Annotated in this window: 53 protein-coding genes and 1 pseudogene (2 of these 54 only partly in view); 25 read left to right on the top strand and 29 right to left on the bottom strand. The window is 63.1% G+C overall.

What is annotated here, in order from left to right:
- Together ilvD and ACF8Q6_RS03450 are read right to left on the bottom strand one after the other, a co-directional pair.
- On the bottom strand, positions 1-1,165 hold the 5' portion of the coding sequence (gene ilvD / locus ACF8Q6_RS03455) for a dihydroxy-acid dehydratase (protein WP_003249056.1). The gene continues 677 nt to the left of window position 1, outside the view; 1,165 of the gene's 1,842 nt are visible here — the first part of the coding sequence; it begins with the start codon at positions 1,163-1,165; the stop codon falls past the left edge of the window.
- 270 nt (positions 1,166-1,435) lie between these two features.
- Positions 1,436-2,632, bottom strand: a complete 1,197-nt coding sequence (locus tag ACF8Q6_RS03450; RefSeq protein WP_004575470.1) for a class I SAM-dependent rRNA methyltransferase — start codon at positions 2,630-2,632, stop codon at positions 1,436-1,438.
- Positions 2,633-2,807: 175 nt separating this feature from the next.
- Here ACF8Q6_RS03450 and ACF8Q6_RS03445 point away from each other — a divergent pair, with 175 nt between their 5' ends.
- Together ACF8Q6_RS03445 and mutM are read left to right on the top strand one after the other, a co-directional pair.
- The gene (locus ACF8Q6_RS03445) at positions 2,808-3,626 is read left to right on the top strand and encodes an HDOD domain-containing protein (RefSeq protein ID WP_172835041.1); all 819 of its coding nucleotides are present in this window, start codon (positions 2,808-2,810) and stop codon (positions 3,624-3,626) included.
- 3 nt (positions 3,627-3,629) lie between these two features.
- Entirely contained in the window at positions 3,630-4,442 is an 813-nt protein-coding gene (gene mutM, locus ACF8Q6_RS03440; protein WP_010955661.1) for a bifunctional DNA-formamidopyrimidine glycosylase/DNA-(apurinic or apyrimidinic site) lyase, read from the top strand.
- A gap of 161 nt (positions 4,443-4,603) precedes the next feature.
- Here mutM and ACF8Q6_RS03435 read toward each other — a convergent pair whose 3' ends face one another.
- From ACF8Q6_RS03435 to ACF8Q6_RS03415, 5 genes are all read right to left on the bottom strand, one after another.
- Positions 4,604-4,855, bottom strand: a complete 252-nt coding sequence (locus ACF8Q6_RS03435) for a YfhL family 4Fe-4S dicluster ferredoxin (RefSeq protein ID WP_003249063.1) — start codon at positions 4,853-4,855, stop codon at positions 4,604-4,606.
- Positions 4,856-4,956: 101 nt separating this feature from the next.
- Complete coding sequence (gene coaD / locus ACF8Q6_RS03430; RefSeq protein ID WP_010955660.1) at positions 4,957-5,442, bottom strand: pantetheine-phosphate adenylyltransferase; 486 nt, start codon at positions 5,440-5,442, stop codon at positions 4,957-4,959.
- A 112-nt stretch (positions 5,443-5,554) separates the two neighbouring features.
- Positions 5,555-7,153 (bottom strand): GMC family oxidoreductase N-terminal domain-containing protein, encoded by a 1,599-nt coding sequence (locus ACF8Q6_RS03425; RefSeq protein ID WP_392490157.1) that lies wholly within the window; start codon positions 7,151-7,153, stop codon positions 5,555-5,557.
- Positions 7,154-7,173: 20 nt separating this feature from the next.
- Entirely contained in the window at positions 7,174-7,659 is a 486-nt protein-coding gene (locus ACF8Q6_RS03420) for a hypothetical protein (RefSeq protein ID WP_003249068.1), read from the bottom strand.
- Positions 7,660-7,669: 10 nt separating this feature from the next.
- Positions 7,670-9,100, bottom strand: coding sequence for a coniferyl aldehyde dehydrogenase (locus ACF8Q6_RS03415; protein ID WP_392490158.1), 1,431 nt, complete (start codon positions 9,098-9,100; stop codon positions 7,670-7,672).
- Between the two features lie 151 nt (positions 9,101-9,251).
- Here ACF8Q6_RS03415 and ACF8Q6_RS03410 point away from each other — a divergent pair, with 151 nt between their 5' ends.
- Positions 9,252-9,917 carry a TetR/AcrR family transcriptional regulator gene (locus ACF8Q6_RS03410; RefSeq protein WP_003249070.1) on the top strand — a complete coding sequence of 222 codons (666 nt, stop codon included), beginning with the start codon at positions 9,252-9,254 and terminating at the stop codon, positions 9,915-9,917.
- A 35-nt stretch (positions 9,918-9,952) separates the two neighbouring features.
- Positions 9,953-10,807, top strand: a complete 855-nt coding sequence (locus ACF8Q6_RS03405; RefSeq protein ID WP_392490159.1) for a sulfurtransferase — start codon at positions 9,953-9,955, stop codon at positions 10,805-10,807.
- 117 nt (positions 10,808-10,924) lie between these two features.
- Here the strand turns inward: ACF8Q6_RS03405 and ACF8Q6_RS03400 are convergent, their stop codons facing one another.
- The 6 genes from ACF8Q6_RS03400 to ACF8Q6_RS03375 all read right to left on the bottom strand — a co-directional run bounded on the left by ACF8Q6_RS03400 (position 10,925) and on the right by ACF8Q6_RS03375 (position 18,173).
- Positions 10,925-11,917, bottom strand: coding sequence for a hydrolase (locus ACF8Q6_RS03400; RefSeq protein ID WP_392490160.1), 993 nt, complete (start codon positions 11,915-11,917; stop codon positions 10,925-10,927).
- A gap of 60 nt (positions 11,918-11,977) precedes the next feature.
- Positions 11,978-13,348, bottom strand: coding sequence for a M16 family metallopeptidase (locus ACF8Q6_RS03395; protein WP_392490161.1), 1,371 nt, complete (start codon positions 13,346-13,348; stop codon positions 11,978-11,980).
- Complete coding sequence (locus ACF8Q6_RS03390; protein ID WP_392490162.1) at positions 13,341-14,642, bottom strand: M16 family metallopeptidase; 1,302 nt, start codon at positions 14,640-14,642, stop codon at positions 13,341-13,343. Before ACF8Q6_RS03390 ends, ACF8Q6_RS03395 begins: the two co-directional genes overlap by 8 nt.
- Before the next feature lie 90 nt (positions 14,643-14,732).
- A complete protein-coding gene (rsmD, locus tag ACF8Q6_RS03385; protein ID WP_392490163.1) occupies positions 14,733-15,335 on the bottom strand; it encodes a 16S rRNA (guanine(966)-N(2))-methyltransferase RsmD in 603 nt (200 codons plus the stop codon).
- Entirely contained in the window at positions 15,335-16,825 is a 1,491-nt protein-coding gene (locus ACF8Q6_RS03380; RefSeq protein ID WP_392490164.1) for a M16 family metallopeptidase, read from the bottom strand. Before ACF8Q6_RS03380 ends, rsmD begins: the two co-directional genes overlap by 1 nt.
- The gene (locus ACF8Q6_RS03375; protein ID WP_392490165.1) at positions 16,818-18,173 is read right to left on the bottom strand and encodes a M16 family metallopeptidase; all 1,356 of its coding nucleotides are present in this window, start codon (positions 18,171-18,173) and stop codon (positions 16,818-16,820) included. The genes ACF8Q6_RS03380 and ACF8Q6_RS03375 overlap by 8 nt, the downstream gene beginning before the upstream one ends.
- A gap of 231 nt (positions 18,174-18,404) precedes the next feature.
- Between ACF8Q6_RS03375 and ftsY the strand changes: the two genes are divergently transcribed.
- The 4 genes from ftsY (at position 18,405) to rpoH (ending at position 22,560) form a co-directional block, all read left to right on the top strand.
- Positions 18,405-19,898, top strand: coding sequence for a signal recognition particle-docking protein FtsY (gene ftsY / locus ACF8Q6_RS03370; protein ID WP_392490166.1), 1,494 nt, complete (start codon positions 18,405-18,407; stop codon positions 19,896-19,898).
- Between the two features lie 2 nt (positions 19,899-19,900).
- Entirely contained in the window at positions 19,901-20,572 is a 672-nt protein-coding gene (gene ftsE / locus ACF8Q6_RS03365) for a cell division ATP-binding protein FtsE (RefSeq protein ID WP_003249079.1), read from the top strand.
- A complete protein-coding gene (gene ftsX, locus ACF8Q6_RS03360) occupies positions 20,569-21,594 on the top strand; it encodes a permease-like cell division protein FtsX (RefSeq protein ID WP_010955647.1) in 1,026 nt (341 codons plus the stop codon). Before ftsE ends, ftsX begins: the two co-directional genes overlap by 4 nt.
- A 111-nt stretch (positions 21,595-21,705) precedes the next feature.
- A complete protein-coding gene (gene rpoH, locus ACF8Q6_RS03355; RefSeq protein ID WP_003249083.1) occupies positions 21,706-22,560 on the top strand; it encodes an RNA polymerase sigma factor RpoH in 855 nt (284 codons plus the stop codon).
- 249 nt (positions 22,561-22,809) lie between these two features.
- On the opposite strand, the pseudogene mtgA reads toward rpoH, so the two are convergent.
- Positions 22,810-23,555: pseudogene (gene mtgA / locus ACF8Q6_RS03350) on the bottom strand (monofunctional biosynthetic peptidoglycan transglycosylase).
- Positions 23,556-23,584: 29 nt separating this feature from the next.
- Here mtgA and ACF8Q6_RS03345 point away from each other — a divergent pair.
- The 4 genes from ACF8Q6_RS03345 to trmB all read left to right on the top strand — a co-directional run bounded on the left by ACF8Q6_RS03345 (position 23,585) and on the right by trmB (position 25,858).
- The gene (locus ACF8Q6_RS03345; RefSeq protein WP_010955645.1) at positions 23,585-23,956 is read left to right on the top strand and encodes a DUF423 domain-containing protein; all 372 of its coding nucleotides are present in this window, start codon (positions 23,585-23,587) and stop codon (positions 23,954-23,956) included.
- 102 nt (positions 23,957-24,058) lie between these two features.
- Positions 24,059-24,259 carry a sulfur carrier protein ThiS gene (thiS, locus tag ACF8Q6_RS03340; protein WP_003249090.1) on the top strand — a complete coding sequence of 67 codons (201 nt, stop codon included), beginning with the start codon at positions 24,059-24,061 and terminating at the stop codon, positions 24,257-24,259.
- A 54-nt stretch (positions 24,260-24,313) separates the two neighbouring features.
- On the top strand, positions 24,314-25,126 hold the full coding sequence (locus ACF8Q6_RS03335; protein WP_003249091.1) for a thiazole synthase: 813 nt from the start codon (positions 24,314-24,316) through the stop codon (positions 25,124-25,126).
- 9 nt (positions 25,127-25,135) lie between these two features.
- Complete coding sequence (gene trmB, locus ACF8Q6_RS03330; RefSeq protein WP_012053963.1) at positions 25,136-25,858, top strand: tRNA (guanosine(46)-N7)-methyltransferase TrmB; 723 nt, start codon at positions 25,136-25,138, stop codon at positions 25,856-25,858.
- 209 nt (positions 25,859-26,067) lie between these two features.
- Here trmB and ACF8Q6_RS03325 read toward each other — a convergent pair whose 3' ends face one another.
- From ACF8Q6_RS03325 to ACF8Q6_RS03285, 9 genes are all read right to left on the bottom strand, one after another.
- Complete coding sequence (locus ACF8Q6_RS03325; RefSeq protein ID WP_003249095.1) at positions 26,068-26,394, bottom strand: DUF3392 domain-containing protein; 327 nt, start codon at positions 26,392-26,394, stop codon at positions 26,068-26,070.
- Between the two features lie 9 nt (positions 26,395-26,403).
- Positions 26,404-27,579 (bottom strand): radical SAM family heme chaperone HemW, encoded by a 1,176-nt coding sequence (gene hemW, locus ACF8Q6_RS03320; protein ID WP_003249098.1) that lies wholly within the window; start codon positions 27,577-27,579, stop codon positions 26,404-26,406.
- A complete protein-coding gene (gene rdgB, locus ACF8Q6_RS03315) occupies positions 27,576-28,172 on the bottom strand; it encodes an RdgB/HAM1 family non-canonical purine NTP pyrophosphatase (RefSeq protein WP_003249101.1) in 597 nt (198 codons plus the stop codon). Before rdgB ends, hemW begins: the two co-directional genes overlap by 4 nt.
- Positions 28,169-28,603: a DUF4426 domain-containing protein gene (locus ACF8Q6_RS03310; RefSeq protein ID WP_392489700.1), complete on the bottom strand. Its 435-nt coding sequence runs from the start codon at positions 28,601-28,603 to the stop codon at positions 28,169-28,171. Before ACF8Q6_RS03310 ends, rdgB begins: the two co-directional genes overlap by 4 nt.
- 22 nt (positions 28,604-28,625) lie before the next feature.
- Entirely contained in the window at positions 28,626-29,246 is a 621-nt protein-coding gene (gene metW / locus ACF8Q6_RS03305; protein WP_003249106.1) for a methionine biosynthesis protein MetW, read from the bottom strand.
- A gap of 7 nt (positions 29,247-29,253) precedes the next feature.
- The gene (locus ACF8Q6_RS03300) at positions 29,254-30,393 is read right to left on the bottom strand and encodes a homoserine O-acetyltransferase (protein ID WP_192907629.1); all 1,140 of its coding nucleotides are present in this window, start codon (positions 30,391-30,393) and stop codon (positions 29,254-29,256) included.
- A 99-nt stretch (positions 30,394-30,492) separates the two neighbouring features.
- Positions 30,493-31,083 (bottom strand): YggT family protein, encoded by a 591-nt coding sequence (locus ACF8Q6_RS03295; RefSeq protein WP_003249110.1) that lies wholly within the window; start codon positions 31,081-31,083, stop codon positions 30,493-30,495.
- 10 nt (positions 31,084-31,093) lie between these two features.
- Complete coding sequence (proC, locus tag ACF8Q6_RS03290) at positions 31,094-31,912, bottom strand: pyrroline-5-carboxylate reductase (RefSeq protein WP_004575483.1); 819 nt, start codon at positions 31,910-31,912, stop codon at positions 31,094-31,096.
- 38 nt (positions 31,913-31,950) lie between these two features.
- On the bottom strand, positions 31,951-32,637 hold the full coding sequence (locus tag ACF8Q6_RS03285; protein ID WP_392489699.1) for a YggS family pyridoxal phosphate-dependent enzyme: 687 nt from the start codon (positions 32,635-32,637) through the stop codon (positions 31,951-31,953).
- 65 nt (positions 32,638-32,702) lie between these two features.
- Between ACF8Q6_RS03285 and ACF8Q6_RS03280 the strand changes: the two genes are divergently transcribed.
- On the top strand, positions 32,703-33,701 hold the full coding sequence (locus ACF8Q6_RS03280) for a type IV pilus twitching motility protein PilT (protein WP_392489698.1): 999 nt from the start codon (positions 32,703-32,705) through the stop codon (positions 33,699-33,701).
- Positions 33,702-33,828: 127 nt separating this feature from the next.
- Here ACF8Q6_RS03280 and ACF8Q6_RS03275 read toward each other — a convergent pair whose 3' ends face one another.
- Positions 33,829-34,455 (bottom strand): C40 family peptidase, encoded by a 627-nt coding sequence (locus tag ACF8Q6_RS03275; protein ID WP_392489697.1) that lies wholly within the window; start codon positions 34,453-34,455, stop codon positions 33,829-33,831.
- A 164-nt stretch (positions 34,456-34,619) separates the two neighbouring features.
- Between ACF8Q6_RS03275 and ACF8Q6_RS03270 the strand changes: the two genes are divergently transcribed.
- Entirely contained in the window at positions 34,620-35,039 is a 420-nt protein-coding gene (locus tag ACF8Q6_RS03270; protein WP_010955634.1) for a TM2 domain-containing protein, read from the top strand.
- A gap of 90 nt (positions 35,040-35,129) precedes the next feature.
- Here ACF8Q6_RS03270 and ACF8Q6_RS03265 read toward each other — a convergent pair whose 3' ends face one another.
- The 3 genes from ACF8Q6_RS03265 to ACF8Q6_RS03255 all read right to left on the bottom strand — a co-directional run bounded on the left by ACF8Q6_RS03265 (position 35,130) and on the right by ACF8Q6_RS03255 (position 39,973).
- Positions 35,130-35,828 carry an SPOR domain-containing protein gene (locus ACF8Q6_RS03265; protein ID WP_003249122.1) on the bottom strand — a complete coding sequence of 233 codons (699 nt, stop codon included), beginning with the start codon at positions 35,826-35,828 and terminating at the stop codon, positions 35,130-35,132.
- Position 35,829: 1 nt separating this feature from the next.
- Entirely contained in the window at positions 35,830-37,566 is a 1,737-nt protein-coding gene (gene argS, locus ACF8Q6_RS03260; protein WP_392489696.1) for an arginine--tRNA ligase, read from the bottom strand.
- Between the two features lie 187 nt (positions 37,567-37,753).
- Positions 37,754-39,973 (bottom strand): primosomal protein N', encoded by a 2,220-nt coding sequence (locus tag ACF8Q6_RS03255; protein WP_004575486.1) that lies wholly within the window; start codon positions 39,971-39,973, stop codon positions 37,754-37,756.
- A gap of 167 nt (positions 39,974-40,140) precedes the next feature.
- On the opposite strand from ACF8Q6_RS03255, the gene rpmE reads away from it, so the two are divergent.
- The 3 genes from rpmE (at position 40,141) to ACF8Q6_RS03240 (ending at position 42,627) form a co-directional block, all read left to right on the top strand.
- A complete protein-coding gene (gene rpmE / locus ACF8Q6_RS03250) occupies positions 40,141-40,356 on the top strand; it encodes a 50S ribosomal protein L31 (RefSeq protein WP_003249127.1) in 216 nt (71 codons plus the stop codon).
- Between the two features lie 2 nt (positions 40,357-40,358).
- Positions 40,359-41,180, top strand: coding sequence for a thermonuclease family protein (locus tag ACF8Q6_RS03245; protein ID WP_392489830.1), 822 nt, complete (start codon positions 40,359-40,361; stop codon positions 41,178-41,180).
- Between the two features lie 178 nt (positions 41,181-41,358).
- A complete protein-coding gene (locus tag ACF8Q6_RS03240; protein WP_004575488.1) occupies positions 41,359-42,627 on the top strand; it encodes a malic enzyme-like NAD(P)-binding protein in 1,269 nt (422 codons plus the stop codon).
- A 111-nt stretch (positions 42,628-42,738) separates the two neighbouring features.
- Here the strand turns inward: ACF8Q6_RS03240 and ACF8Q6_RS03235 are convergent, their stop codons facing one another.
- Entirely contained in the window at positions 42,739-42,861 is a 123-nt protein-coding gene (locus ACF8Q6_RS03235) for a hypothetical protein (RefSeq protein ID WP_256819696.1), read from the bottom strand.
- Positions 42,862-43,025: 164 nt separating this feature from the next.
- The gene (locus tag ACF8Q6_RS03230) at positions 43,026-45,476 is read right to left on the bottom strand and encodes a penicillin-binding protein 1A (RefSeq protein WP_392489715.1); all 2,451 of its coding nucleotides are present in this window, start codon (positions 45,474-45,476) and stop codon (positions 43,026-43,028) included.
- Between the two features lie 206 nt (positions 45,477-45,682).
- Between ACF8Q6_RS03230 and pilM the strand changes: the two genes are divergently transcribed.
- The 8 genes from pilM to gltB form a co-directional block, all read left to right on the top strand.
- Positions 45,683-46,564 (top strand): type IV pilus biogenesis protein PilM, encoded by an 882-nt coding sequence (gene pilM, locus ACF8Q6_RS03225; protein WP_392489716.1) that lies wholly within the window; start codon positions 45,683-45,685, stop codon positions 46,562-46,564.
- The gene (locus ACF8Q6_RS03220; RefSeq protein ID WP_392489714.1) at positions 46,561-47,097 is read left to right on the top strand and encodes a PilN domain-containing protein; all 537 of its coding nucleotides are present in this window, start codon (positions 46,561-46,563) and stop codon (positions 47,095-47,097) included. The genes pilM and ACF8Q6_RS03220 overlap by 4 nt, the downstream gene beginning before the upstream one ends.
- An 11-nt stretch (positions 47,098-47,108) precedes the next feature.
- Positions 47,109-48,110 (top strand): pilus assembly protein PilP, encoded by a 1,002-nt coding sequence (locus tag ACF8Q6_RS03215; protein WP_392489717.1) that lies wholly within the window; start codon positions 47,109-47,111, stop codon positions 48,108-48,110.
- The gene (locus ACF8Q6_RS03210; RefSeq protein WP_019752678.1) at positions 48,034-49,296 is read left to right on the top strand and encodes a type IV pilus secretin PilQ; all 1,263 of its coding nucleotides are present in this window, start codon (positions 48,034-48,036) and stop codon (positions 49,294-49,296) included. The genes ACF8Q6_RS03215 and ACF8Q6_RS03210 overlap by 77 nt, the downstream gene beginning before the upstream one ends.
- A 4-nt stretch (positions 49,297-49,300) precedes the next feature.
- Positions 49,301-49,819 (top strand): shikimate kinase AroK, encoded by a 519-nt coding sequence (gene aroK / locus ACF8Q6_RS03205; protein ID WP_010955625.1) that lies wholly within the window; start codon positions 49,301-49,303, stop codon positions 49,817-49,819.
- Between the two features lie 96 nt (positions 49,820-49,915).
- Positions 49,916-51,013, top strand: coding sequence for a 3-dehydroquinate synthase (gene aroB, locus ACF8Q6_RS03200; RefSeq protein WP_003249149.1), 1,098 nt, complete (start codon positions 49,916-49,918; stop codon positions 51,011-51,013).
- Positions 51,014-51,028: 15 nt separating this feature from the next.
- Positions 51,029-52,618: an SPOR domain-containing protein gene (locus ACF8Q6_RS03195; protein ID WP_019439128.1), complete on the top strand. Its 1,590-nt coding sequence runs from the start codon at positions 51,029-51,031 to the stop codon at positions 52,616-52,618.
- Between the two features lie 373 nt (positions 52,619-52,991).
- A protein-coding gene (gene gltB / locus ACF8Q6_RS03190; protein WP_004575494.1) for a glutamate synthase large subunit crosses the window boundary here: on the top strand, positions 52,992-55,024 show its start. 2,413 nt of this gene lie beyond the right edge of the window; 2,033 of the gene's 4,446 nt are visible here — the first part of the coding sequence; the start codon lies at positions 52,992-52,994; its stop codon lies beyond the right edge, outside the window.

The following is a 55,024-nucleotide window of genomic DNA, read 5'->3' as shown; positions in this document are numbered from 1 at the left end:
ATGCGGTCTGGGTCGGGATACCTGCCGGGCCGGCCTTGAAGAAGGTGTGCACCGCTTCGTCATCGGTCTGGGTGATGTCCCATTTGGCGATGGCTTCTTCCATGCTGCGGCTGTGCACGGTCGGCAGGTCGGTGTGCAGCAGGCCGCCACGGGCCAGCGAACCGAGGATGCTGAAGATGCCGCCGGCGCGGTGGACGTCTTCCATGTGGTACTTCTGGATGTTTGGCGCCACTTTGCACAGCTGCGGCACTTTGCGTGACAGGCGGTCGATGTCGCGCAGGTCGAACGCCACTTCACCTTCTTGTGCTGCGGCCAGCAGGTGCAGGATGGTGTTGGTCGAGCCGCCCATGGCGATGTCCAGCATCATGGCGTTTTCGAACGCTTTGAAGTTGGCGATGCTGCGTGGCAGGACCGACTCGTCATTCTCGCCGTAGTAGCGCTTGCACAGCTCGACGATGGTGCGGCCGGCCGTGAGGAACAGCTGCTCGCGGTCGGAGTGGGTGGCCAGGGTCGAACCGTTGCCCGGCAGGGCCAGGCCCAGGGCCTCGGTCAGGCAGTTCATCGAGTTGGCGGTGAACATGCCGGAGCACGAACCGCAGGTCGGGCAGGCGCTGCGCTCGTATTCGGCGACTTTTTCGTCGGAGGCCGTGGAGTCGGCCGCGATGACCATGGCATCGACCAGGTCCAGGCCGTGGCTGGCCAGCTTGGTCTTGCCGGCTTCCATCGGGCCGCCGGAAACGAAGATCACCGGGATGTTCAGGCGCAGGGCGGCCATCAGCATGCCGGGGGTGATCTTGTCGCAGTTGGAGATGCAGACGATGGCGTCAGCGCAGTGCGCATTGACCATGTACTCCACCGCGTCGGCAATGATTTCGCGGCTTGGCAGCGAGTACAGCATGCCGTCGTGGCCCATGGCGATGCCGTCATCGACCGCGATGGTGTTGAATTCCTTGGCCACGCCACCGGCGCGTTCGATTTCGCGGGCCACCAGCTGGCCCAGGTCCTTCAGGTGCACATGGCCCGGGACGAACTGGGTGAACGAGTTGGCGATGGCGATGATCGGTTTCTTGAAGTCTTCGTCCTTCATCCCGGTGGCGCGCCACAGGGCACGGGCGCCGGCCATGTTGCGGCCTTGGGTGGAAGTCTTGGAACGATAATCAGGCATGAAACACTCCTGGCGGCTTAATCAGGTCACAAATAGGGGAGTGAGCTTCTCTTGTCCTTTGCGCCGCAGGCCGGTTGCCACTGGCACGGATGGGGCCAAGACCGCGCGGGATCGCCGCGTGCTTGACCAGAGCTCATAAACCCGCCGGGGATGACTGGCGATGAATAGGCCGATTCTACACCGCTGGCGCGGTGAGGGAATGCAGATGTGGATGGTTGGCGGGGGGATTGCGGCAGGAAAGGGCCGCTGGACGGCCCTTTTTGGCAGATATCAGCTGTTTGGCAGTAACCGGCAGGTGATGCTTTTGATGTAGCGGGTTTCGGCGATGGCCGGGTGTACCGGGTGATCCGGGCCCTGACCGCCTCGCTCGAGCAGCTGCATGTTGCGGTCAAGGTGGCGGGCACTGGTCAGCAGGATGTTGTTCAGGTCGTCCTCGGGCAGGTGCATCGAGCACGAGGCGCTGACGAGGATGCCGTCTTTGTTCAACATGCGCATGGCCTGTTCGTTCAGGCGGCGGTAGGCCGCTTCGCCGTTTTTCAGGTCTTTCTTGCGCTTGATGAAGGCAGGTGGGTCGGCAATGATCACGTCGAAGCGTTCTTCGGCCGCCTTGAGTTCGCGCAGGGCTTCGAACACGTCGCCTTCGATGCAGGTCAGCTTCTCGCTGATGCCGTTCAGTGCAGCGTTACGCTCTACGCCGTCCAGGGCAAAGCCCGAGGCATCGACACAGAACACTTCGCTGGCGCCGAAGGCACCGGCCTGTACGCCCCAGCCACCGATATAGCTGAACAGGTCGAGTACACGCTTGCCCTTCACGTAGGGTGCCAGGCGGGCGCGGTTCATGCGGTGGTCGTAGAACCAGCCCGTCTTCTGGCCTTCGCGCACCGGGGCTTCGAACTTGACGCCGTTCTCTTCCAGCGGCACCCAGTCCGGCACTTCACCGTAGACGGTCTCGACATAGCGCTGCAGGCCTTCGGCGTCGCGCGCGGCCGAATCGTTCTTGAACAGGATGCCGCTGGGCTTGAGCACCTGCACCAGTGCGGCGATCACGTCATCCTTGTGCGCTTCCATGGTGGCCGAGGCCAACTGCACCACGAGGATATCGAAGAAACGGTCGACCACCAGGCCTGGGAGCAGGTCGGAGTCACCGTAGACCAGGCGGTAGCACGGCTGGTCGAACAGGCGCTCGCGCAGCGACAGGGCGACATTCAGGCGGTGTACCAGCAGCGACTTGTCCAGCGGCAGCTTGATGTCGCGTGACAGCAGGCGGGCGCAGATCAGGTTGTTCGGGCTCAGTGCGACGATGCCCAGCGGCTTGCCGTTGGCTGCCTCGAGAATGGCCTGCTGACCCGCCTGGAAGCCTTGCAAAGGGGTCGCGCTGACATCGACTTCGTTGCTGTAGACCCACAGGTGGCCGGCGCGCAGGCGGCGGTCGGCATTGGCTTTGAGGCGAAGGCTGGGCAGGGACATGACGTCGCTCCGGGAAAAAGAGCGGGATTATAGCGTGTCTGCAGTGCTTTAGCTTTTACAGGTGTGGTGCCCGGGGGCGCTTAGAGGGTTAAAATCCCCCGTCCTAAACGAGTGTGTACGTATGTCCCAAGAACTCAGCGCCGAACAGATCCAGCAAGCCTTGCAAGGCATCACCATCCCGCCTCAACCGCAGATCATGGTCGATCTGCAGTTCGAGCAGTACATGCCTGACCCAGACCTGGAAACCATCGCCAAGCTGATTTCCCAGGACCCGGGCCTCTCTGGCGCCTTGCTCAAGCTGGTCAACTCTCCGCACTTCGGGTTGTCCAACAAGATCGGTTCGATCCAGCGTGCGGTAAACCTGCTGGGGAGCCGGTCGATCATCAACCTGATCAACGCCCAGTCGATCAAGGGCGAGATGAGTGACGAGACCATCGTTACCCTCAACCGCTTCTGGGATACCGCCCAGGACGTCGCGATGACCTGCCTGACGCTGGCCAAGCGTACCGGCATACAGGCGGCGGACGAAGCCTATACCCTTGGCCTCTTCCATGACTGTGGCGTGCCGTTGATGCTCAAGCGCTTCCCCGATTACATGGACGTGCTGGAAGAGGCATACGCCAAGGCCGACGAAGAAACACGCGTGGTCGATACCGAAAACCGCACGTTCAACACCAACCATTCAGTGGTTGGCTATTTCACAGCCAAATCCTGGCGCTTGCCCGAGCACCTCAGTGCGGCCATCGCCAACCACCACAATGCCTTGGCCGTGTTCCGCGACGATACCTCGCGCAATACCCAGAGCCAGCTGAAAAACCTGTTGGCGGTGCTGAAGATGGCCGAGCATATCTGCGCGTCCTACCGTGTGCTGGGCAACCAGGCGGTGGACCACGAATGGAATGTGGTCGGCCCGTTGGTGCTCGATTACATTGGTTTGTCGGAATACGATTTCGAAAACCTCAAGCAGAACATTCGCGAGTTGGGCGGACACTGACACATGCCGGAATTGCCAGAAGTAGAAACCACCCGGCGCGGTATTGCGCCACACCTGGAAGGCCAGCGCGTCAGCCGTGTGGTGGTACGCGACCGCCGTCTGCGCTGGCCGATTCCGGAAGACCTCGATGTGCGCCTGTCAGGGCAGCGCATCGTCAGCGTCGAGCGACGTGCCAAGTACCTGTTGATCAATGCCGAAGTGGGTACGCTGATCAGCCACTTGGGCATGTCGGGCAACCTGCGGCTGGTCGAGCTGGGCTTGCCGGCGGCCAAGCATGAGCATGTCGACATCGAGCTGGAGTCCGGGCTGATGCTGCGCTACACCGACCCACGCCGCTTTGGTGCCATGCTGTGGAGCCTGGACCCTCTGAACCATGAGCTACTGCTGCGCCTGGGGCCTGAGCCGCTGACCGACCTGTTCGATGGTGAACGGCTGTTCCAGCTGTCCCGCGGGCGGTCGATGGCGGTCAAGCCGTTCATCATGGACAACGCGGTGGTGGTAGGGGTGGGCAACATCTACGCCACCGAGGCGCTGTTTGCCGCCGGTATCGACCCACGCCGGGAGGCGGGCGGGATTTCCCGGGCGCGCTACCTGAAACTGGCGATCGAGATCAAACGGGTGCTGGCGGCGGCCATCGAGCAGGGCGGTACCACCCTGCGCGACTTTATCGGTGGCGACGGGCAGCCGGGGTACTTCCAGCAGGAACTGTTTGTGTACGGGCGTGGCGGGCAGCCGTGCAAGGTATGCGGCACTGAGTTGCGCGAAGTGAAGCTGGGGCAGAGGGCGAGCGTGTACTGCCCGCGCTGCCAACGATGAAACGTTCGCTGCAAACCTGTTGAAGCAAAACCTGAACGTTGGCGCGGTAACTGTGGGAGCGGGCAAGCCCGCGAAGCAGGCGACGCGATGAATGGCACCAGCTGCGCCGGTGTTCGCGGGCATGCCCGCTCCCACAGGGAGCGTGCAGCGAAGGGCAGTGATCAGCCCTTGCCAGTGATCCGGCGATACTTGGCCATCAGCTGTTCTTCGGTTTCCGGGTGCGCTTCATCCAGCGGGATGCAGTCGACCGGGCAGACCTGCTGGCACTGCGGCTCGTCGTAATGGCCTACGCACTGAGTGCACAGGTTAGGGTCGATCACGTAGATCTCTTCGCCTTGGGAGATAGCCTCGTTCGGGCACTCGGGTTCGCAGACGTCGCAATTGATGCAATCGTCGGTGATGATCAGGGACATGGGGACTCCGGCCGGGGCTCACAGCCCGGGCATGTTCAACGCAATGGGCACAATTGTGCCGCATTCGCGCCCGCAGTGCACGCGGGCGCGACAATCAGGCGTCAGGCTTGCTTCTTGAAGCGTTCAGTCAGTGCGTCGGCCACCACCGGGTGGACGAACTTGCTGATATCACCGCCCAGCGCAGCAATCTCCCGGACCAGGGTCGAGGAAATGAACGAATAGCGCTCCGACGGCGTCAGGAACAGGCTCTCGACATCGGGGGCCAGTTGCCGGTTCATGTTCGCCAGCTGGAACTCGTACTCGAAGTCGGACACCGCACGCAGGCCACGCAGGAAGACGTTGGCGCCCTGTTCCTTGGCGAAATGCGCCAACAGGGAAGAGAAGCCGATGACTTCGACATTGGGCAGGTGCTTGGTGACCTCACGGGCGAGCTCAACCCGTTGTTCCAGAGGGAACAAGGGGTTTTTCTTGGGGCTGGCCGCCACCGCGATGATCACGTGGTCGAATAGCCGCGAAGCGCGCTCGACCAGATCGCCATGGCCTTTGGTAATGGGGTCGAAAGTACCCGGGTACAACACTCGGTTCATCGCGTCATCCTGGCTGGAGTGCGTTGGGGAGTCGGATGGTAGCGCAGCGACGGCGCCCCGGCCAAGTCATGCGGCCGACTGATGGCACTATAGACAGGGGCCATGTTCGTTGTCATGCGCTGTGTGCCAGGCGGCTGACCAGTGCTTCGCTGAGCCTGGCGCTGATGGCATACACCGACAATTGCGGGTTGGCGCCGATGCTGGTGGGGAACAGCGAGCCGTCGTGAATCGACAGGTTTTCCAGCTGGTGATGGCGCCCCAGGCTGTCGCACACCGCCTGACGCGGATCTTCGCCGAGGGCGCAGCCGCCCATTACATGGGCACTGCCCAAGCGCGTGCGGAAGGGCTCCAGGCGCAGTTTGTCGATCATGGTCAGGGCCTGTTCCAGGCTAGAGGCGGCGCTGGCGTCGCTGTGCACCGGGGTTACCTGGGTGGCGCCAGCGGCGAACTGTATTTGCGCCATGCTGCGGTAGGCGCGCCGCAGGCCATCCCGCAGGTAGTCGGTGACCGGGTAATCGAGCACGGGTGAACCATCGCCGCGCAGTTCCACGGCCCCGCCCTGGCTTTCGGGGTGAAAACCATCGCGTAGCAGCGCCAGCATCACATGGGTATGGGGCAGCTCGGCCATGCGCTGGGCACTCTCGTGGCCGTGCCCGCCCAGCAGGGTGCTGGCCAGGGCCGGATGCAGCGGCGGTACTTCCAGCTTGTAGCCAGCCGGGCCGTCTACGCCGGCTTGCCACTGAAAGTGATCGCTGTAGATCGATTGCGGGGCGCCATGGTAGGGGTCGATACGCTCGCTGAAGCGTGCCGCACTGAAGTTGACCAGGTGCAGGAAGGTTCGCCTGCCCAGGCGACCATGCGGGTCGGGCGCGGCAGAGCGCAGCAGCAGGGCCGGGCTGTTGATACCGCCACCGGCCAGGAGGTAATGACGTGCCCGCACGCCGACCTGCCGGCCAGTAGGGTGTATGCCCTGGGCGTCCAGGGCCTGGCATGTCAGGCTCTGAATGCGTTCGCCGTTGTGGGTGAAGCGCTCGGCCCGCGCCAGGTACAGCAGTTCGCCGCCTTGCTCGAGGGTGGCAGGTATACGGGTCACCAGCATCGATTGTTTGGCATTCACCGGGCAGCCCATGCCGCAGTAGCCCAGGTTCCAGCAGCCGCGCACATTGCGCGGGATCACCGCCCAGCGGTAGCCCAGCTGTTCGCAGCCCCGGCGCAGCACCTCGTTGTTGGCATTCGGCGGCAAGGCCCAAGGGCTGATGCCCAGTTCCTGCTCCATGCGCTCGAACCAGGGGCGCAGTTCATCCTCGCCCAAACCGTTCACGCCATGGACCGAGGCCCAGTGCGCCAGGGTTTGTGGCGGGGTACGAAAGCTCGAGGTCCAGTTCACCAGCGTGGTGCCACCCACGGCGCGGCCCTGCAGGATGGTAATGGCGCCATCCTTGCTCATGCGTCCCAGGCCTTCCTGGTACAGGCTTGCGTAGGCTTCACTCTCCAGCAGGTGGAAATCGCTACTGGTTTTCAGGGGGCCTTCTTCGATCAGCAGTACCTTGAAACCGGCAGCGCTGAGCATCTGCGCGCTGGTGGCGCCGCCGGCACCACTGCCGATCACGGCAATGTCGGCCTCCAGAAACAGGTCGTGCTCCAGGCGCGAGGCGTCGTGGGTGATCCAGCCGCGTTCGAGGCCTTGGCGAAACGGGTCGGGGACAGGCATTGGCGATGCTCTTGTTGTTTTCAGATTTTCGGTGGGCCCGGGTAACCGCAGTCTGCCCAGGATTCAGGGCGTTCGTACCAGGCCATTTGCAGCAGTTGCAGCAACGAGGCGTGCCCCATGCGTAGCAGGTTCAGCGAGCTGTCCTGCCAACGCTGCAGGAACGCCGTGACCTGCGTGGCGCCAGCTTGGCCCCAACTGCCCCAGACGCCGGTCAGCGGGCCGCGAGTCAGCGGCAGGCTGAGCACGTCGAACAATTGCCGGGTGAGCTTGAGCATTTCCGGCGACAACGCCGCCAGCTTGTTGTCGAGGCTGCGCAACACCGGCGCCTCGGTGGCCTGTGTACCGGCCAGGACCACCGGGATCAGCGCTCGCAGCAGTGGCAGGTCGTCGTCACGGAGTACCTGATAGCCGGTCGCGGCGGTTTGCACGCTGCACCCCACCAGGCTGGCACCCGCCAGAAAAGCACTGGCGCCGAGGCTGAAACGCAGCAGGTCGCGGCGGTGCATGGTGCGATCCTCAGCGGATGAACAGTTTGTAGACCAGGCGCTGCAAGGCTTTGCCATAAGGTGGGTAAATCAGCCGTGCGGCGTTGAAGCGTTGCTTGGCAAGTACCGCCTTGGCCTTGCTGAAGGTGAGGAAGCCGTCATGACCATGGTAGTGGCCCATGCCTGAAGGGCCGATGCCGCCGAAGGGCAGATCGTCCTGGGCAACATGCAGCAAGGTGTCGTTCAGGCACACACCGCCGGAGTGGGTGTGACGCAGCACATGTTCCTGGGTGCGGCGGTCATAGCCAAAGAAGTACAGCGCCAGTGGGCGTGGGCGCTGGTTGATGTAGGCCAAGGCCTGGTCGAGGCCGTCATAAGGCACTAACGGCAATAGCGGGCCGAAGATTTCGTCCTGCATCACCTGCATGCTGTCGTTCACGTCCAGCAGCAAGTGTGGTGGCAGGCGCCGGCCCTGAGGGGCTTCGCCTGGGTACAAGTCGAGTACTTGCGCGCCTTTGGCGCGGGCATCGTCCAGCAGGTGCTGCAAGCGCTGCAACTGGCGCGGGTTGATGATGGCGGTGTAGTCGGGGTTGTCGGCAATACGCGGGTACAGTCGGTGCACGGCGCGCTGGTAGGCGTCGCTGAAGGCGGGCAGCCGTTCGCGTGGCACCAGTACGTAGTCGGGGGCGACGCAGGTCTGGCCGGCGTTGAGGGTCTTGCCGAAGGCGATGCGCTCGGCGGCGCTGTCCAGCGGCACATCGTCAGAAACAATAGCGGGGGATTTGCCACCCAGCTCCAGGGTGACCGGGGTCAGGTTGTGTGCGGCAGCCTGCATCACCTGGCGGCCTACGCTGGTGGCACCGGTGAACAGCAGGTGATCGAACGGCAGGCGGGCGAAGGCCTGGCCCACCTCGACCTCACCGAGCACAACGCTGACCAGGTCTGTGGGGAACACACGCTCGAGCAGTTGCTGTACGGCCAGGCCAGTCGCGGGCGTGGCCTCGCTAAGCTTGAGCATGACCCGGTTGCCGGCGGCCAGGGCGCAGGTCAACGGGCCGATGGCGAGGAACAGCGGGTAGTTCCACGGCACGATGATGCCGACCACGCCCAAGGGTTGATAGCGCACCTGTGCGCTGGCCGGCTGGAACGCCAGGCCGACGCGGCGTCGGCGGGTGCGCATCCAGCTTTGCAAGTGCTTTTCGGCGTGACGCAGGCCCTGTACCGACGGTAGCAGTTCGGCCAGCAAGGTCTCATCGGCGCTGCGCCCGGCAAAATCCTGGCTGATGGCTTCGATCAGTTCTGCCTGGCTGCTCAGCAAGGCTTCACGCAGGCTTTTCAGCCACTGGCGCCGCTGCGCCGCTGGTGGCAGCGGGTTACCGGCAAAGGCCTGGCGCTGGGCCGCGAACGTCGTTGCGAGGTCGAGGTCGAATTGCAGAGGGGGCAAGGCACTGGGCGAGTTCATGGTGGTGTCGAGTCCGGGCCGGGGTTGCCTAGAGCCTATACTCTAATTTGTACCATGGTGCGAATTTTTCCATGCCGCTCAACGGTGCATTCCTTCTGTAATACGCCGTAAGATAAACCTTTGATGAAAGCCCGCAGACTGGGAGCTGAGCATGGCCCCGCGCATGAAGACCCGAGAGCGCATCGTGCAGAACAGCCTGGAGCTGTTCAACCAGCAGGGCGAACGCAGCGTCAGTACCAACCACATTGCCGCGCACATGGAAATCTCGCCCGGCAACCTGTATTACCACTTCCCCAACAAGCAGGCGATCATTGCCCTGTTGTTCAGCCAGTACGAAGCGCTGGTGGACAGCTTTCTGCGCCCGCCGCAGGGCCGCGCGGCAACCGTGGAAGACAAGCGCTTCTACCTCAAGGCCTTGCTGGCGGCGATGTGGAACTACCGCTTCCTGCACCGTGACCTGGAACATCTGCTGGACAGCGATGCCGAACTGGCCGCCCGTTACCGGCGTTTTTCCGAACGCTGCCTGCGCCAGGGCCAGGCGATCTACCGCGGCTTCGTCGAGGCAGGGATCCTGGCCATGGTGCCGGCGCAGATCGAATCGCTGACCATCAATGCCTGGATCGTGCTGACATCATGGGTACGTTTTCTCAGCACCACACGTGAACATTCCGCGCACTTGGGTGAAGAAGCCTTCAAGCGCGGCGTCTATCAGGTGTTGGTGCTGGAGCTCGGTTTCGTCACCGACAATGCCCGTCCTGCCGTGGACGCGCTGTGTCAGGAATTCCATGTACCGTTCAACCAGGCCCTGGAGCACTAGCCCAGGGCTCTTGTGCCATCGATCAGGAGATTGTCATGCCCCTTGCGCAATTGATCACCCCGCAGCAGTTGGCCGAGCGTCTGGGCTCGCCCAAGTTGGTGATCCTCGACTGCCGCTTTGCCCTCGAGGATGTGGACTATGGCCAGCGCAGCTATGCCCAGGGGCATATTGAGGGGGCGCATTTTGCCGACCTGGACCGGGATCTCAGCGGGCCGGTGAGCAAGGGGCGCACCGGGCGCCACCCGCTGCCCGATGCCCAGCGGCTGGTCGAGCGCCTGCGAGAGTGGGGCCTGGACAATGACAGCGAGGTGGTGCTGTATGACGACGGCCCCGGCGCCTTTGCCGCCCGCGCCTGGTGGCTACTGGTCTGGCTGGGCAAACGCAGCGGTGTGGCGATTCTCGACGGTGGCCTGAAGGCCTGGCACGCGGCGCACCTGCCGTTGAGCCTGGACCCGCCGCCCAAACGTGAGGGCACTTTCAGTGGTGAACCTGACGCGAAGCTGCTGATCGATGCCGACCATCTGGGCAAGCGCCTTGGTACTGCAGACCTGACCTTGATCGATGCGCGTGCCTTGCCGCGTTTTCTCGGTGAAGTGGAGCCGATTGACCCGGTGGCAGGGCATATTCCCGGGGCCCAGTGCGCGGCGTTTACCGACAACCTGGGGGCTGACGGGCGTTTTTTGCCGGCGGATCAGCTAAAGCAGCGTTTTGCCGAAAAGCTGGGTGGACGGGCGCCGGAGCAGTTGGTGTCTTATTGCGGGTCTGGGGTAACCGCTTGTCATAACCTGTTCGCAATGGCGCTGGCGGGGTACCCGCTGGGCAAGCTGTATGCGGGGTCGTGGAGCGAGTGGATCAACAACCCGCAGCATGCTGTGGCCACCGGCGAGTAAGCAGATTGGGTTGAGCCCCTGTAGGAGCGGGCCCCGCGGTGGTTGGCACCGGCAATGCCGGTGTACGCGGGCATGCCCGCTCCCACAGGGGACGCGCAGCCTTTACGCATTCGAGCGCTAGCTACCGTCCACCAGCCACTGCGGAATCCGTCGTTCCAGGTAGTACCCCGGATTTCGCAGGCTGCCATCGACAAAGCCCACATGCCCACCGCGGTCATGCAGTTCGAAGCGGGTTTGTGGTGACAGTTCACGGGCCGTCGGCAGGCTGTGGTTGGACACGAAGGGGTCATCGCTGGAATGGATGATCAGCGTTGGCGTGCGGTTCTGGCCGAGGAAGAAGTGGCTGGATGAGCGACGATAGTAGTCGTGCGCATCGCGAAAGCCATTGAGCGGTGCAGTGACTTTACCGTCGAAGTCCCAGAATGTGCGCAAGTTGGTGAGTTGGCCCAGGCGCTCCAGTGTCGCCAGCTGTTCATGCTGGCCCTGGTCGTGGAAGTGCCGCTGCTTGAGCCGAACATACGCCAGCATCTCGCGCATGAAATGCGCCTGATACACCTTGGAGAACCCTTGGCCGATACGGTCGGCGCAGTGGTCCAGGCGAAACGGCACCGAAACTGCAGCCGCTGCCTCCAGTTGGCTGGCGACGCCGCTCTCACCCAAGTATTTCAACAATACATTGCCACCCAGCGAATAACCCACTGCATACAGCGGCGCCAGCGGGCGCTGGGCGCGAAGATGGCTGACAATTTCCGCCAGGTCTTCGCTGGCGCCGGAATGGTAGCTGCGCGGCAACAGGTTGGGCTCGCCTGAACAACCTCGCCAGTTCACTGCCACACTGGCCCAGCCGCGACCTTGCAGCGCTTGCTGCAAGCCTTTCACGTAAGGCGAGTGAGACGAGCCGGTCAGCCCATGCAGCACCAGTACCAGTGGCGCATGGGGTTGGTGCGGGCCATGCCAGTCCAGATCGATGAAGTCGCCGTCGGCCAGCCACAGTCGCTCGCGTTCACGCTGCAGCTCAGGCAGCTTGCGCCAGAGTGGCCCCCACAGGGTCTGCAGGTGGGGATTGGACAGGCCGATGGCCGGACGGAATGTGGCGTTGTGGCTGGGCATGCTGGGTGGCTCATGATGTGCCTTGCTAGCTTGCCACGAAACAGCGCCACAGTACCTGCGCTATTGGTCGGGGGCTGGCAGCGGCTGTTGCTGAACGCCTGGTCCGACACTGACAAGTACCTTGCGGCTCAGGGCCAGCCGGCGCTGCATGACGGCTCGGACATCTGCCGGGGTAAGCTCGGCAATACGGGCGCTGTACGTGTCGAGATGATCGGCAGGTTGCCGCTGATGGGTTACTTCCGTCAGCAGTGTTGCCAGTTGCCTGTTCTGTGCGATCCCTCGCAGCAACTGCCCTTCCAGCTGTTTGCGTGCCAGTTGCAGCTCCAGCTGGGTGGGCCCTTGGTCGATGAACGCCTGCAGCAGGGTTTCTACCAGTGCCTGCGTGCCCTGCACATGCTGGGGCGCAACCTCCCATTCCACGGTGAACAGGCCGCCTGCACTCAATGGCAATACATGCGTGTGCACGCCGTAGGTCAGGCCGCGTCGTTGGCGCAACTCCACCATCAAGCGCGACTCGAGGCCCTCTCCCAGAACAGCACTTGCCAAGGTCAGGGCCAGAAACTCCGGATCGTTGGCGGGTACGTTCATGGGCAGTGCCAGCAGGACCGCACTGCTGGCACCGGCCTGTTCGACGGCTATCGTCGCGCTGGGGGCCGATGGGGCTGCCGGCAGTTCGGTGGCCGACCAGCCTTGCGGCAGGGCCTGGCTGATCTGCTGTGAGATGGCTTGGGCTTGTGCAAGGGAAAGGTCGCCTACCACGACCATCTCAAGGTTGCTGGCGCAGTAGGCGCGTTGGTGGAATGACCGCAAGCCCTCAGGGGTAATGGCCTCGATACCTTGAGCGGTGCTGCCCAGAGGGTTGCCGTAAGGATGCCCGTTGAACAGGTGGCGGAAGACTTCGCTACGTGCTCTGAAAATGGGTAGCCGCTCGCGCGATGCATGGTTTTGCAGCAACTGGCGCTTGATCTTGGTCAGGGCCATTGGGTGGAAGACAGGGTGGGCAACGAGGTCGGTAAGCAGCGCCAAGGCTGGGTCGAGCAAAGAAGGAGGGCTAAGGCTGCGCAGGCGCAGCGTCGCATGTTCCAGACGTACTTGTTTTTCCATGACCGCGCCCAGGCGCTCCAGGTGCTCAGCCTGCTGGGCAGCCGTGTAGGCCTGGCTACCCTCATCGAGCATGGAGAGCGTCAAGGCTGCCAGGCCAGGGTACAGAGTGTCCTGCGTAGTGCCGGCCTTGAACCGTAGTATCACGTCAACGATTGGCAGTTCCCGTGCTTCAACGAATTTGACGTCCGTGCCCGCAGTCGTCTTCCACGCTTGAACCGGTGTATGGATGGTTTCGAACTGGTCCAGGTCAAGCCCCTGGGCAGAGAGCAGCCCGCCGTAAAGGTTGTTGGCTCCGGCAGGCTGTTGCGGGGTCGTTGAGTCAGTCATGAGCGCTTTCCTTGTGGTGCGTGAACGTGAAGGCTGCACGGGAATCGGTGAGGAATTCATAGGCAGCCAGGCCTACCTGCTCGGCTGTCACGGTCTCGATGGCCTGTTGTTCTTCCTCGAGCGAAATGACCGGCAAGCCACAGGCGGCCTGTTTACCCATGGTTTGGGCCTGTTCGGCAATGTCGTCCCGTTCGAAAATCAGCCTGGCCAGCAGACGAGCCTTGGCACGTTGCAGGTGTTCCTTGGCTGGCGCTGACTGGCGAAACGCTTCGATCTCCTGCATCAGCCGCTCGGCCGCGGTCTCAGGGGTTACGTGTGGGCTGCAGAACGCGTAAAGGGTCAGCAGGCTGTCACCGCGCTGCCAGGGTTCATAGGTCGCTTTCATGTATTGCAGGATGGGTTCGTCCAGCAGCAGCCTGCGCTGGAGGATGCTGCTGTAGCCGTTGGCAAGCAGATCGGGAAGTAGACGCAGTGCGTAGGCCTGCCTGGCAGACTGCGCGGTACGCTGGCTGGGTAGTTTGAAGCTTATGATCGCGCCGTTGTGCAAGCCTGGCAGGCGCAGCGTCTGAAAACGCCGGCCCTGGGAGGAGGGCCCCGTGGGTAAGGGCTGTATCGGCAAGCGATGGGCGGGGATTGCCGCAAAGTGGCGCGTCACCAAGGTTTGCAGTTGTAGCAGGCTGATGTCGCCGGCCACGGCGAGGGTGGCATTGTTGGGGTGATACCAGGTCTGGTACCAGGTACGCGCTGCGGCTGGCGTGAGGCTCTCCAGATCTGACAGGTGGCCAATGACAGGCGTGCCATGGCCACTATTGCCGTAAGCCAGCAAGTCGTGATGCTCCAGTGCCAATGCCCAAGGATTGTTGTCCACTGCCTCGCGCCGCTCAGCCATGACCACTGCCAGTTCCCGAGCAAAGGGCGTATCGCCGAGGGTGGCACTGGCCATGACATCAGCCATGGCCTCCAGGGCAATTTCCAGGTGGCGGGTTGGCAAGGTGAGCGGAAATACCGTGGCATCCGCATAGGTGAATGCATTCGGGTCGCCGCCCAAGCGGGTCATGAGGGTTGAGTACTGGCCAGGCGCCAGCTTGCTGCTGCCCTCGAACAGTAGATGCTCCAAGGCATGGGACAGGCCGGTGTGGCCTTCAGGTTCGTAGCTGGAGCCTACGTGGTACCACAGCTGCACGCTGACCAGTGGCGCACGGTGGTCTTCACGCAGGCAGACGTGCAGGCCGTTGGCGAGGGTAAAAGAACCTTTCGAGCCTGCCATTAGCGGCGGGGAGGGGTGTTCGGCCATGGTTGAACTGCTCCTTCAGGAAATGAAGGAGCAGCTTCAACCATGGCGCAGATGGGGTGCGGTAACTAAGTACACGCAACCCGCGGGTAATCAGCCCCGCTGCCAGAGTGCGTAGTGCACCTGGCCGGTCTTCTTCTCGCGGTGCAGGCGCCAGTTGCCTGGCAGCTGCAAGGTCGAGGGTGCCGCTTCGCTTTCTGTGTAGACCCATGCCTGCTCGCTCAACCACTGATGCTGCTCCAGCATGTTGCAGGTGTTGGCCAGCAGGTCCTGGTGGAACGGCGGGTCGAGGAACACGACATCGAACTGCTGCTTGGCCGGGCCTTGCAGATAGCGCAGGGCGTCGGTTTGCAGAATTTGCCCGCGGGGACAGCGCAGGACTTCGAGGTTGTTCTTCAGGTTGGCGATGGCCGCAGGGTTGCTGTCCAGCGCCACGGCATCCTCGGCCCCACGGGACAGGGCTTCGAGCACCAAGGCACCGCTGCCGGTGAAGGCGTCCAGCACGCGGGCGCCCTCGATGTAGGGTGCCAGCCAGTTGAATACGGTTTCCCGTACGCGGTCAGGCGTTGGCCGCAGGCCTTCGCCTTCCGGCACCGCCAGGCGGCGGCTGCGCCACTCGCCGGCGATGATGCGCAGGTGGCCCTGGCCCTTGCTTTGGCCCGCTTGCGGGCGGGCGGGAGGGGTGGATCTTGGCATTAGTGCTCCGGTACCCCGAGCGGTTGCTCGGAGGGCTTGTCAGTGGGTGCTGGCAGCGGTTTTTGTGGCACTTTCGGGCCAACGGTGACGATCACCAGTTTATCGGCTGACAGGTGTTTGTTCATGGCTGCCTTGACCTGTTCGACGGTAAGGGCCTGGGACTGTTGCATGAAGTCCTCTAGCCAGGTCAGCGGCAAGTTGTAGAAGCCGATCGCGCCCAGTTGGCCGACGATGCTGGCATTACTGGCGTTGGACAGCGGGAAGCTGCCGGCCAGCTCGCGCTTGGCATCGTCCAGTTCCTGTTGGGTAGGGCCCGTCTTCAGGTAGTCGGCGAGAATGCCTTGCACCAGCTTGAGCGTACCTTCGCTGAGCTCGGCACGGGTTTGCAGGTTGATCATGAACGGGCCGCGTACCTGCATCGGGCTGAATACCGAGTAAACGCCGTAGGTCAGGCCGCGCTTCTCTCGCACCTCGCTCATCAGCCGGGTACCGAAGGCGCCACCGCCAAGGATCTGGTTGCCCAGCGACAGGGCTGGCCAATCCGGGTCCTGGCGGTCGATCCCCAGTTCGGCCAGCATCAGGTGGGTCTGCTTGGACGGGAAGTCGATGTGGGTCAGGCCGGCCTTGGCGTCTGTGGGTTGGGCCGGTGCGGCCAGCGCAGGGCCCTTGGGCAGGCCGGCAGACACCTGTGCGGCGATGGCTTCGGCCTCTGCACGGCTGAGGTCGCCGACCAGGGCGATTACCGCATTGCCGCCGGTATAGGCCTTGGCGTGGAACGCGCGCAGCTGGGCAAGGCTTATGCCCGTGATGCTCTCTGCGGTGCCGTCGCTTGGGTGGGCGTAGGGGTGGTCGCCATAGAGCTTGCCGAAAAGGGCCTTGCCGGCGATCTTGCCGGGGTTTTGTTTCTCATATTCGAAGCCAGCCAGCATCTGGTTCTTGATGCGCTTGAGGGCATCCTCGGGGAATGTTGGCTTGCCCGCCACCTCTGTAAACAGTTTGAGGGCCGGTTCGCGCTTGTCCTTGGCACTGAGACTGCGCAGCGATGCGACGGCCATGTCGCGGTAGGAACCGTTGCCAAAGTCTGCGCCCAGGCCTTCGAAGCCCTCGGCGATGGCGGTGACGTCCTTGCCGGCCACGCCCTCGTTGAGCATGGCGTTGGTCAGAGCGGCCAGGCCTGGCGTGCCGCCGTCCTGGCTGCTGCCGGCAGCGAAGGTGACGCGCAGGTCGAACATGGGCAGTTCGCGGGCCTCGACGAACAGCACCCGGGCACCTTCGGCGGTGTTCCAGTGCTGGATGTTCAGCTGACGCCGGCTGGGTGCCTTGCCATTCAGTTCGGCCAGCGACTGCAAGGTGTTGGCCGGGCGGGCTGCGCTGCTGTCGGCCTTGGCAGCGTTATCGGCCATGGCCGGAGCGGCCAGCACTGCCGCCAGCGCCAGGGCGCGAATGCCCGTGGCCAGCAGGGTTGGGCGTGGTGCGCGGCGATCACTCATGGGCGGACTCCTCGGGCAGTACATGGGCAACGCTCAGGCGTTCGCGGGTGAAGTAGGTGCGCGCGGCGTTCTGGATGTCCTGCGGGGTGACGCGCTTGAGCTCGTCCAGTTCGCTGTCGATCAGCTTCCAGGACAGACCGACGGTTTCCAGCTGGCCGATGGTGGTGGCCTGGCTGCTGATGGAGTCGCGGTCGTAGACCAGGCCGGCGATGACCTGGGCGCGTACGCGTTCCAGCTCTTCGGCGCTGGGCGGCGTGCTCTTGAGTTCTTCAAGCAGCTGCCAGATGCCTTTCTCGACGTCGGCGAGGGTTTTCTGCTTCTGCACATTCGGCGTCGCCGAGATCAGGAACAGGCTGTCGCCGCGGGTGAAGGCGTTGTAGCTGGACGACGCACCGGCCACCAGTTCCTGGCCACGCTCCAGGCGGGCTGGCATGCGGGCGCTGTAGCCGCCGTCGAGCAGTGCCGAGATCAGGCGCAGGGCGTGCACCGTCCGAGGGTCCTTGGCGGTGGGCAGGCCGGGCACGTTGAAGCCGTAGATCAGGCTTGGCAGCTGGGTTCGTACGTGCAGGGTCAACTGGCGCCAACCAGGTTCGGCCAGCTCCAGAGGCAGCTTGGCTGGCGGTACGGCGCGCTTGGGAATATTGCCGAAATACTTCTGCGCCAGGCCCTTGACCTCGTCGGCGGTGACATCACCGACCACCACCAGGGTGGCGTTGTTGGGGGCGTACCAGGACTCGTACCAGTGGCGCAGTTCCTCGACCTTCATGCGCTCCAGGTCGGCCATCCAGCCAATGGTCGGCGTGTGGTAGCCGCTGGCCGGGTAGGCCATGGCGCGGAACAGCTCGAATGCCTTGGCATTGGGCTGGTCGTCGGTGCGCAGGCGGCGTTCTTCCTTGATGACCTCGATTTCGCGGCTGAACTCGTCGGCAGGCAGGCGCAGGCTGGCCAGGCGGTCCGCCTCCAGTTCCAGGGCTACCGGCAGGCGGTCGCGGGCCAGCACTTGGTAATAGGCGGTGTAGTCGTCGCTGGTGAAGGCGTTTTCATCGGCGCCGAGGTCACGCAGAATGCGCGAGGCCTCGCCGGGGCCGACCTTGGCGCTGCCCTTGAACATCATGTGTTCCAACGCATGGGACAAGCCGGTCTGGCCCGGGGTCTCGTAGCTGGAGCCGACCTTGTACCAGATCTGCGAGACCACCACCGGGGCGCGATGGTCTTCGCGGACCACGACCTTCAGGCCATTGTCGAGGATGAATTCGTGGGTGGGTTGCACATCGGCGGCCAAGGCCGCGAGCGGCAGGCACAGCGTGCCGAGCAACAGGCCAGCGGCGCGGCGGGCTAGAGCGTTCATACGGTGTTTAACCTGTTCGGCGGCCCGCTGGGTTTAGCGTCGGCGGGCCAGGAGGTGCTAGGATACTGATCCGGTTGCCTGGCGACCATGCCTGTCGCCGTTCTGGCCCACAGGACACTAAGTCAAAACGTTGCGCATGAACCAGCCGGCTTCAAGATAGTCTGTTCTGCGTAGAGAGAATTCCCGATTGGCCATAGCTGGCCTATCGCTACCCTGAGATAGCCGTCTTCCATGTTTGGTTCCAACGACGACAAAAAAGCGCCGGCCGAGGCTGGTGAGAAGAAAGGCCTGTTCAGCTGGTTTCGCAAGAAGCCGCAGCCACCTGCGGGAGCGGGCGTGCCCGCGCATGAACCCCCCGCTGTCGAGCAGTCTGCAGCCGCTCCGGTCGAGGGATCTGCCGCCGAAGCGCCACAGGCCCCCGAACCCGTTCAGGCCCCTGCTGCCCCACAGCTGGCTGAGCCGCAGCCGGTCGCCGCACCGGCCCGGCCCCCGGTAGTCGAGGCCCCCGTCCCTGAACCGGTGGCGTCGCAGCCGTTGCAGGCGCCTGAGCCAGAGCCGGTCGCATCCCAGCCGCTTGTGGCGCCTGCACCGCAGCCGGTTGCGTCCATGCCCTTGCAGGCGGCCCCTGTCGAGTCTGCCCCTGTCGAGGCCGCAGCGCCGGTCAGCAACCTGGTGCTGCCGGTTGCCGAAGAGCCCGTGGCCCTGGTGCCGGACCTGGAGCCGAAGGCACCGCCCGCAATCCCGGAACGCGCGGTACCCGCCCCGGCGGCGCCTGTTGCTGCACCCGTCGAACAGGCCAAGCCCGGCTTCTTCGCGCGCCTCAAGCAAGGCCTGTCCAAGACCAGTGCCAGCATCGGCGAGGGCATGGCCAGCCTGTTCCTCGGCAAGAAGGTCATCGACGACGACCTGCTCGACGAAATCGAGACGCGCCTGCTGACTGCCGACGTGGGTGTGGAGGCTACCTCGGCCATTGTCCAGAACCTGACCCAGAAGGTCGCGCGCAAGCAGTTGGCCGATGCCGATGCCCTGTACAAATCGTTGCAGGAAGAACTGGCAGCGCTGCTGCGCCCGGTCGAGCAGCCGCTGAACGTACAGGCCCAGAACAAACCCTATGTGATCCTTGTGGTTGGCGTGAACGGCGCCGGCAAGACCACCACCATTGGCAAGCTGGCGAAAAAGCTGCAACTGGAAGGCAAGAAGGTCATGCTGGCTGCCGGTGATACCTTCCGCGCCGCCGCGGTCGAGCAGTTGCAGGTGTGGGGCGAGCGTAACCAGATTCCGGTGATCGCCCAGCACACGGGTGCCGACTCTGCTTCGGTCATCTTCGATGCCGTGCAGGCCGCCAAGGCCCGTGGCGTCGACGTGCTGATCGCCGACACTGCCGGCCGCCTGCACACCAAAGACAACCTGATGGAAGAGCTGAAGAAGGTCCGCCGTGTCATCGGCAAGCTCGACGTTGAGGCGCCGCACGAGGTGCTGCTGGTGCTTGACGCCGGCACCGGCCAGAACGCCATCAGTCAGGCCAAGTACTTCAACCAGAGCGTCGAGCTGACCGGCCTGGCCCTGACCAAGCTGGACGGCACTGCCAAGGGCGGGGTGATCTTCGCCCTGGCCAAGCAGTTCAACATCCCGATCCGTTTCATCGGCGTCGGTGAAGGCATCGACGACCTGCGTACCTTCGAAGCCGAGCCGTTCGTCAAGGCTCTGTTCGCCGAGCGAGATTGACCATGATCCGATTCGAGCAGGTTGCCAAGCGCTATCCCAACGGTCATGTGGGGTTGCATGAGCTGAGTTTCCGGGCGCGCCGGGGCGAATTCCTGTTCGTCACCGGCCACTCGGGCGCAGGCAAGAGCACCCTGCTGCGCCTGTTGCTGGCCATGGAGCGCCCGACCAGCGGCAAGCTGATGCTGGCAGGGCAGGACCTGGGCCAGATCAGCAATGCGCAAATCCCGTTCCTGCGCCGGCAAATCGGCGTGGTGTTCCAGAACCACCAGTTGTTGTTCGACCGCACCGTGTTCAACAACATTGCCTTGCCGCTGCAGATTCTCGGCCTGTCCAAGGTCGAGATCGCCAAGCGCGTGGACTCGGCCCTGGAGCGTGTATCGCTGTCCGACAAGGGCGAGCTGTTCCCGGCCGACCTGTCCACCGGGCAGCAGCAACGGGTGGGTATCGCCCGCGCCATCGTTCACCAGCCGGCTCTGCTGCTGGCCGACGAACCCACCGGTAACCTCGACCCGCGCCTGGCTGCAGAGATCATGGGCGTGTTCGAGGACATCAACCGCCTGGGCACGACGGTATTGATCGCCAGCCACGACCTGGCACTGATCGCGCGCATGCGCCACCGCATGCTGACCTTGCAACGCGGCCGCTTGATCGGCGATGGGGAGGCCGGGCAATGAACACTACACGCACGCCGAAGGTTTCCGAGCGGGTCGCACCGAAACCGGCCGATCCGCAACCTGCGAAGAAAAAGCGCGGTGAAGACGATGATGGCCCGGACTTCCGCACCCTGCTGCATGCCTGGCTGGAAAGCCACCGTGCCAGCTTGGCCGACAGCCTGCGCCGCCTGGGCAAGCAGCCGATCGGCAGCTTCTTCACTTGCCTGGTCATGGCCGTGGCGCTGAGCATGCCGATGGGCCTGTCCTTGTTGCTGAAGAACGTCGAACAGCTTGGCGGTTCGTGGCAGCGCGCTGCGCAGATTTCGCTGTACCTCAAGCTTGATGCCGGCAGCCGCGATGGCGAAGCGCTGCGCGACGAGATCAAGGGCATGCCTGGCGTGGCGGACGCTCAGTATGTCAGCCGCGAGCAGGCCCTGGAGGAGTTCCAGCAGCAATCCGGCCTGGGCGAGGCCTTGCGCGAACTGCCAGACAACCCACTGCCGGGTGTGGTGGTGGTAACCCCGACCGAGGTCGACAAGCCGGCCCTGGACGCCTTGCGTCAGCGCCTGTCGGAGCTGCCGCGGGTGGACGTGGCGCAACTGGACCTGGTCTGGGTCGAGCGCCTGGCAGCTATCCTCAAGCTGGGTGACCGCTTCGTCTTCGGCCTGGCCGTGATGCTGATTTCTGCCCTGCTGTTAGTAATCGGTAACACAATTCGTCTACACATTGAAAACCGTCGTATCGAGATCGAAGTGATCAAGCTGGTCGGCGGCACCGACGCCTACGTGCGCCGGCCGTTCCTGTACATGGGCGCCCTGTATGGCCTGGGCGCAGGCCTGCTGGCGTGGGGCATCCTGGCGTTTGGCCTGAACTGGCTGAACGAGGCGGTGGTAGGGCTTTCCGGGCTGTATGGCAGTGACTTCGCCCTGGGCGGCGTTCCGGCTTCCGATGGTCTGTCGCTCTTGATCGGAGCAGTGTTGTTGGGGTATATCGGTGCATGGATTGCAGTCGCCCGCCACTTGAACGAGCTGGCGCCGCGATAGTTTTTACGTGCCAGCATTGACATTTTCTTCACTGCGGAACTTGTACCGTCGTTCCAGGTCAATGTTGGCAGCGCCCACAAGGTGCGAGTTTTGTAAGTCGGAGGTTCTTGAATGACCACATCGTTGCAACCTGCCTATGCCCTGGTACCCGGTGCAAACCTGGAAGCCTATGTGCACACGGTCAACAGCATCCCGCTGCTGACGGTCGAGCAGGAGCGTGATCTGGGCGAGCGTCTCTATTATGAGCAGGATGTCGAGGCCGCTCGTCAGATGGTGATGGCCCACCTGCGTTTCGTCGTACATATCGCCCGTAGTTACGCCGGCTACGGGTTGGCCCAGGCTGACCTGATCCAGGAAGGCAATGTCGGCCTGATGAAAGCCGTCAAGCGCTTCAACCCTGAAATGGGTGTGCGCCTGGTGTCGTTCGCTGTGCACTGGATCAAGGCAGAGATCCACGAGTTCATTCTGCGCAACTGGCGCATCGTCAAAGTGGCTACCACCAAGGCTCAGCGCAAGCTGTTCTTCAACCTGCGTAGCCAGAAGAAGCGCCTGGCGTGGCTGAACAACGACGAAGTGCATCGCGTGGCGGAAAGCCTTGGCGTCGAGCCGCGCGAAGTGCGCGAGATGGAAAGCCGCCTTAGCGGCCAGGACATGGCCTTCGATCCGGCAGCGGAAGCTGACGACGACAGCGCCTTCCAGTCGCCTGCGCATTACCTGGAAGACCACCGTTACGATCCAGCGGTGCAGTTGGAGGATGCCGACTGGAGTGACAACTCCACCAGCAACCTGCACGAAGCGCTGCAAGGTCTGGACGAGCGTAGCCGCGACATTCTCTATCAGCGTTGGCTGGCGGAAGAGAAGGCCACGCTGCATGAACTGGCAGACAAGTACAGCGTATCGGCTGAGCGTATTCGCCAGCTGGAAAAGAATGCGATGAACAAGGTCAAGGCACTGATCGCTGCCTGATCGAGTCTGGGTTGTAAAGAAAAGCCGCTGGCCCTATGGGGTGAGCGGCTTTTTTGTTTGTGCTGGCTTTGCCGGCCTCTTCGCGGGTAAACCCGCTCCTACAGGGGATGCGGTTGCCTGTAGGCGCGGGTTTGCCCGCGAGGAGGCTGGGGGATGCGGTTGCCCGTAGGCGCGGGTTTGCCCGCGAGGAGGCCGGGCACGCGGTTGCCCGTAGGAGCGGGTTTACCCGCGAAAGGGCCGGGCCTGCATTCAAAGCTTTCTGGAGGAGTCCAGCTGCATCAGGTAGCTGGGCCCACCCAACTGGCTCATCTGCCGGCGAATCCAGCCGGCCCGGCTGGCCACGTAGGCACTCGGCCGGCTGGCACTCCATTTGATTGGGCTAGGCAGCACCGCAGCCAGCTGCGCCGCCTGCTGGCGGCTGAGCCGGCTGGCGTCGACACCAAAGTGATAACGCGCCGCCGCCTGGGCACCAAACACGCCCTTGCCCCACTCGGCGCTGTTCAAATAGACCTCGAGAATCCGCTCCTTCGACCAGAACAGCTCAATCAGTGCGGTGAACCAGGCCTCCAGCCCCTTGCGAAACCAGCTGCGGCCTGACCACAGAAACAGGTTCTTGGCCACTTGTTGGGTCAGGGTGCTGGCGCCGCGAATGTTGCCACCGCGCTCGTTGTGGGCCAGCGCCGCCTGAATGGCCGGGAGGTCGAAGCCCCAGTGGTTGGCGAACTTCTGGTCCTCGCCAGCAATGACTGCAACCTTGAGCTCATCAGAGATGTTCTCCCAAGGCTCCCAGTCGCGCTGCAGGTCGATCGGTTCACCATTCACCCAAGACTGTACCTTGCGCTCGACCATCAGCGCCGTGCCGGGCGGTGGTACCCAGCGGAACACCAGCACCAGCACGATGCTGCCGGCAACGAACCAGAGCAGGGCGCGGGAGAGGCGACGGATAAGCGTTGACAGCATGTCGATGGCTTGGCCCTAAGGGTGGAAGGGGCCATTATACAGACCCGATACAAGGAGTCGTCCCATGCTTCGCAGCTTCCTGATGCTTGCCGCCTTTTTTGGCTTTACCGGTGTCGCCCTGGGCGCCTTCGCCGCTCATGGCCTGAAAAACCGGCTGACGGCTGACTACCTGGCAATCTTCCATACCGGCGTGACTTACCAACTGGTCCATGCCTTGGCGATCTTCGGCGTTGCGGTGCTCTCGGCGCACCTACCCGGGCGCCTGGTCGGGTGGGCTGGCGGCCTGTTTGCGTTGGGCATCGTGCTGTTCTCTGGCAGCCTGTACCTGCTGACCCTCAGTGGCCTTGGCAAGCTTGGCATCATCACCCCGATTGGTGGCTTGTGCTTCCTTGTCGGCTGGCTGTGCCTGGGCCTGGCAGCCTGGCGGCTGGGCTGACCGAGTGGTCCACAATCACGACTAATGGCGCGCACCGCCCTTGGGTTGCAGGGCGGTTCGGCGCTAGAATGCTGGCCCCAAAGAACAATGGTGGCCGTGCGCATGCGCATTAAATTGAACGGTGAACCTTACGAACTGCCTGCCGGCGAAAGCGTTGCAGCCCTGCTGGCGCGCCTGGAACTGACCGGGCGCCGTGTTGCAGTGGAACTGAACCTGGATATCGTGCCGCGTAGCCAGCACGACAGCACGCTGCTGAATGACGGCGACCAGGTCGAAGTGGTCCACGCCATCGGTGGCGGCTGACAGCAGCCCGGCGGTTCACAAGCAAGCCCTGCAACCTTTTCCCGAGGAACAACGATGAGCAACGTTCGTAGCGACAAGCCCTTCACCCTGGCCGGGCGTACTTTCCAGTCGCGCCTGCTGGTCGGTACCGGCAAGTACCGTGACATGGAAGAAACCCGCCTGGCCACCGAGGCCTCGGGTGCCGAAATCGTCACCGTCGCTGTGCGCCGCACCAACCTTGGCCAGAACGCGGGCGAGCCGAACCTGCTCGATGTACTGTCGCCCGACAAGTACACCATCCTGCCGAACACTGCAGGCTGCTTTGACGCGGTGGAAGCGGTACGCACTTGCCGTCTGGCCCGCGAACTGCTCGATGGGCGCAAATCGCACGAGTCCCGGACGTTGGTGAAGCTGGAAGTGCTGGCCGACCAGAAAACCCTGTTCCCCAACGTGATCGAAACCCTCAAGGCCGCCGAAGTGCTGGTCAAGGAAGGTTTCGACGTCATGGTCTACACCAGCGACGACCCGATCATCGCCCGTCAGCTGGCCGAAGTCGGCTGCATCGCGGTCATGCCGTTGGCTGGCCTGATTGGCACCGGCCTGGGTATCTGCAACCCCTACAACCTGCAGATCATCCTGGAAGAATCCAAGGTGCCGGTGCTGGTCGATGCTGGTGTGGGTACCGCATCCGACGCCACCATCGCCATGGAAATGGGCTGTGAGGCAGTGCTGATGAACTCGGCCATCGCCCACGCCCAGCAGCCGGTGCTGATGGCTGAGGCCATGAAACACGCCATTGTCGCGGGTCGCATGGCCTACCTGGCCGGCCGCATGCCGAAGAAACTCTATGCCAGCGCCTCTTCGCCGCTGGATGGTCTGATCAAGTAAGAGCAACTGATGACTGAATCGCACGATACGCCGATCACCTCCGACGGCGAAGCCCGCCCACACCGCCGCATCAAGAGCTTCGTGATGCGTGCCGGGCGCATGACCGAAGGCCAGCAACGCGGCCTGGACCAAGGCGGCCCGCTGTACATCCTGCCACTGGCTGACAGCCCGGTGGACTACGACCAGGTGTTCGGCCGTTCGGCCCCGCGCACCTTGGAGATCGGCTTCGGTATGGGCCATTCCCTGCTGGAAATGGCCGCTGCCGCACCTGAGCAGGACTTCATCGGTGTGGAAGTGCACCGCCCGGGTGTTGGCGCGCTGCTCAATGGCGTGCTGACCCAGGGGCTGAAAAACCTGCGGGTGTATGACTGCGATGCTATCGAAGTGCTGAACCGCTGCGTGGCGGATAACAGCCTTGATCGGCTGATGCTGTTCTTCCCAGACCCATGGCACAAGGCGCGTCACCACAAGCGCCGCATCGTCCAGCTGGAGTTCGCCGAGCTGGTACGTCGCAAGCTCAAGCCTGGTGGTGTGTTCCACATGGCCACCGATTGGGAGCCGTATGCCGAGTACATGCTGGAGGTGATGAGCGCAGCTCCTGGCTATCGCAACCGTGCGGCAGACGGCACCTATGTGCCGCGCCCCGAAGAGCGCCCGATCACCAAGTTCGAACGCCGCGGTGAGCGGCTGGGGCACGGGGTGTGGGACTTGAAGTTCGAGAAGGTCGATTGAGCGGCTGATACGGCTTCTCGATGTGCCGATGCTTGCAGGAATGCAGGCGAAAAAAAACCGCCTTGAGAAGGGCGGTTTTTTCTTTGTAGGAGCGGGTTCACCCGCGAATACGGTAGTGGCGGCAACGGTGAACGGCGGGTGGAGATTGGCCAGCACGGCCGGCCCTTTCGCGGGTGAACCCGCTCCTACAAGGGCCCGGGGCCATTGGCTCAGCCTCGGCGATCCGCCACCACGCCAATCAATACCAGCACCACCAGCAACACAGGCGCCAACGCATAGTTGTTGAACTGGCTGAGCCCCTTCACCACCCACGGTGTGGCATAGATCAGCGCAGCACCGCTACCGATCATGACCATCAGCGCCATGAACGGCACGCGCAGGGCGCCCGCGAGGCCGCCCAGGCGCTGCTCGGCCCAGGCTTTGACATCGGTGCCGAACAGCACCAGCAGGCAGCCTACCAAGGCCAGTGAAATCTCCGACAGGTTGCTGCGGCTCCAGCGGGAAACCGTCGCGAGCAGATCAAGTACCAGATCCATGGGTCATCCTTAGGTCAAGAAATACTGCAGCAGGTCATTGAGGAACAACTGGCCCCTCGGCGTGGCTACCAGTCGATCCGGTTCGACCTGCAAAAGGCCCTTTTGTTCGGCGGCACGGCGTGCTTCCTGCAGCTGTGACAGTGGCAAGCCGGTGCGTTGGGTGAACAGTTCGGCTTCCACGCCATCGGTCAGGCGCAGGGCGTTCATCAGGAACTCGAACGGCAGTTCATCGACTGGCAGCAGCTTCTCGCCGGCCTTGAACGGCTTGGCCAGGTTCAGGTAATCCTTGGGCAGGCGGGTCTTCCAGGTACGCAGGATGCGCCCGTCGGCAAAGGTGAGCTTGCCGTGAGCGCCAGCGCCAATGCCGATGAAGTCACCGAAGCGCCAGTAGTTGAGGTTGTGCCGGGCGGCGCGGCCTGCCTGGGCGTAGGCCGATACCTCGTACTGGCGGTAGCCGTGCTCGGCCATCAGCGCTTGGCCGGCTTCCTGAATATCCCAGAGGATGTCGTCTTCGGGCAGCTCTGGCGGCTGGTTCCAGAACACCGTGTTCGGCTCCACGGTCAGCTGATACCACGACAGGTGGGTCGGCCCCAGATCGATGGCCTGGCGCAGGTCACCCAGCGCATCGTCCAGCGACTGGTCGGGCAGGCCGTGCATCAGGTCCATGTTGAAATTGTCGAAACCGGCCGCGCGCGCCATGTCGGCGGCCCGAACCGCTTCGTCGCCATTGTGGATGCGCCCCAGTGCCTCCAGCTTGGCAGGCTGGAAGCTCTGCACACCGATCGAAAGACGGTTGATGCCGGTCTGCCGGTAGGCCTTGAACTTGTCCTGCTCGAAGGTGCCCGGGTTGGCTTCGAGGGTGATCTCGATGTCTGGCGCGAACGGAATACGTTGCTCTATGCCACGCAGTAGCCGGCCAAGGGCGTTGGCACTGAACAGGCTTGGCGTACCGCCACCGAAGAAGATCGAGCTGATCGGGCGACCTTGTACGGCAGCCAGTTCCTGGTCGAGGTCGTCGAGCAGGGCTGTGACGTAGGCATCTTCCGGTAGTTCAGGCCCGGCTGCGTGGGAGTTGAAGTCGCAATAAGGGCATTTGCGTACGCACCACGGAATGTGGATGTACAGCGCCAGCGGCGGCAGGCTGCTAAAGCCTGCCGCGCCGGGGGGCGACAGCATTTCGATCATGCCAGGCCCAGACGTTTGCGCAGCAGGGCCATGGCACGGGCGCGGTGGCTGAGCTGGTTCTTGTCTGCTGGGGCTAGATCGGCGCTGGAGCAGTTGCGCTCCGGTACCCAGAACAGCGGGTCGTAGCCAAAGCCCTGCTCGCCGCTGGCCTCGAACAGGATGCGCCCGTGCCACAGGCCTTCGCACAGGATCGGCAATGGGTCGTCGGCGTGGCGCACCAGCGCCAGAACGCAGACGAACTGTGCACTGCGCTCAGCTTCAGGCACGTCTTTCAAGGCTTCGAGCAGCTTGGCATTGTTTGCCGCGTCACCTTTGCCATCGGCATAGCGCGCCGAGTAGATGCCCGGCGCGCCGCCGAGGAAGTCCACCGCCAGGCCAGAGTCATCGGCCAAGGCCGGCAGGCCGGAAATGCGGGCGGCGTTGCGCGCTTTGAGGATGGCGTTCTCGACGAACGACAGGCCGGTTTCTTCCGGCTCCACCTGGCTGAACTCACCAATCGAGTGCAGCTGCACGGAATGGCCGAGCATGGCCTGGAGTTCCTTCAGTTTGCCGGCATTGTGGCTGGCCAATACGAGTTGCTGGAAATTCATCATTCGCCTGGGAACACTTCCTGGTTGAAGCTGAGAGAGTTGCTGATACCGCCGGTTTCGATGGTCAGGTCGAAGGTGACGGTTTCTGGTTGTTCGATCTTGAACTGGGCGATGTAGTACACCGCGCCCGGTTCGGTAATCTGCTTGAACGACAGCGGGCTGCTGCGCCCGGTCAGGTCCTTGACCGTGCCGCTGATCACCGCTGTTGCAGGTTTGCTGGCCTTGAGGACGGTAATGTTGAGCACGCCCTGGTTCTTGCTGCGCACCAGGCCGGTGGCCGCGGCCACCTCGGGTGTGAGCATGCTCGAGGTGAATGCGCTGTAGTGCACCGTCACGTCGCCAAATACCTCCTTGCGCTCGGGGCGTGCGGCATCGGCAGCCAATACTGGCAGGGCCAGGCACAGGCTGATCAGGAACAGGGCTAGGCGACGCATGGTGCGATTCCTCCGGTGTGCGTCAGACCGCGAGCTGATGCTCTTGCAGGCCCGGACTGCTGACGCGGTAGATGCCGATCTCACCTAGAAGATTAGGCCATAGCCGGCCACCCCACCCGTTGCGGTGCAAGTGGTCGACCGCCAGGCGGTCGAGTACCTTGGCTCGGCGTTCGTGCACAAGTTCTTCGAAGTCGGCGAAGGTGCAGAAGTGGATGTTCGGCGTGTTGTACCAGGTATACGGCATGAAGTCCGATACCGGCATGCGGCCTTTGGTCGCCAGGTACCAGCGGCAGCGCCAGTGGCCGAAGTTTGGGAAGGTGATGATGCACTGACGGCCCACTCGCAGCATTTCGTCGAGGATGCGGTCGGGGTATTCCACGGCCTGCAGGGCTTGGGTCATGATCACCACGTCGAAGCTGTTGCTGGCGAAGTTGCCCAGGCCTTTGTCCAGGTCTTGTTCGATGACGTTGACGCCCTTGGCCACGCAGGCGGCGATATTGTCGGCGTCGATTTCCAGGCCGTAGCCGGTGACCTGTTTGCGGTCACGCAGCGAGGCCAGCAGTTCGCCGCTACCGCAGCCCAGGTCGAGTACCCGGCTGCCGGCGGGGATCCAGTCGTGGATGATTTCCAGATCGGCTCTCATGCTGTCCTCAGATGGCAATGCGGTTCATGTAGTTCGAGAAACCCTGCATGTAGCGAGGTGTGGGGATCAGGAAGGCATCGTGCCCGTAGGGCGAATCGATCTCCAGGTAGCAGACGTTCTTGCGCGCCGCCATCAGCGCGTCGACGATCTCGCGCGAACGGGCCGGAGAGAAGCGCCAGTCGGTGGTGAACGACATGATGCAGTAGTCTGCCTTGACGTGGGCCAGGGTGGCGGCCAGATCACCACCGTGCGAGGCGGCCGGGTCGAAATAGTCCAGTGCCTTGGTCATCAGCAGGTAGGTGTTGGCGTCGAAACGGCCGGAAAACTCCTCGCCCTGATAGCGCAGATAGCTTTCGACCTGGAACTCGACGCTGTGGAAGTCGTAGTTGAGCTTGTCGCTTTTCAGCTCTCGGCCGAATTTTTCACCCATCGAATCATCGGACAGATAGGTAATGTGGCCGACCATGCGTGCCAGCATCAGGCCGCGCTTGGGGATCACGCCCTGGTCCTGGAACGAGCCTCCATGGAACTCGGGGTCGGTAAGAATGGCCTGACGCGCCACCTCGTTGAAGGCGATGTTCTGCGCCGACAGCTTGGGTGCCGAGGCAATGTCGACGCAGTGGCGTACGCGCTCGGGGTAGGTCATCGTCCATTGCAGCGCCTGCATGCCACCCAGGCTACCGCCGACGATAGCTGCCCACTGCTGGATGCCCAAGCGGTCGGCCAGCCGTGCCTGGCTGTGCACCCAGTCTTCCACGGTCAATACCGGGAACTCGGCGCCATAGGGTTTACCGGTGGCTGGGTTGACACTGCTGGGGCCGGTGCTGCCGTTGCAGCCGCCGAGGTTGTTCAGGCTGACCACGAAGAAGCGGTTGGTATCGATCGGTTTTCCGGGGCCGATGCAGCTGTCCCACCAGCCCGGCTTGCGGTCGGTGGCGGCATGGTAGCCAGCGGCATGGTGGTGGCCGGACAGGGCATGGCAGATCAGCACGGCGTTGCTCGCGCTGGCGTTCAGGGTGCCATAGGTCTCGTAGACCAGTTCGTAACTGGCCAGTGAACGGCCACAGGCCAGTGCCAGCGGTTCATCGAACCGGGCGGTTTGCGGTACTACCAGACCGACGGAATCTTCGGGAAAGACAGTTGACATCGACCCTGCTCACGCTTGACGGAGGCGTAAGTCTAAAGAGCGCTACCCCCAGCGGCAAGCAAAGGCTTGCGACTGGGGGCACGCTGGCTCTGGCGAGCCTCAGATCATTCGCCACAGCTCTTGAGGCATGCCCGCGTAGGCGGCCAGCGGAGGCATGACAAACGACTGGACCACCTGGATCGCCAGGAAGGCGAAGATCGGCGAGATGTCCATGCCGCCCAGGTTTGGCACCAGGCGGCGGAACGGCGCCAGCACGGGCTCGCTGATCTGGTAGGCCAGTTCGGCCGCCGGGTTGTGGCTGTTGGGGGCAACCCAGGAAACGATCACCATGACGATCATCGCCACCCAGAAAATCTTCAGGAACAGCGAGGTGATGCCGATGATCGCCCACATCAGCAGGTGCAGGACGTCGCCGAAGGTACCGTAGGTGACCATCAGCACAAAGCCCATCAGCAAGGCCTGGATGACCACCGCCAGCAGTAGCGACGAGGTATCCAGCCCGCCAACGCTAGGGATGATCCGGCGGATCGGCTTGAGCAGCGGTTGGGTGGCACGAACGGCGAACTGGCACAGCGGGTTGTAGAAGTTGGCCTTGACCAGTTGCAGCACGAAGCGCAGCAGGACGATGACCAGGTAAAGGCTGACCAGGGTTTGCACCACGAAAATCGCGGCGCCTGACAGTGCATTCATCTAAAGCTCCTTATTTGCCCAGTTGTTCGGCCAGCTCGGCGGAGCGCGTGGCTGCAGCCTGCAGCGCCTGCTCGACGATGGCTTCGAAGCCGCTGGCCTGGAACGACTTGATCGCCGCTTCCGTGGTGCCGGCGGGCGAAGTGACGCGGCGGCGCAGTTCAGCGGCATCGACATCGCTTGCAACTGCCATGCGCGCGGCGCCCAGGGCTGTCTGCAAGGTCAGTTGGGAGGCCGTTTCGCGTGGCAGGCCGAGTTTTTCGCCTGCCGCGGTCATGGCCTCGATCAGCAGGAAGAAGTACGCCGGGCCACTGCCGGACACAGCTGTCACGGCGTCCAGTTGCTGTTCCTGCTCCAGCCATAGGGCGGTGCCCACGGCCGACAGCAGTTGTTCGGCCTGCTGACGCTGTTCGCCGGACACTTCAGCGGTGGCGTACAGGCCGCTCACGCCTTGGCGCAGCAATGCCGGGGTGTTGGGCATGCAGCGCACCACCGGGCGAGCGCCCACCCAGCTTTGCAGGCTGGCGCACGTGATGCCGGCGGCGATTGAAACGATCAGCTGGCCATCCTGCAGGTTGGGTTGCAGTGCCTGACATACGGTTTTCATGACTTGTGGCTTGACCGCCAGCACGATGACGTCAGCGCCATCGATGGCCTGGGCGTTGTCCTCGAAGGCTTCAATGCCGTGCTCGGCCTGGATGCGACTGCGGGTCTCGGCGCCCGGGTCGCTGGCGCGGATCTGCGAGGCGTCCAGGCCCTGGGCACGCAGACCACCGATCAGGCTGGCGGCCATGTTGCCGGCGCCGATAAAGGCAATACGTGTCTTGCTCATGTCAGGTCCTTGTGGAAAAGAGTGAGTGAAGCATGGAATCAGGTGTTGCCGTAGTCGCGGGCGCCGAACAGGGCCGTGCCAATTCGTACCCACGTCGCGCCCTGGGCGATGGCCGCTTCCAGGTCGTGGCTCATGCCCATGGACAGGGTGTCCAGGCCAAACCCCAGGCCTTCCTGCAACTTGCGCAGGCTGGCGAAGGCGGCCTCCTGGATGGCGCGGTCTTCGGTGGGTTCCGGGATTGCCATCAGCCCGCGCAGGCGCAGGTTGGGCAGTGCGGCTACGGCTTTGGCCAACGCGGGTAGGTCGGCCGGGGTGCAGCCGGATTTACTGTCTTCGCCGCTGACGTTTACCTGCAGGCAGATGTTCAGCGGCGCCAACCCGGCAGGACGCTGTTCCGACAGGCGTTGGGCAATTTTCAGGCGGTCCACGGAATGTACCCAGTCGAAATGCTCGGCGATGGCTTTGGTCTTGTTCGACTGAATGGGGCCGATGAAGTGCCAGATCAAGGGCAAGTCGCTGAGGGCCTGCTGCTTTGTCAGTGCTTCCTGTAGGTAATTCTCCCCGAAGTCGCGCACACCGGCGGCATGGATCTCGCGGATAGCGCTGGCGGGCTTGGTCTTGCTCACGGCCAGCAACTGGACGCTGGCCGGATCACGCCCGACTGCCTGGGCAGCACTGGCGATACGGGCGGAAATCGCGGAAAGGTTGTCTGCTAGGGTGGACATGGATCGATGCCGGCAGCTGTAGGGTCTGCGGCATTCTACCTGCTTGAAGGCCTTTGGGGAGTCTCATGGATGTGACCGACCTGTTGGCCCGAGCTGTGGATGCGGGGGCTTCAGACCTGCACCTGGCGACGGGCCAGATTCCGATGCTGCGCCTGGATGGCGAGTTGCAGCGTATGGGCTTGCCGCCCTTGAGCCAGGGGGCCTTGATCGAGGGCATGGCGAGCGTGCTGGATGACGACCAGCGCCGGCAGTGGGCCCATGGCGATGAAATGGACCTTGCGCTGGAGTTGCCGGTGCTTGGGCGCTTTCGGCTGAACCTGTTTCGCCAGTTGAATGGCCCGGCGGTTACCTTTCGGTTGATTCCGGGGCGCATTGCGACGGTGAGTGAGCTGGACCTTGCGGATGTGTTTCAAGCTGTTGCGCAATGCCGGGATGGCTTGATCCTCGTGGGCGGGCCGACCGGCAGTGGCAAGTCCAGTACCCTGGCAACGCTGCTCGACCAGCTGAACCGCGAGCGGGCGCTGCACATCATCACCCTGGAAGACCCTGTCGAGGTCATCCATGCCAGCCAGCGCAGCCTGGTCAACCAGCGTGAGATGGGGCGCCATAGTCGCGGCTTTGCTCAGGGGCTGCGCAGTGCGCTGCGCCAGGACCCGGACGTGATCATGATCGGCGAGTTGCGCGACCTTGAAACCATTCGCCTGGCCCTGCGCGCGGCCGAAACCGGGCACCTGGTGCTGGCAACCGTGCATGCGCGTTCGGCGACCAGCAGCATCGACAGGTTGGTGGAGGTTTTTGCTGCCGAGGAAAAGCCGTTGGTGCGGGCGATGCTGGCCGAGTCGCTGCGCCTGGTGGTCGCGCAGGTGCTGGTCAGGCGCGTGGGGGGCGGGCGGGTGGCTGCGCGTGAAGTACTGGTGGCGACGCCGGCGGTGCGTAACCTGGTTCGGGAGGGGCGGTTGGCGCAGTTGTCTTCGGTGATGCAGGGCGGGGCGGCGGAGGGGATGCGGACGATGGAGGGGGCGTTGCGGAGGCTGAGGGAGCGAGGGTTGATCAAAGGCTTGTAGTACCTGCAAAGGCCCTTTCGCGGGCGCGCCCGCTCCCACAGGTATGGCGCCGCCCGCGAGAGCGACGCGGTAGCTGAGGGAGCGGGCGTGCCCGCGAAAGGGCCGGTACCGGATAGTGCCGATCAGATTAACGCTTGGCCAGACTCAGCTGTTGCTGCTCTTTCGGCAGCACCCGTTTGGCCACCACGTAGTGCTTCTGCCAGTAAGGCTTGCTCAAGGTGTCGATGCTCACCCGCTTGCCACGGCGTGGCGCGTGGATGAAGCGGTCGTTACCCAGGTAGATGGCTACGTGATTGACCCGACGGCTCTTGATGTTGAAGAAGATCAGGTCGCCAGGCTTCAGATCACCCTTGGCCACCTTCACCCCATGGCCCTGGGCCATGGCATTGGAGGTGCGAGGCAGGTCGACGTCGGCGACGTCGTTGAAGGCGTATTTGACCAGCCCGCTGCAGTCAAAGCCTTTTTTCGGGCTGCTGCCGCCCCAAACATAAGGAGTACCGAGCACATTTACCGCACGGCTCAGCACATCGCTGCTTTGCTTAGGCGACATGGCGGCGACATTCGCCCCGCGGCTGCTGGCGGCATTGCTTGGGCGGGCGCGTAGCGCGGTCTGTTTGACTGGTGCGCGTTTCACCGAGGCGTTGGTCGTGTAGCCGGTGAAACCATTGGGAAGACGTTGCTCACGATTGGTGGCGTGGGCGGCCAGGGGCAATAATAGGCAGAGGGTCAGCCATGTCTTGATCAAAGGCGGCATAGATGAAGCTCTTATGAATAGTTATGTGTTGGCGCGCAACTTTATAACAGCTTTTTGATCAGTTATTGATCCGTTGGTCGATTGCCAGGCGCCGTATGTCGGCTTGCGACGAAAAAGTCACATTTTTTCTTAGAAAATTTTCGGATAACCCACAGGGGCTATGAATGAACAGTTATCAACAGGGGGTGCCCTTTCACGACACCCACAGCAAAACCATCGGCTACCTGCTGTGGATTTTCGGCTTCACCGGTTCCCATCGTTTCTATTACGGCAAGCCGATTACCGGGACCATCTGGTTCTTCACCTTGGGCTTGCTGGGCATTGGCTGGTTGATCGACCTGTTCCTGATCCCGTCCATGGACCGCGAAGCCGACCTGAGGTTTCAGTCCGGGCGTATCGACTACAACATCGCCTGGATTCTGCTGACCTTCCTGGGGGTGTTTGGCCTGCACCGGCTGTATCAGGGCAAGTGGATCACCGCGATCATCTACTTCTTTACCGGCGGGTTGTTCCTGGTGGGGGTGCTGTATGACTTCTGGACGTTGAACAGCCAGGTTTCCGAAAGGAATGCGGGGCGGGGCTGACGGTAGCGGGGCTGCTTTACAGCCCCTTCACGGGCAATGCTGTCCATATAAAGAAGGCCTTGTCGCACCGCTGCGGCAAGGCCTTCTTCGTTACTGGCGGGTCTGCCGCTGTTGCAGCAACAGGTTGCTGAATCCGGCCCCAGCCAGCTGCTTCTGAGCCCCGGTCAGCTGCTCGCGGTTGCTGAACGGCCCGACCAGTACGCGGTACCAGGTTTCATCCTTGACCGTGCCCGACTCCACCTTCACGGACTGGCCCAGCAGGATGATCTGTGCCCGTACCTTGTCGGCATCGGCCTGCTTGCGGAACGAGCCGGCCTGAAGGAAGTACTGCGTGGTCGCCGCCGGCTTGATCACGGGCGGTGGCGGTGGCGGGGTCTGGCCAAGCAGCGCTGCCTGGGCCCTCGCCGTGTCGATTTTCGCCGCTTCTGCTGGTGTCACCGGGGTTACCGGCTGGGCCGGTACCGGTGGCGTTTTCTCAGGTACGGCTTCCGGCGGCACGATCACCTCAGACTCCGGCAGCAGGGTGTAGAAGTCGTACTTCGGCTTCACCGGCTGTTGCGGGGTAGCTTGCGCGGGCTTGCCGGCTTCGGCCGTTTTCGCCGGTTTCTCCTGCTCGGGCTTGGTGCGCTTGATGTCATCGCCACCGGGTTCGAGTTTCATCAGGAACACGATGAACGCGCCTACGGTCAGGCCGACCGCCAGCCATACCCAGCCGGGGATCGGCTGTTTGGCCGGTGCCGTCTGGCGGCTGGCGCCGCGTTTCGGGGCAGGTTTTTTCTTGGCAGCCAACTTACATGCGCTCCAGGGTTTCCAGGCCGAGCAGTTCCAGACCTTGTTTGAGGGTGCGGCCGGTCAGGGCGGCCAGGCGCAGCCGACTCTGCTGCTGCGAAGGGGTTTCGGCAGTGAGGATCGGGCAGTTTTCGTAGAAGCTGGAGAACAGGCCGGCCAAGTCGTACAGGTAGCTGCACAGCACGTGCGGCGTGCCTTTTTCGGCGACGTTGTTGAGGATTTCGCCAAACTGCGCCAGGCGCGCGGCCAAGTCCTGCTCGTGGGCAGCTTGCAGCACGATTTTGCCTTCGACTTCGTCAAAGCCTTTGCCCAGCTTGCGGAACACGCCGGCTACGCGGGTGTAAGCGTACAGCAGGTAAGGGGCGGTGTTGCCTTCGAAGTTGAGCATCAGCTCGAAGTTGAAGCTGTAGTCACTGGTGCGGTGCTTGGACAGGTCGGCGTATTTCACCGCGCCAATGCCCACCACCTCGCCGATGTGGCGCAGTTCGTCGTCGGCCAGGCTCGGGTTCTTTTCCTTGACCAGCGCGTAGGCGCGCTCCTTGGCCTCGGTGAGCAGGTCGATCAGCTTCACGGTGCCGCCGTCACGGGTCTTGAACGGGCGGCCGTCGGCGCCGTTCATGGTGCCGAAGCCCATGTGCTCCATTTGCATCGGGTGGCCGACGAAGCCAGCGCGGCGGGCCACTTCGAACACCTGATTGAAGTGCAGGGCCTGGCGCTGGTCGACGAAGTACAGTGCGCGGTCAGCCTTCAACACGTTGCTGCGGTAACGCACGGCAGCCAGGTCGGTGGTGGCGTACAGATAGCCGCCGTCAGCCTTCTGCACGATCACCGGCAGGGGGTCGCCTTCGCTGTTCTTGAACTCGTCGAGGAACACGCATTGGGCGCCTTGGTCTTCGACCAGCAGGCCCTTGGCCTTGAGGTCGGCCACCACGTTGGCCAAGTCGTCGTTGTAGGCGCTTTCGCCCATCACGTCGGCCATGGTCAGCTTGACGTTGAGCAGCTCGTAGGTCTTCTGGCAGTGCGACAGCGAAATGTCCTTGAAGCGTGTCCAAAGGGCCAGGCACTCGGGGTCGCCGGCTTGCAGCTTGACCACCAGGCCGCGGGCGCGAGTGGCGAACTCCTCCGATTCATCGAAGCGTTTCTTCGCCGCGCGGTAGAAGTTTTCCAGGTCCGACAGCTCGTCGCTGGTGATCGGGTTTTCCTGCAGGTAGGCCATCAGCATGCCGAACTGGGTACCCCAGTCGCCGACGTGGTTCTGGCGGATGACGTTGTCGCCCAGGAACTCCAGCACGCGCGCAACGCTGTCGCCGATGATGGTCGAGCGCAGGTGGCCGACGTGCATTTCCTTGGCCAGGTTGGGCGCCGACATGTCGATCACCACCTTTTGCGCCGGGCCGGCTTTGCGTGCACCCAGGTGGGCGTCGGCCAGGGCGGCATCCAGGCGGTTGGCCAGGGCGTCGGTGTTCTGGAAGAAGTTGAGGAAGCCGGGGCCTGCAATCTCGACCTTGCTGATGTCGGCGCTGGCCGGCAGGGCGTTGATCAGTTTTTCGGCGAGGTCGCGCGGCTTCATGCCGGCCGGCTTGGCCAGCATCATGGCGATGTTGCTGGCGAAGTCGCCGTGGGTCTTGTCCCGGGCGTTTTCCACCTGGATCGCCGGCGACAGCCCTTCAGGCAGCACACCGTCGGTGACGAGTTGGGTGAGGGCTTGCTGGATCAGCTGGCGAATGGTGTCTTTCATGGGGATCTCTTTTCGACCGCAAGCGCGGTGAGCGCCTGGATGCGCAGGTGGAAAAACTGGGCATTATCCGTTGCCGGGAGCAGGTTGCCAACCTTTGGGCGGCAAGCTGGGGGCCACAAGCGGCAAGAAAAAGCGGCATCGCACCCGCCCGGCACTTGCTTGCCGCTGGTCACTCGCAGCTTGCAGCTCAATACAGGTCTACCGGGTCGACATCCAGCGACCAGCGCACCTGGCGCCCGCTCGGCAACTGTTCCAACACTAGCAACCAGGCGCTGATCAGTCGATGCAACGGCGCCCGGGTATTGGCCTGTATCAACAATTGTGCGCGGAATCGTCCGGCGCGGCGCTCCATGGGCGCCGGTACCGGGCCCAGCAGTTCGATGCCCGGCAGGTGCTGTTCGGCCACCAGGCGCTCGGCGGCGGCACAGGCTTCGTCGAGGAAACCTTCGGCCTGCCCCGGCTTGTGTGCTTCGGCACGCAGCAAGGCCAGGTGCGAGTAGGGCGGCAGCCCGGCGGCTCGGCGTTCGTCCAGGGCCTGTTCGGCGAAGGCGAAGTAGCCTTGCTCGGTTAGCTGGACCAACAGTGGGTGGTCGGCCAGGTGGGTCTGGATGATGACCTTGCCGGGTTCTTCGGCCCGCCCGGCCCGCCCGGCCACCTGTACGATAAGTTGTGCCATGCGCTCGCTGGCGCGGAAGTCACCGGAAAACAGCCCGCCATCGGCATCAAGGATGGCCACCAGGGTCACCCGCGGGAAGTGGTGGCCCTTGGCGAGCATCTGGGTGCCGACGAGGATGCTTGGCTGGCCGCGCTGGATGGTGCTGAACAGGTTGTGCATGGCGTCCTTGCGCGCCGTGCTGTCGCGGTCCACGCGCAGGATCGGGTAATCCGGGAACAGCACCTTCAGGCGCTCTTCGGCGCGCTCGGTGCCGGCACCGACCGGGCGCAGGTCGACGTGGTTGCATTGCGGGCACTGGTGCGGCAGGCGTTCGTCATAGCCACAGTGGTGGCAGCGCAGCACGCCGGAGCGCTGATGCACGGTCATGCGCGCATCGCAGCGTGGGCATTCGGACAGCCAGCCGCAATCGTGGCACAGCAAGGTTGGGGCAAAGCCGCGGCGGTTGAGGAACACCAGCACTTGTTGGCCAGCCTCCAGGGTCTGTCGGATAGCCTGCTGCAGCGGGCCACTGATGCCGCTGTCCAGTGGCAGGCTTTTCACATCAAGGCGCAGCATGCGCGGCGGGCGTGCCCCCCCGGCGCGTTGGTTCATACGCAGCAGCCGGTAGCGGCCGGTCAGGGCGTTATGCAGGGTTTCCAGCGACGGTGTGGCGGAGCCGAGCAGGATCGGGATGTTCTCCTGGTGAGCGCGTACCAGCGCCAGGTCGCGGGCGTGGTACCGCAGGCCTTCCTGCTGTTTATAGGAGCCGTCGTGCTCTTCGTCGATGATGATCAGGCCGGGGTTTTTCATCGGCGTGAACAATGCCGAGCGGGTGCCGATGATGATATCGGCCTCGCCGTCCCGTGCCGCCAGCCAGGCATCCAGGCGTTCGCGGTCGTTCACCGCAGAGTGCAGCAGGGCAATGCGCGCGTTGAAGCGTTGCTCGAAGCGGGCCAGGGTTTGCGGGCCGAGGTTGATCTCCGGGATCAGCACCAGCGCCTGCTTGCCGGCTTCCAGGGTTTCGCGGATCAGTTGCAGGTAGACCTCGGTCTTGCCACTGCCGGTGACGCCGGCCAGCAAGAACGCGCCGAAACCGCCAAAGCCCTCGCACACGGCGTCGAAGGCATCGCGTTGCTCTTCGTTGAGGGGGAGTTCCGGCTGTGCCAGCCAGTGCTCATGGCGCAGGGCCGGCAAGTGGCGGCGCGTCTCGATCTGCACCAGATCCTTGGCCAGCAGCAGGTCGAGGCTGTCCTTGTTCAGGTTGAGTTTGGCCAGCAGGCTGTGGGCCACGCCGTGCGGGTGCTGGGCCAGGGTCTTGAGGGCGTCGCGCTGGCGCGGCGCGCGGGCGATGCGCGGGTCCTCCAGGCGGGCGCCAGGGGCTATGTGCCAGAAGCGTTCCTGGCGCATTTCGGCAGCTTCGCCCTGGCGCAGTAGCGTGGGCAGCGCCCAGCTCAGGGTATCGCCCAGGCTGTGCTGGTAGTACTGGGCGGTCCACAGGCACAGCTTGAACAGCGACGCGGGGATGGGGGACACCGGGTCGAGCAGGGCAGTGGCCGGCTTCAGTTTGTCGGCGGGCACTTCGCTCTGCGTGCACACCTCTATCAGCACGCCGATCATTTCGCGGCGGCCAAAGGGCACGCGGATGCGCATGCCAGGGGTCAAGGTCTGGCGCGCCATGCTCGCCGGCGCCTTGTAGTCGAACAGGCGCCGCAGCGGAGAGGGCAGGGCAAGGCGCAGGATGACGTCGGACACGCGGAAAGTCTCGGAGGGCGTTACAAGGACTGGCGAGCCTAGCAGACGACGGTCGGTGCAAGCGACATCTTGCGCTGACGGTGTGCTCTGGTATTATTCGCCGCCTAATTACGTGCGGTATTCAACAATTGGTGTTGGGTGGCGGCACGCAGCTCGAGGAAGTGACCATGAAAGAAGGTATCCACCCGAACTACGAAGTAGTTGCAGTCACCTGCAGCTGCGGTAACAAGTTCGAAACTCGTTCGACCCTGGGCAACGTCCTGTCGATCGACGTTTGCAACCTGTGCCACCCGTTCTACACCGGTAAGCAGAAAGTTCTGGACACCGGTGGTCGCGTACAGAAGTTCGCCGATCGCTTCGGCATGTTCGGTGCCAAGAAGTAATCATGCGCAGGGCGAATCCTTCGGGCTTCGCATTGTTGCTGAAGAAGGCGTCCCTTGTGGGCGCCTTTTTTGTGGGCGTTATCTGGCATTTCCCGGTCCTGGCGTTCTGCCCACAGCCGGATAAGCCCCAATGGGTAGCGGTACGACAGGTGGTTGATGGCGACACCTTGCGTCTGGTCGATGGCCGCAGTGTGCGGCTGATCGGTATCAATGCCCCGGAAATAGGTCGCAAGGGGCGTACCAGTGAGCCCTATGCCGAAGCTGCCAGGCGGCGATTGCAGGCCTTGGTCAAGGCCAGTGACGATCGTGTCGGGCTGGTGCCTGGTGTTGAAGGTAAGGACAAGTACGGTCGCACACTGGCGCACATCTACAGCCGCAATGGCGACAATCTGGAAGCACAATTGCTTAGCGAGGGCTTGGGCTACCGTGTGGCCATTGCCCCTAATGTGCGTTTCAGCGGTTGCCAGCAGCTTGCCGAACAAGTAGCGCGCCAGGCTGGCGTTGGCCTGTGGCGGCATTCGCCCGTAGTGGCTGCAAGCGATGTCAGGCAGTCAGGTTTCGCTGTTGTGCGTGGTCGTATCGAAGGCATCGAGCGAAATCGTGGTGGGGTCTGGCTTACCCTGGGCGGTACCCTGGTGCTGCAGGTTCCCGCTCGTCTGCAGCGCAACTTCCCCGCCAGCTTCTTCGATAATCTCAAGGGACGCCAGGTCGAAGCGCGCGGCTGGGTGCTGGATCGTTCCCGCAGGGGTGGCCTCAAACCCGGGCAGCGACGTTGGGTGTTGCCATTGACCGATCCAAGCATGTTGGAGCGCATTTCAGGTTAAAAGATGTAGACATTTCGCTACGAGATTGTACACACTGTTGGTTGTATGCCCCCGTGGGTTGTAGCGTAAAGTCGTAGGCTAAAGGCCTTGACACAAGTGACCGGCCAGTCTTGTGGCTCCCCGGCTCTTTGCGTATCCTCGGCGGTCCGTCAGAACAGTAAATAGCGGAATGCCCACCATGTCAGACCTGAAAACCGCCGCTCTCGAATATCACGCTCAACCTCGTCCGGGGAAACTGAGCGTTGAACTCTCCAAGCCCACTGCCACCGCCCGTGACCTCGCCCTGGCCTACAGCCCAGGTGTTGCAGAGCCGGTGCGCGAAATTGGCCGTGATCCAGAGCTGGCTTACAAATACACCGGCAAAGGCAACCTGGTTGCGGTGATTTCCGATGGCACTGCCATCCTCGGTCTGGGTGACCTCGGCCCACTGGCTTCCAAGCCGGTCATGGAAGGCAAGGGTGTTCTGTTCAAGCGTTTCGCCGGTATCGATGTGTTCGACATCGAAGTCGAGTCGGAAAGCCCGCAAGCGTTCATCGACACCGTTCGCCGCATTTCGATCACCTTCGGTGGCATCAACCTTGAAGACATCAAGGCACCTGAGTGCTTTGAAATCGAACGTACTCTGATCGAACAGTGCGATATCCCGGTGTTCCACGATGACCAGCACGGTACTGCGATCGTAACTGCCGCTGGCATGATCAACGCCCTGGAAATCGCCGGCAAGAAACTGGAAGAAGCCAAGATCGTCTGCCTGGGCGCCGGCGCTGCTGCCATTTCCTGCATGAAGCTGCTGGTAAGCATGGGTGCGAAGGTCGAGAACATCTTCATGATCGACCGTAGTGGCGTGATCCACGCTGGCCGTGACGACCTGAACCAGTACAAGGCGCAGTTCGCCCACGCGACCGACAAGCGCACCCTGGCCGACGCCCTTGACGGTGCCGACGTGTTCGTAGGCCTGTCTGGCCCGAACCTGCTGAGCCCGGAAGGCCTGAAGTCGATGGCTGCCAACCCGATCGTGTTCGCCTGCTCGAACCCGGACCCGGAAATCTCGCCAGAGCTGGCGCACGCCACTCGCAACGACGTGATCATGGCGACCGGTCGTTCCGACTACCCGAACCAGGTCAACAACGTACTGGGCTTCCCGTTCATCTTCCGTGGTGCTCTGGACGTTCGCGCCAAGCGTATCAACGAAGAGATGAAGATCGCTGCCGCTATCGCCCTGAAAGACCTGGCCAAGCTGCCAGTGCCGAAGGAAGTTTGCGAAGCCTATGGCGTTGAAGGCCTGGAGTTCGGCCGTGAGTACATCATTCCGAAGCCGCTGGATGCACGCTTGATCACCGTCGTTTCCGATGCTGTGGCCAAGGCTGCCATCGAATCCGGCGTGGCTACCCTGCCTTATCCGAAGCACTACCCGCTGACCAGCGTGGATGAAGTGTTCAACGGCTGATTGCTGCAAGCGACATAAAAAAGCCCCGGCTCGCATGAGCCGGGGCTTTTTGTTGGGGCTTGGGAATGTGTCAGGGCTGCAAGGTGTTCGTCAGGGCACTTGTGGCGCCTATCAGATCGAGCGCCGCCCGCGCGGCGCATCGCGACGCCGCTCCCGCATTTGTTGCAACGTGGCCATGCCTGTGAGGCCATGGTTGTCAGCCTTGCTGGCATGACTGGATTTGGAGGTGGGCATTGATGCCGCCCCGCCTGTCTCAAGGCATGCACCCAGGCGGGCAACCATGGCCTGGCAGGTTCGGCACGTTGCAGCAGATGTGGGAGCGGCCTTGCGTCGCGATGCGCCGCGCGGGCGGCGCTCGATTCACGCGCCCACGCAAAACCTGAGTCAGGCGCCCTGCCTTAGAACAAATCCATCGGCGTTGCTTCATCGGCTGGCAGCGGGCTGCCCGGTGTTGCGCCATTGCCCAGCTCGTCCACCGACGGCGGCGAATCTTCGGCTTTGAACAGCTCGAAGTAGGCATTCGGGGTGCTCGGCGATGCCGCGCGCCCGCTGACCGGGTCGACGCGCAAGCTGAGAATGCCCTCCGGCTCTGCCGGGGCATGCGCAGGCTTGTCCTTGAGCGCCGCGCCCATGAAGTTCATCCAGATCGGCAGTGCCGCAGTCCCACCATATTCGCGGCGACCGAGGGTTTCCGGTTGGTCGAAGCCGACCCAAACGGTAGTCACGTAATCGGCGTTGTAACCGGAGAACCAGGCGTCCTTGGATTCGTTGGTCGTACCCGTCTTGCCCGCCAGGTCGGTGCGGCCCAAGGCCAGCGCCCGGCGGCCGGTGCCGCGCTTGATCACGTCCTGCAGCATGCTGGTGAGGATGTAGGTGGTACGCCCGTCGATGATCTGTTCGGCCACTGCCGGCGCTTGCGGTGCCGCGGCCACCTGGCTGAAGGCAGAAGGTGCTTCGCCCGGCATGGCCGCAGTGCTGATTGGCTGCTCGGGTGCGGCCAGGCCCGCCTGGTCTTGGGCACCTTGCGGTACGCGGGCTGGGTTGGCGGTGAACAGTGTCTCGCCGCTGCGGCTCTCGATGCGCTCGATCAGGTACGGGGTGACCTTGTACCCACCGTTGGCAAAGGTGCTCCAGCCGGTGGCGATTTCCATCGGGGTCAGGGTGGCGGTGCCCAGGGCCAGCGACAGGTTGCGCGGCAGGTCCTGCTTGTTGAAGCCGAACTTGGCGATGTAGTCGATGGTGCGGTCCACGCCCATGGCTTGCAGCAGGCGGATCGACACCAGGTTACGTGACTTGTACAGCGCCTCACGCATGCGGATAGGGCCGAGGAAGGTGTTGGTATCGTTCTTCGGTCGCCACACTTTATCCACCGACTCGTCAACGAACACGATCGGCGCATCGTTGACCAGGCTGGAAGCGGTGTAGCCGCTGTCCAGCGCGGCGCTGTAGATGAAGGGTTTGAAACTCGAGCCCGGTTGGCGCTTGGCCTGCACGGCGCGGTTGTAGTTGCTCTGTTCGAACGAGAAACCGCCGACCAGGGCGCGGATGGCGCCGTTGTTCGGGTCGAGGGTGACCAGGGCACTCTGCGCAACGGGCACCTGGCTGAACTTCAATGTGCCATCGTCAAGGCGTTGCAGGCGCACCAGGTCACCGACCTGGGCCACGTCGGCCGGCGATTGCGGTGAGCGGCCCTGGGCGTTGTTGTTGATGAACGGGCGCGCCCATTTCATGGTGTCCCAGGCAACCTGCGCCTCTTGGCCGTCACGGGTCAGCACCTTGAGGCCGGTGTGTTCCACCTGGGTGACAATGGCTGGCTCCAGGCCGCCAAGGGTGCGTTGCTTGCCCAGCTCCTGCAGCCACGCTGCCTGGGTGCGGCCCGGGAAGCGTGCTTCAGGGCCACGGTAGCCGTGGCGCTCATCGTAATCGGAGAGGCCCTTGAGGACGGCCTTGTTGGCCATTTCCTGCATGTCGCTAGGCACGGTGGTCGTGACGCGGAAGCCTTCGGTGTAGGCGTCGCTGCCGTAGCGGCCGACCATTTCCGCGCGGGCCATTTCGGCGATGTACGGGGCATTCACCTCAGGCGTCGGCACGTGATAGCTGGCGTTGAGCGGCTCGGCCAGGGCGGCCTCGTAGCTGGCCTGGTCGATTTTACCCAGCTTGTACATGCGTCCGAGGATCCAGTCGCGGCGCTCTTTGGCGCGCACCGGGTTGGCCAGCGGGTTGAAGCGCGACGGTGCCTTGGGCAGGCCGGCGATCATCGCCATCTGCGCCAGGCTCACGTCACGGATGGACTTGCCGTAATACACCTGTGCTGCTGCATCGATACCGTAGGCGCGGTTGCCCAGGTAGATCTTGTTCACGTACAGCTCAAGGATTTCGTCCTTGGTCAGCTCACGCTCGATCTGCAGGGCCAGCAGGATTTCGTTGGTCTTGCGTGAGAAGCTGCGTTCGCTGGTGAGGAAGAAGTTCTTCGCCACCTGCATGGTGATGGTGCTGCCGCCGGTCTGGATATGCCCGGTTTTCACCAGCTGGGTCGCGGCGCGCATCAGGCTGCTGGGGTCGACACCGTAGTGGTTGAGGAAATTGTCGTCCTCGGCTGACAGCAGCGCCTGAATGAATTGTGGGGGAATTTCCGCGAAGCGGATCGGCGAGCGGCGCATTTCGCCGAATTCGGCAATCAGCTTGCCATCGCTGCTGTACACCCTGAGGGGGATCTGCAACTGGATGCTTCTGAGGGACTCGACCGAGGGCAGGCTGGGACTAAGATACAGAAACGCACCGCTCACACCGAGTACGAGCGCGCAGATGACTGCGACGGAAGACCACCAGAAGAACTTCAGCAGACGTATCAAGGCTTTTCGGTGTCCAGGTTGGGAGTGGATTGCACGCAGGTCCGGTGGACCAAAAAACGCTGGGCATTATAAGCATTTTTCGCCTTTCCGGGTGACCGGCCAGGCTACTCATCGACTCGATGTGTAGCCCTGGCCCAGTGTTGCCGCGGGGTTGCGACAGGTGGCTGCGCTTGGCAGCTGCAACAGACAGCACAGGAGTCGCGATGTTTGGACGCTTCGGCAAGGATGCCGGTTCACTGGTGGGGGTGGAAATCACGCCCGACGCCGTTCGGATGATGCAACTGCAGCAGCGCAATCGACGCTGGCGTGTGATGGGATCGGCACAAGAGCTGTTTCAGGCGCCGCTGGCCGATGACTGGGCTGAGGCGCCTGGGGAGGTGGTGGCTGCGCTGCAGCGCGCTTACCGGCGCAGCGGCCTCAGGCAACGCCGGGTAGCGCTGGCACTGCCGGCCAGTCAGGTTATCTGCAAGTTGTGCCATCTGCCGGTGGAGCAGAGCGGGGCGCAGTTGGAGGCACAACTGCTTGCCGATGCAGAGCGGCTGTTTCCGTTTCCGCTGGAAGACCTGGCCTTGGATTTTCAGGTCATGGGGGCTTCCCATGACCAGCCAGGTTGCTCAGAGGTAATGGTTGCTGCCTGTCGACAGAGTGCGCTGGCGTCACTCGAATCCGTCGTCGAGGAGGCGGGCTTGCAGTTGGAAGCCGTCGAGGTCGACACCATTGCCTTGTGCCGCATGTTGCCACAGGGTGGCCTTGAGGGAGCAGCGCTGCTGCGTGTCGAAACCCGCAGTGTAACGCTTCATGACTGGCAGCCAGGCAGGGTGTACCAGCGCTGTGAACTACAAACTACTGGCCCGGATATGAACGGGCAATGGCCAGAGCGCCTGCAGGCTTTACTTGCCAGGCAGAGCCTGCCTGCGGGGTTGTGGGTTGCCAGCAGCTCATCGATCAATCCGGGCTGGCTGCAAGGCCTTGGCAGCCGGCTGAATGTGCGGTGCACGTACCTGCCTGGGCTGGCAGGGCTTGAGCATGTTGATGGGGCGATGCTCCTGGCCTGCGCCTTGGCCTTGGGAGGTTTGCGCCCATGATGCGGCTGAACCTTCTGCCCTGGCGCGAACGGCAGCGTCAGGCGGCGCTGCGGCGCTTTCGAGGCCAGCTGATTGCTGGCGCACTCTTGGCTTTGTGCGCCGTGATGCTGGTCGACCAGCTGGCCCGCCAACGCGGGCAGCAGCAGGTGCTGGCCAATACCCAGCGCCAAGCGACCCTTGATGCACAAGGTGAGCAGTTGCAGCCGCTGGCCGAAGTGCGTGCACAGCATGAAGCGCTACTTGCCCGTGCGGTGGCCCTGGAAGGCCTGCGCGCCCATCAGGGAGTATTGGCCGGTGTCTTCGCCGACCTTGAAGGAGCGTTGCCTGAGGGTGTGCAGCTAATCGGCCTGACCCTTGATAGTGGCCGCTTGCAGGTGACAGGGTTGGCTGCTTCCGGTGCTGTGGTGGCGCAGTTCATGCGCGACTTGCACCGCTCGAACGTTTTGCTCGATCTGGAGCTCAAGCGCATCAAGAGCCTGCCGGACGGCGATGAGTTTCTGCTCACCGCTCGCGTCGCGGCGTTCTGGTCGTGAGTACCGCGCAGATGCTCGCTTGGCTGGCAGTGGTCGAGGGCTCAGGCCGCTTCCGACGGTTGGCGCCAGTGCTGGTGGCTGTTGTGTTGTTCAGCCTGGGCTGCGCGATGCGCCTGCCCGCCCTGTTGCAGCAGCAGGCGCGGGAGGATGCCAGGCATGTCGAGTTGAACCAGCTGCAGGCAGCCAATGCAGTGCAGTTGGCCGAACTGGAGCGGCTGAAGGCTTTAGTGTTGATTGCCGAGCAGCGGTTGCAAGAGGCGCACTGGTATCTGGCCGCCGGGGAGAGCATGAGCGACCTGCTTGAACGACTGGCAGTGTCGGGGCATGCACATGGCTTGCTTGTCGAACGCCTCGATGTAGATGAGGGTGAGCAACAGGCCGGATTCAGCAAGGTACCGCTGGTGGTGCAAGTGGTGGGGCGTTATCGGGCCTTGCGGCTGTGGCTGGACGACTGGTTAGGGCAGGCGCGGATTCTGCGCAGCGGTGACATGAGCCTGGCAACCGTTGATCGCCAGCCTGGACTGTTGCGCCTGCAGTTGCGGGTTGATGCCTATCACGCGGCTACGCCCATTAAGGCACCTGCAATGCTGGCGCACCTGCCGGCAAGGGCCGTAATGGTTGTACCTGAAGTGGACCCGTTTGCGCCCGCTGCGGCGCGAGTGGCCAGTGCCGGGCTGGTCGGCGTGCCGTTGGCGCAGCTGGAAATGGTCGGCAGCCTGGCGCGCGGGACGGCACGCGAGGCACTGCTGATGGCGGCTGGCAAGCTCTATCGCGTACGCCCGGGCGACCGGGTAGGGCGTGATCAGGGGGTAGTGATGCATGTAGACCAACGTCAGGTCGAAGTGCGTGAGCGGCTGTTCATGGCGGGGGTATGGCACGAGCGCACGGCGTTCATCACCCTCGCCAAGCGCCTGGGCAAGGAGGCCTCGGACCCGAATGAAAACGTGGATGAAATACCTGCTGGCAACCCTGCTGTCGATCCCGCTGGCTTCGGCGACGCCTTACCAGGGTGAACCCCTGTCGCTGAACTTCCAGGATGTAGAGGTGCGTGCGGTGCTGCAGGTGCTGGCTGACTACGCCGGCGTCAACCTGGTTGCCAGTGATGCGGTACAAGGCAGCGTCACTTTGCGTTTGCAGGACGTGCCGTGGGATCAGGCGCTCGACCTGGTGCTGCGCAGCAAGGGCCTGTCCCGGCGCCAGGAGGGCAATGTGCTGTTGGTGGCGCCTGCGGCCGAGTTTGCCGCGCAATCGGCAGACGCCCGGGTGAGCCAAGTGCTGGACGCGCAGCTGCAGCCATTGCGTCGGGAACTGCTGACCATTCACCACGCCAAGGCCGCCGATTTGGCGCAGTTGCTGCTGGCAAGTCTGGAGGGTGGCGGCATCTCCACGGGTAGCCTGAGTGTCGATGAGCGCACCAATACGCTGGTGGTGTACCTGCCCGCTGACCGCCTGGCCGAGATGCGCCAGTTGGTGGCGCAGTTGGACGTGCCGGTGCGTCAGGTAGCGATCGAGGCGCGTATCGTCGAGGCCAACGTCGATTATGAGAAAAGCCTGGGGGTACGCTGGGGTGGGCCGCTGTACGGCGAGAAACTGCGGCCCGGCAAGGAGCTGTTCGTCGACCTCGGTCTGGAACGAGCCGGCAGCAGTATCGGCCTGGGTCTGTTGCGCGGTGACGTGTTGCTGGACCTGGAGCTCAGTGCCATGGAAAAAAGCGGCAACGGCGAGATCATTTCGCAGCCCAAGGTGGTCACGGCTGACAAGGAAACGGCGAGGATCCTCAAGGGTACCGAGGTGCCTTACCAGGAAACCAGCCAAAGCGGCGCTACCTCGGTATCGTTTCGCGAAGCCTCGCTGTCGCTGGAAGTAACGCCACAGATCACTCCGGACAACAAGGTGATCATGACCGTCAGGGTGACCAAGGACGAGCCGGATTACGTCAATGCCTTGAACAACGTACCGCCGATCCGCAAGAACGAGGTCAATGCCAAGGTTCGTGTGGCTGACGGCGAAACGATCGTGATCGGTGGCGTCTACTCGACTTCGCAAAACAATGTGGTCGACAAGGTGCCATTTTTCGGCGATCTGCCGTATGTTGGGCGGCTGTTTCGACGCGATGCATTACAAGAGAAAAAATCCGAGCTGCTGGTCTTCCTGACTCCGCGTATCATGAGTGACCAGGCGATTGCTGTGAGTCGTTGATTCTGTGCGAAATTTGATACTTGTGGGGCCCATGGGCGCTGGTAAAAGCACCATCGGACGCCTGTTGGCCAAAGAGCTGCGCCTGCTGTTCAAGGATTCCGACAAGGAAATCGAACTGCGATGCGGCGCAAACATCCCGTGGATATTCGACAAGGAAGGCGAGCCGGGTTTCCGTGATCGCGAGCAAGCGATGATTGCCGAGTTGTGCGCGCTCGACGGTGTGGTGCTGGCCACCGGCGGTGGCGCGGTGATGCGCGAAGCCAACCGGCAGGCGCTGCATCAGGGTGGCCGGGTGATCTACCTGCATGCTTCGGTCGAGCAGCAAGTCGGTCGCACCGCGCGCGACCGCAATCGCCCGCTGCTGCGCACGGCCAATCCGGAGGCGACCTTGCGCACCTTGCTGGAAACCCGCGACCCGCTCTACCGCGAGATCGCCGACCTGGTGGTTGAAACCGACGAGCGGCCACCACGCATGGTGGTGATCGATATTCTCGAGCGCTTGCAGCAGTTGCCGCCCCGTTAACCCGGGACTATTCTCGGCCCCCAGCGCCGAGGCGAGGCTCAACGTTACCGCGCAGGTCGCCGGATGGCGCCGCGCCCAAGTACATTGTGGGGATACATGCAGACACTAAAGGTCGACCTGGGCGAGCGTAGCTACCCGATCTACATTGGCGAAGGCCTGCTGGACCAGCCTGAGCTGCTGGCGCCGCACATTGCGGGTCGGCAGGTAGCCATCGTTTCCAACGAGACCGTCGCGCCGCTGTATCTCGAACGCCTGAGCAAGGCCCTCGGAGCCTACTCGGTACTGCCCGTGGTGTTGCCCGATGGGGAAGCCCACAAGAACTGGGAAACATTGCAGCTGATCTTCGATGGCCTGCTGACAGCTCGGCATGATCGTCGTACTACTGTGGTCGCTCTGGGTGGTGGCGTGATTGGTGACATGGCCGGTTTCGCAGCCGCCTGCTACCAGCGCGGCGTCGACTTCATCCAGGTGCCGACTACCCTGTTGTCCCAGGTCGACTCTTCCGTGGGTGGCAAGACCGGCATCAATCATCCGCTGGGCAAGAACATGGTCGGTGCGTTCTATCAGCCCAATGCGGTGCTGATCGATACCACCAGCCTCAAGACCCTGCCAGCGCGCGAGCTGTCAGCAGGTCTGGCCGAAGTGATCAAGTACGGCCTGATTTGCGACAAGCCGTTCCTCGCCTGGCTCGAAGACAATATGCAGGCACTGCGTGCCCTCGATTCGGCAGCCCTGACCGAGGCCATCCGCCGCTCTTGCGCGGCCAAGGCCGCAGTGGTGGGTGCTGACGAGCGCGAGTCGGGCGTACGGGCCACGCTGAACCTGGGGCATACCTTCGGGCATGCTATCGAAACCCACATGGGCTATGGCGTGTGGCTGCACGGCGAGGCTGTCGCGGCGGGCACAGTGATGGCCCTGGAAATGTCCATGCGCCTTGGCTGGATCGACCAGGCTGAGCGCGATCGTGGAATCCGCCTGTTGCAGGACGCAGGTTTGCCGGTGGTGCCACCACAGGAAATGACCCCGGCGCATTTCATGGAGCACATGGCGGTCGACAAGAAGGTGCTCGACGGTCGTTTGCGTTTGGTGCTGCTGCGCCAAATGGGCGAGGCCGTGGTGACCGACGACTATTCGAAAGAGATTCTTCAGGCCACGCTGTCGGCGGATTACCGCGCGATCGTGGCCCAGCTTTGAGGTTGTGACAGCGCAATGACAAGTTTGCATGCCGATGAGGCCTTTCTCGACCATTACCAGTTGAGCCATGATCCGTTCGCGCCCCGCGTACCTGGCTTCAAGTTCTTCCCGGCCCAGCGCAAACCGGTGCTTGGCCAACTGCACCACCTGGCGCGCTATAGCCAGTTGATGCTGGTGGTCAGCGGCCCGTTGGGCAGCGGCAAGTCGCTACTTCGCCAGGCCCTGGTGGCCAGCACCAACAAGCAGACTGTGCAAAGTGTGGTGGTGTCGGCCCGCAGCGCCAGCGACGCCTCCAGTATGCTCGCGCAGGTCGCGCAGGAGCTGGGTGTGGCCCAGCCCGAGGTGCAGGCGATCCTGTCGAAGGTGGTGCAGCTGGCACTGACCGGGCAGGAAGTGTATTTGCTGGTGGACGATGCGGAACAACTCGACGAGTCGGCACTCCAAGCGTTGCTGGAGTTGGCGGCGGGGGTTCCTGAAGGGCGTCCGCACGTGTTTCTGTTCGGTGAGCCATCGCTGATTGCCGGGCTGGATGAGCTCAATGTCGAGGAAGAACGTTTCCACATCATCGAGCTTGCGCCCTACAGTGAAGAAGAAACCCGCGAGTACCTGGAGCAGCGCCTGGAAGGGGCTGGTCGGGGCATCGAGGTGTTCAGCCGTGAACAGATCGCCGATATCCATGAAAACTCCGACGGCTGGCCTGGCAACATCAATCAGGTCGCCCGTGACACTTTGATCGAAGCCATGATCGCCAGCCGCTCGACGGCCAAGCGACCAACCATGGGGTTCAAGATGCCTAAAAAACATGTGCTCGCACTGTCCGCTGTGGTCGTGGTTGCCGTTGCGGCCGCGGTATTGATGCCCAAGAAAGGCGACAAGGCCCCTGCCGAAGCGCCGGCCGCCCAGGCCCAGTTGCCGCTGGGTGACGGCAAGCAGGGTGCTGCCATCGAGTTCTCTGGCTCGTCCCAGCCAATGCCGCTGCCACTGGTTGGCCAGTCGCAGCCGGTGATGCGCGAGCCGCTGGCCCAAGCCGCAGGCATGGGCGAGGGTGAAGAGGGAGGCCCGGCTGTCGACACCGCGCTGCAGCCTGGCAACCCGCCACCCACCGTGACCACCATCGCTCCGCCACAAGGTGTGCCGGCTGGCCCGGCGCCTGCGCCTGCCCAGCCCGTGCAGTCGGTTGCGCCTGCGCCCAAGCCTGTTGCAACCCAGCCCGCCAAGCCGGTTGCGCCGGCCAAGCCAGCACCGGCGCCGACCCAGGTCGCCGTGGCCAAGCCGGCTGCCAAAGCTGCCGAAAAACCAGCCGCCGCTGGCGCTGGCAACAGTGGCTGGTATGCCGGACAGAAGCCGGGCAATTATGTGGTGCAGATCCTTGGTACCAGCTCCGAAGCGTCGGCCCAGGCTTACGTCAAGGCCCAGGGTGGCGACTATCGCTACTTCAAGAAAAACCTGCAGGGCAAGCCTCTGTACGTCGTGACTTACGGCAGTTTCGCCAACCGCGACGCAGCGGTTGCGGCAATCAAGAACTTGCCAGCGAAGGTCCAGGCTGGTAAACCTTGGCCACGTACCGTCGGCAGCGTCCAACAAGAGCTGGCCACGGCCCGCTGATACCTTCCGGGCGGCATCACCCCGCCGCCCAGTAGCTAAGCGAATTCTAGCTTTCGACTAGCCTGCTGCGCCCGAGCGCGGCAGGCTTTTCTGTCCCGGACTGCCGGCCACAAGCCCCTAGTTGCAGTCATGGCTGAAACGCTTCAGACTCGAGCCAAGCCGCTATCACGGCGCATGGCGCAAAAACATTCAAAATTGCGACATAAATTTTCAATGATGAGACATGAAAATTTGTGGGCGTCGCTGTCGCTGTGCAACAATGGTTTTCCATGACCACCGCAAAAAAGCTGGCGTTTGATCGGCGTGGATGGTAAGTGGTTGTTAAAAAAGAGATTTACCTCCGTTGAGAGGTGAACCTGGTGAGAATGTGTCTATGAAAACAGGTCTGTACCATCCCGAAGAATTCAAGGACAACTGTGGTTTTGGCCTGATCGCCCATATGACGGGTGTGCCGAGCCACCACCTTCTGCAAACCGCCATGCAGGCGCTGACGTGCATGACCCACCGCGGTGGCATCAATGCCGACGGCAAGACCGGTGACGGTTGCGGTCTGCTCATGCAGAAGCCCGATCAATTCCTGCGTGCCATGGCCCAGGAGCACTTCGCTGTCGAGCTGCCCAAGCAGTACGCCGTCGGCATGGTGTTCTTCAACCAGGACCCGGTCAAAGCCGAAGCTGCCCGCGCCAACATGGACCGCGAGATCGTCGCCGCTGGCCTGAAACTGGTCGGCTGGCGCAAGGTGCCGATCGACACCAGCGTCCTTGGCCGCCTGGCCCTTGAGCGCCTGCCGCAGATCGAGCAGGTGTTCATTGGCGGTGAAGGCCTGAGCGACCAGGAATTTGCCATCAAGCTGTTCAGTGCCCGTCGTCGTTCGTCGGTGGCCAACGCCCACGACGCCGACCACTACATCTGCAGCTTCTCGCACAAGACCATCATCTACAAAGGCCTGATGATGCCGCGCGATCTCGCGGCGTTTTATCCAGACCTGGGTGACGAGCGCCTGCAAACCGCGATCTGCGTGTTCCACCAGCGCTTCTCCACCAACACCCTGCCGAAATGGCCGCTGGCGCAGCCGTTCCGCTTCCTCGCCCATAACGGCGAGATCAACACCATCACCGGCAACCGTAACTGGGCCGTGGCTCGTCGCACCAAGTTCGCCAATGACCAGATCCCCGACCTCGAAGAGCTCGGCCCGCTGGTCAACCGCGTCGGTTCCGACTCGTCCAGCATGGACAACATGCTGGAACTGATGGTCACCGGTGGCATCGACCTGTTCCGCGGCGTGCGCATGCTGGTACCGCCAGCGTGGCAGAACGTCGAGACCATGGACGCCGACCTGCGCGCCTTCTACGAATACAACTCCATGCACATGGAACCGTGGGATGGCCCGGCCGGTATCGTCATGACCGAAGGCCGCCACGCGGTGTGCCTGCTCGACCGCAACGGCCTGCGCCCGGCGCGCTGGGTAACAACCACCAATGGTTACATCACCATCGCCTCGGAAATCGGCGTATGGGGCTATCAGCCTGAGGAAGTGCTGGCCAAGGGCCGTGTCGGCCCGGGCCAGATCCTTGCCGTGGACACCGAAACCGGCCAGATCCTCGACACCGACGCCATCGACAACCGCCTGAAGTCGCGGCACCCGTACAAGCGCTGGTTGCGCCAGCACGCTACGCGTATCCAGGCGACGCTGACCGACGACCAGGGTGTGGCCAGCTACGACGCTGACCAGCTCAAGCAATACATGAAGATGTTCCAGGTCACCTTCGAAGAGCGTGACCAGGTACTGCGCCCGTTGGGTGAGCAGGGCCAGGAAGCCGTTGGCTCGATGGGTGACGACACGCCGATGGCCGTGCTGTCGCAGCGCGTGCGCTCGCCGTACGACTTCTTCCGCCAGCAGTTCGCTCAGGTAACCAACCCGCCGATCGACCCGCTGCGCGAAGCGATCGTGATGTCGCTGGAAATCTGCCTGGGTGCTGAGCGCAACATCTTCCAGGAGTCCCCGGAGCACGCTTCGCGGGTCATTCTCAGCTCGCCGGTCATCTCGCCCGCCAAGTGGCGTTCGCTGATGAACCTGGAGCGCGAAGGCTTCGACCGCCAGCTGATCGACCTCAACTATGAGCAGGGCGTTGGCCTGGAAGCGGCCATCCGCAACATTGCCGACCAGGCCGAAGAGGCTGTGCGTGGGGGCAAGACCCAGCTGGTGCTGAGCGACCGTTATATCGCCCCGGGCAAGCTGCCGGTGCACGCTTCGCTGGCCGTTGGTGCAGTGCACCACCGCCTGACCGAACAGGGCCTGCGTTGCGACAGCAACATCCTGGTGGAAACCGCTACCGCCCGTGATCCGCATCACTTCGCCGTGCTGCTGGGCTTCGGTGCCTCGGCCGTTTACCCGTACCTGGCGTA

Source organism: Pseudomonas sp. GLN_2, from assembly GCF_043106005.1.
Lineage (GTDB): Bacteria > Pseudomonadota > Gammaproteobacteria > Pseudomonadales > Pseudomonadaceae > Aquipseudomonas > Aquipseudomonas alloputida.
Note: the sequence above shows the minus strand (reverse complement) of the source record. Positions and strands in the feature narration are given on the sequence as shown.

Excerpts from the sequence above, each read along its gene's own strand:
- ACF8Q6_RS03450 (WP_004575470.1), bottom strand. The coding sequence starts at position 2,632 with ATGTCCCTGCCCAGCCTTCGCCTCAAAGCCAATGCCGACCGCCGCCTG.
- mutM (WP_010955661.1), top strand. The coding sequence starts at position 3,630 with ATGCCGGAATTGCCAGAAGTAGAAACCACCCGGCGCGGTATTGCGCCA.
- ACF8Q6_RS03435 (WP_003249063.1), bottom strand. The coding sequence starts at position 4,855 with ATGTCCCTGATCATCACCGACGATTGCATCAATTGCGACGTCTGCGAA.
- coaD (WP_010955660.1), bottom strand. The coding sequence starts at position 5,442 with ATGAACCGAGTGTTGTACCCGGGTACTTTCGACCCCATTACCAAAGGC.
- ACF8Q6_RS03425 (WP_392490157.1), bottom strand. The coding sequence starts at position 7,153 with ATGCCTGTCCCCGACCCGTTTCGCCAAGGCCTCGAACGCGGCTGGATC.
- ACF8Q6_RS03420 (WP_003249068.1), bottom strand. The coding sequence starts at position 7,659 with ATGCACCGCCGCGACCTGCTGCGTTTCAGCCTCGGCGCCAGTGCTTTT.
- ACF8Q6_RS03415 (WP_392490158.1), bottom strand. The coding sequence starts at position 9,100 with ATGAACTCGCCCAGTGCCTTGCCCCCTCTGCAATTCGACCTCGACCTC.
- ACF8Q6_RS03410 (WP_003249070.1), top strand. The coding sequence starts at position 9,252 with ATGGCCCCGCGCATGAAGACCCGAGAGCGCATCGTGCAGAACAGCCTG.
- ACF8Q6_RS03405 (WP_392490159.1), top strand. The coding sequence starts at position 9,953 with ATGCCCCTTGCGCAATTGATCACCCCGCAGCAGTTGGCCGAGCGTCTG.
- ACF8Q6_RS03400 (WP_392490160.1), bottom strand. The coding sequence starts at position 11,917 with ATGCCCAGCCACAACGCCACATTCCGTCCGGCCATCGGCCTGTCCAAT.
- ACF8Q6_RS03395 (WP_392490161.1), bottom strand. The coding sequence starts at position 13,348 with ATGACTGACTCAACGACCCCGCAACAGCCTGCCGGAGCCAACAACCTT.
- ACF8Q6_RS03390 (WP_392490162.1), bottom strand. The coding sequence starts at position 14,642 with ATGGCCGAACACCCCTCCCCGCCGCTAATGGCAGGCTCGAAAGGTTCT.
- rsmD (WP_392490163.1), bottom strand. The coding sequence starts at position 15,335 with ATGCCAAGATCCACCCCTCCCGCCCGCCCGCAAGCGGGCCAAAGCAAG.
- ACF8Q6_RS03380 (WP_392490164.1), bottom strand. The coding sequence starts at position 16,825 with ATGAGTGATCGCCGCGCACCACGCCCAACCCTGCTGGCCACGGGCATT.
- ACF8Q6_RS03375 (WP_392490165.1), bottom strand. The coding sequence starts at position 18,173 with ATGAACGCTCTAGCCCGCCGCGCCGCTGGCCTGTTGCTCGGCACGCTG.
- ftsY (WP_392490166.1), top strand. The coding sequence starts at position 18,405 with ATGTTTGGTTCCAACGACGACAAAAAAGCGCCGGCCGAGGCTGGTGAG.
- ftsE (WP_003249079.1), top strand. The coding sequence starts at position 19,901 with ATGATCCGATTCGAGCAGGTTGCCAAGCGCTATCCCAACGGTCATGTG.
- ftsX (WP_010955647.1), top strand. The coding sequence starts at position 20,569 with ATGAACACTACACGCACGCCGAAGGTTTCCGAGCGGGTCGCACCGAAA.
- rpoH (WP_003249083.1), top strand. The coding sequence starts at position 21,706 with ATGACCACATCGTTGCAACCTGCCTATGCCCTGGTACCCGGTGCAAAC.
- ACF8Q6_RS03345 (WP_010955645.1), top strand. The coding sequence starts at position 23,585 with ATGCTTCGCAGCTTCCTGATGCTTGCCGCCTTTTTTGGCTTTACCGGT.
- thiS (WP_003249090.1), top strand. The coding sequence starts at position 24,059 with ATGCGCATTAAATTGAACGGTGAACCTTACGAACTGCCTGCCGGCGAA.
- ACF8Q6_RS03335 (WP_003249091.1), top strand. The coding sequence starts at position 24,314 with ATGAGCAACGTTCGTAGCGACAAGCCCTTCACCCTGGCCGGGCGTACT.
- trmB (WP_012053963.1), top strand. The coding sequence starts at position 25,136 with ATGACTGAATCGCACGATACGCCGATCACCTCCGACGGCGAAGCCCGC.
- ACF8Q6_RS03325 (WP_003249095.1), bottom strand. The coding sequence starts at position 26,394 with ATGGATCTGGTACTTGATCTGCTCGCGACGGTTTCCCGCTGGAGCCGC.
- hemW (WP_003249098.1), bottom strand. The coding sequence starts at position 27,579 with ATGATCGAAATGCTGTCGCCCCCCGGCGCGGCAGGCTTTAGCAGCCTG.
- rdgB (WP_003249101.1), bottom strand. The coding sequence starts at position 28,172 with ATGATGAATTTCCAGCAACTCGTATTGGCCAGCCACAATGCCGGCAAA.
- ACF8Q6_RS03310 (WP_392489700.1), bottom strand. The coding sequence starts at position 28,603 with ATGCGTCGCCTAGCCCTGTTCCTGATCAGCCTGTGCCTGGCCCTGCCA.
- metW (WP_003249106.1), bottom strand. The coding sequence starts at position 29,246 with ATGAGAGCCGATCTGGAAATCATCCACGACTGGATCCCCGCCGGCAGC.
- ACF8Q6_RS03300 (WP_192907629.1), bottom strand. The coding sequence starts at position 30,393 with ATGTCAACTGTCTTTCCCGAAGATTCCGTCGGTCTGGTAGTACCGCAA.
- ACF8Q6_RS03295 (WP_003249110.1), bottom strand. The coding sequence starts at position 31,083 with ATGAATGCACTGTCAGGCGCCGCGATTTTCGTGGTGCAAACCCTGGTC.
- proC (WP_004575483.1), bottom strand. The coding sequence starts at position 31,912 with ATGAGCAAGACACGTATTGCCTTTATCGGCGCCGGCAACATGGCCGCC.
- ACF8Q6_RS03285 (WP_392489699.1), bottom strand. The coding sequence starts at position 32,637 with ATGTCCACCCTAGCAGACAACCTTTCCGCGATTTCCGCCCGTATCGCC.
- ACF8Q6_RS03280 (WP_392489698.1), top strand. The coding sequence starts at position 32,703 with ATGGATGTGACCGACCTGTTGGCCCGAGCTGTGGATGCGGGGGCTTCA.
- ACF8Q6_RS03275 (WP_392489697.1), bottom strand. The coding sequence starts at position 34,455 with ATGCCGCCTTTGATCAAGACATGGCTGACCCTCTGCCTATTATTGCCC.
- ACF8Q6_RS03270 (WP_010955634.1), top strand. The coding sequence starts at position 34,620 with ATGAACAGTTATCAACAGGGGGTGCCCTTTCACGACACCCACAGCAAA.
- argS (WP_392489696.1), bottom strand. The coding sequence starts at position 37,566 with ATGAAAGACACCATTCGCCAGCTGATCCAGCAAGCCCTCACCCAACTC.
- rpmE (WP_003249127.1), top strand. The coding sequence starts at position 40,141 with ATGAAAGAAGGTATCCACCCGAACTACGAAGTAGTTGCAGTCACCTGC.
- ACF8Q6_RS03245 (WP_392489830.1), top strand. The coding sequence starts at position 40,359 with ATGCGCAGGGCGAATCCTTCGGGCTTCGCATTGTTGCTGAAGAAGGCG.
- ACF8Q6_RS03240 (WP_004575488.1), top strand. The coding sequence starts at position 41,359 with ATGTCAGACCTGAAAACCGCCGCTCTCGAATATCACGCTCAACCTCGT.
- ACF8Q6_RS03235 (WP_256819696.1), bottom strand. The coding sequence starts at position 42,861 with ATGCCCACCTCCAAATCCAGTCATGCCAGCAAGGCTGACAACCATGGC.
- pilM (WP_392489716.1), top strand. The coding sequence starts at position 45,683 with ATGTTTGGACGCTTCGGCAAGGATGCCGGTTCACTGGTGGGGGTGGAA.
- ACF8Q6_RS03220 (WP_392489714.1), top strand. The coding sequence starts at position 46,561 with ATGATGCGGCTGAACCTTCTGCCCTGGCGCGAACGGCAGCGTCAGGCG.
- ACF8Q6_RS03215 (WP_392489717.1), top strand. The coding sequence starts at position 47,109 with ATGCTCGCTTGGCTGGCAGTGGTCGAGGGCTCAGGCCGCTTCCGACGG.
- ACF8Q6_RS03210 (WP_019752678.1), top strand. The coding sequence starts at position 48,034 with ATGAAAACGTGGATGAAATACCTGCTGGCAACCCTGCTGTCGATCCCG.
- aroB (WP_003249149.1), top strand. The coding sequence starts at position 49,916 with ATGCAGACACTAAAGGTCGACCTGGGCGAGCGTAGCTACCCGATCTAC.
- ACF8Q6_RS03195 (WP_019439128.1), top strand. The coding sequence starts at position 51,029 with ATGACAAGTTTGCATGCCGATGAGGCCTTTCTCGACCATTACCAGTTG.